This is a genomic window from Variovorax sp. 770b2 (genome assembly GCF_900115685.1).
Taxonomy (GTDB): domain Bacteria; phylum Pseudomonadota; class Gammaproteobacteria; order Burkholderiales; family Burkholderiaceae_C; genus Variovorax.
This window is the reverse complement of record NZ_FOXJ01000002.1, coordinates 54,095-109,338: the sequence shown is the minus strand read 5'-3', so window position 1 is coordinate 109,338 and position 55,244 is coordinate 54,095. Positions and strand designations below refer to the sequence as shown.

Genomic DNA, 55,244 nt, shown 5'->3' with positions numbered 1-55,244 from the left:
CACCAGCTCGCGCTGGAGTTCGGGCAGGTAGTCGGGGCGCTTCTTGCCGCTGAGGCTGGAGCGCTCGTGCGCGAGGATGATCTGCAGGCGCTCTTTTGCGACGCTTGCAGTCTTCTTCTTCTCGCCAAGCAGGAACGAGAGAAACGACATGCCTACTTGCCTCCGAAGATCCGCTTGAAGAAGCCCGGCTTCTCGGCGTCGACGAAGCGCATGGGCTTCTCCTCGCCGAGAAAGCGCGCCACCACGTCGCTGTAGGCCTGCGCCACGTCGGTGTCCTTGTCGTGGATCGCGGGCACGCCCTGGTTGGAGGCATGCAGCACGCTTTCCGACTCGGGGATCACACCGATGAGCTTGATGCGCAGGATGTCCTGGATGTCCTCCAGCGAGAGCATCTGGCCGCCCGCCACCCGGTTGGGGTTGTAGCGGGTGATCAAGAGGTGCTCCTTGATCGGCTCGCTGCCGTCCTTGGCGCGCTTGGTCTTGCTGCTGAGCATGCCCAGGATGCGGTCCGAGTCGCGCACCGAGGAGACCTCGGGGTTGGTCACCACCAGCGCCTCGTCGGCGAAGTGCATGGCCATCATGGCGCCGGTCTCGATGCCCGCGGGCGAGTCGCAGACGATGTATTCGAAGTCCATCGCGGCCAGGTCGTTCAGGATCTTCTCGACGCCCTCTTGCGTGAGCGCCTCCTTGTCGCGCGTCTGCGAGGCGGCCAGCACGAACAGGTTGTCGCACTGCTTGTCCTTGATGAGCGCCTGGCTCAGGTTGGCCTCGCCCTGGATGACGTTGATGAGGTCGTACACCACGCGGCGTTCGCAGCCCATGATGAGGTCGAGGTTGCGCAGGCCCACGTCGAAGTCGATCACGGCCGTCTTCTTGCCCGCAAGCGCGAGGCCGGATGCGAAGCTGGCGCTCGTGGTCGTCTTGCCGACGCCACCCTTGCCCGAGGTCACCACCACAATTTTGGCCATGGCCATTCCTTCTTGTTTCGATTCTGTTGTTGGTTTCAGATGCGCCGCGTTCCGTCAGGAAACACGGTCGCCGCCGGGCCGCCCCAAGGCGGACCGTGCCTCCCCCCCGGGGGGTGGCGAATTACACGCAGCGAAGCGGAGTGAAAAGCCGGGGGGCACATCAGATGGCGTCGATCACGAGTTTCTTGCCGTCCAGCCGCACCTGGGCCGACTTGCCGAGCACCGGGTCCGGCAGCGGCACTTCGTTGGTGCGATAGATGCCGGCGATGGCCACCAGTTGCGCTTCCATGCAGGTCGAGAAGATCCGCGCCTCGGTATTGCCGCGCGCGCCCGCGATCGCCTTGCCACGCAATGGCGCGTAAACGTGCACGTTGCCGTCGGCGATGACCTCGGCGCCGAAGCTCACCACGGCCGTCACCACCACGTCGCCGCCACGGGCGTAGACCTGCTGGCCCGAGCGCAGCGGCTTGTCGATCAGGAGCGTGCCGTTGGCCGGCACCGGCACTTCGCGAACGATCTGGGGGGCTTCGGCCGGCGCCTCGGCGGGCGGGGCTGGCGGCCGGGGCGCGGGGGCCGAGGGCATGGCCGCCAGCGAGAGGCCGGCGGCGCGGGCCGCGGCGTTGTGGGCGGCGTTGCCGCCACGCACCGCGATCGGCTGGGTCTGGTGGCGCGCCAGGAGGCTGCGCAGGGCCGCGAAATCGAGCTGGGCAGCGGCTTCGCCGTCCTCGTCCTGCTCGGGCAGCTGCGAGAGGTCGATCACCACCGGCTCCTGCTCGAAGAAATCGGGCGAGTCGGCCAGCTGGGCGTCGAGCGCCTCGGCCAGCACGTCCAGGTCGGACGTCTTGAGGATCACTGCAATCAGCGGCAGCGTGGCGCTCTTGAATTCGAAAACCGCCTTGGTGCGCGCGGCGGAGACATCGGCCATTGGGAAAACGTCGGTGCGAAAAGCGTTCGAGTCTAACGGGCGCGGGCTTCCGGCCGGTGACCGGGCTTGGCCCGATCCGCTCCAGACAACACTTCTTGCACGACGTTACGAGGTAAACGCCCGGGGTTGCGCGCACTTCGCGCTGCGCCGCCAACCCCTCAGTTCTTCGTCTTGCCCAGCAGTGCGTAGAGGATGATCGCGCCGAAGGTCGCGGTCCCGATGCCGCCCAGCGCGAAGTCGCCGAACTTCAGCGTGAAGTCGCCCGTGCCGATGATCAGCGTGATCGCCGCCACGATCAGGTTCTTGTTCTGCGAGAAGTCGACCTTGTTGTCGACCCAGATCTTGGCGCCCGCGATGGCGATCAGCCCGAACACCACGATGCTCACGCCGCCCATCACCGGCAGCGGAATCGCCTGGATCAGCGCGCCGAACTTGGGGCTGAAGCCCAGGATGAGCGCGATGACCGCCGCCACCACGAACACCGCCGTCGAGTAGATGCGCGTGGCCGCCATCACGCCGATGTTCTCGGCATAGGTGGTCACGCCCGTGCCGCCCGCCGCGCCGCTCACCACCGTGGCGATGCCGTCGCCGATGAAGGCGCGGCCCATGTAGGCGTCCAGGTTGCGGCCGGTCATGGCGGTCACCGCCTTCAGGTGGCCGAGGTTTTCCGCCACCAGGATGATCGCCACGGGCGCGATCAAGAGCATCGCGTTGGTGGTGAACACCGGCGTGGTGAAGGTCGGCAGGCCGAACCAGGCCGCGTTGGCGATGCCGCTCAGGTCCACCGGCTTGCCCATGCCCAGGACGTTGGTCAGCACCGCATAGACCACTGTGGCCAGGATCAGCCCGACCAGGATCAGGAGGCGCTGCAGCATGCCCCGCGCGAACACCGCCACCAGTCCGACGCACAGGAAGGTCACGGCCTGCATCCACGAATCGAAATTGCTGGCCGCCATGTTCTTGATCGGCACGGCCGCCAGGTTCAGGCCGATCACCGCCACCACCGCGCCGGTGACCACGGGCGGCATGAAGCGCTCGATCCAGCCCGTGCCGATGGCCTGCACCAGCGCCCCGATGAGGATGTAGACCACCCCGCAGGCCACGATGCCGCCCAGCGCCACCGCGATGTTGGCATTCGGCCCCTTGCCCGCATAGCCGCTGGCCGCGATCACCACGCCGATGAACGCGAAGCTCGAGCCCAGGTAGCTGGGCACCTTGCCGCCCGTGACGAAATAGAAGATCAGCGTGCCGATGCCGCTCATCAGGATCGCGATGTTGGGACTGAAGCCCATGAGGATGGGCGCCAGCACCGTGGCGCCGAACATCGCGATCACGTGCTGTATGCCCATCGCGCCGGTCTGCAGCCAGGGCAGCCGCTCGTCGGGGCCGATGACGGCACCGTTGGCCAGTGTGGACACCGGCTTTTCAGTCCAGTTGAACATTTCTTGTCTCCTCTTGTTGGTTGTGGCGGTGCGCCCCTGCGCGCTCCGGGGCGTGATTGTGGTCGATGAACCTCGTGCTGAACACACCCGCAAGACAAGGGAGCCAGAAGGGACTGGCCCGCCGCACCCGGCTCAGCGCGGCTGCAGCACCGCCATCGTGATCCGCGACACGCAGGTCAGCTCGCCCGCCTCGTTGGTCAGCTCGATCTGCCAGACCTGCGTGGTGCGCCCCCGGTGCACCGGCCGCGCGGTGCCGATGACCCAGCCGCTGGTGACCGAGCGGATGTGGTTCGCGTTGATGTCCAGGCCCACGGCGCGGTCGCCTTCGGGGGCCGAGTAGTGTGCGCCGCAGGAGCCCAGCGTCTCGGCCAGCACCACCGACACGCCGCCGTGCAGGATGCCGTAGGGCTGGCGGGTGCGCTCGTCGACCGGCACGCGGGCGCGGATGAAGTCGTCGCCCACCTCCAGGAACTCCATGCCCAGCGTGGACACGGCCGTGCCCACGTGGTTGCGGGTCAGTTCCTCGATCGAGATGTCTTTTTTCCAGATACGCATTCGGTTCTTTCGGGGACAGGGTTTCGGAAACTATAGCGACGGTGGCTGACAACCACAGTCGCCTTTGCGTGCTAAGTTGGACCGATGAAGCACCCCCTCCGACGCTGGCTCATCGGCATCGCTGCAGTCTTGCTGATCGGCATCGGCGCGCTGGTGTGGTTCGTGAGCTCGCGGTTGCCGAGCGACGAGGAGGTGGCGGCCCGTATATCCGAGGGCTTCGAAAAACGCTTCGGCGTCGGCCTCAAGATCGGCGGCGCCCATTGGGCCCTGCTGCCGACGCCGGTGCTCGTGCTCTCCGATATCGCCACCGACCAGCCGCGCCCGGTCACCCTGCGCCGCGTCACGGCGCAGCTCAAGCTCTCGGAACTGCTGCACCGCGTCATCGCCGTGGACGAGCTGGAGATCGAGAGCCTGGTGCTGCCGCGCGAGTCGGTGCGCGCCTTCCGCGGCAAGGGCCCCAAGCCCCACGAAGGCGGCAATGTCATCGCGCTGCCCGCGCCCTGGACGCTCGCGCCCATTCCGCTGGAACAGGTGCGCTGGCGCGACGTGGTCTGGATCGACCGGCGCGACATCGCGCTCGCCTACGACGGCGAGATCGCCTTCGACACCCACTGGCGCCCGCGCCAGGCCCGCGTGGAGCGCGCAGGTGCGACGCCGCTCGCGCGCCTGCGCCTGGACCGCGAAGCCGGGCAGGACCGCTGGCGCACCCGCATCGACGTGGGCGGCGGCACGTGGAACGGCGTCACGCTGTTCGAGACGCCGGCCGACGGCAAGCTGCGCCTGTCGGCCGAGCTCGATCCGCGCCAGGTCGACATCGAGGGCCTGGTGCAGGCCTTCGGGCGCCGCACCTCGGTGGCGGGCAAGGTCAACGGCCACTCCACGCTCGTGGCGGAGGCCGACGAGGCCAACGAGTTGGGCGCGCTGATGCGCAGCCTGCACACCCGCACCACCTTCTCGGTCCAGCCGGCCACGCTCACCAGGCTGGACATCGCCAAGGCCGTGAGCACCGCCGGCATCAGCCGCGGTGGCACCACGCCGCTGGACGAGCTCACCGGCACGCTGGACACCCAGGGCACCGAGGACGGCATCGTGATGCGCTACACCAACCTCAAGGCGCGCTCGGGCGTGCTCACCGCGAGCGGCAACCTGCGGCTGTTCAACCGCAAGATGGAGGGCGACATCGCGGTGGACCTGGTCGACGGCGTGGTCGGCGTGCCGCTGAAGATCGGCGGCAGCGTGAGCGATCCCGAGGTGTCGCTGACCGGCGGCGCGCTCGCGGGCGCGGCGGTCGGCAGCGCGGTGCTGCCGGGCGTGGGCACGGCCATCGGCGCGCGCGTGGGGCAGCAGGTCGAAAAGCTGTTCGGCGGCGGCGAGCCCGAGAAGAAGCCGGCGCCCAAGCCGCGCAAGCCGCCGGCATCGCAGCGTTGATCGGCCACGGTCAGGCGCAGTCAGGCGCGGTCGGCCTCGCCAGGCGGCTCGGTCGCCGCAACCGCTTGGGCTTCCTGCGTGCGCGGCACCGGCCGCTCGCCAATCTGCTGGCGCCACATCGCGTAGTACAGCCCCTTGCCTTCGAGCAGCGCCGCATGCGTGCCGCTCTCGACGATGCGGCCTTTTTCCAGCACGTGGATCGTGCCCGCATGCATGATCGTGGAGAGCCGGTGCGCGATGAGGATGGTGATCTGCGTGCTGCGCGCCGAAATCTCGCGCACCGTGGCGGTGATCTGCTCTTCGGTCAGCGAGTCGAGCGCCGAGGTGGCCTCGTCGAAGATCAGAAGGCGCGGCGCCCGCACCAGCGCCCGCGCGATCGACAGCCGCTGCTTCTCGCCGCCCGAGAGCTTCATGCCGCGCTCGCCGATGGGCGTGTCCAGGCCCTCGGGCGACTTCTCGGCCAGGTACGCGCACGAGGCCTGCCGCATGGCTTCGAGGATCTCTTCGTCAGTGGCATCGGGCTTCACCAGCTGCAGGTTCTCGCGGATCGTGCCCGCGAAGAGGTGCGTCTCCTGCGTCACGAAGCCGATCTGCCGGCGTGCCTGGTTGTAGCGCAGGTCGCGCGTGGAGATGTCGTTGTAGAACACCTCGCCGCTCGCGGGCGTGTACAGGCCCACCAGCAGTTTCACGAGTGTCGACTTGCCCGATCCCGAAGGGCCGACGAAGGCGATGGTGTCTCCGAGCCCCGCCTCGAACGACACGTCGTCCAGCGCGTTGTCCGTCGCGCCCTTGTGGCGAAAGCTCACGTCCGCAAACCGCAGGTGCGTGACCGGCCCGATGCTGATCGGCGACTCGGGCCGCCGCTCGATCGGTTTCTGCATCAGCGCCTCGAAGTTCAACAGCGACGCCTCGGCCTCGCGCCAGGCCAGGATGATGTTGCCCAACTCCTGCAGCGGCGCAAAGATCGCCACCGAGATGAACTGCATCGCGATCAGCTCGCCCGTGCTCAGCACGTCGCGAAAGATCAGCCACAAGAGCGCGAACAGCACCGCCAGCTTCAAGAGGCTCAGCGTCGTGCCCTGCAAGAACGACAAGAGCCGGATGCGCTTCACTTTCTGCATCTCCAGCGCGAAGATGCGCGTGGTCTGCGCCTGCAGCCGCCGTATCTCCGGAAAGGTCAGGCCCAGGCTCTTGATGAGTTCGATGTTGCGCAGCGACTCGGTGATGAAGCCCGAGTTGCGATTCGTCTCGCGCGTGATCGAGCGCTGCTGGCTCTTGATCTCGCGGCTCAAGAGGCCGGTGAGCCCGCCCAGCACCAGCACGCCGATCAGGAACACCGGCACCAGCAGCCAGTGCTTGGTCACCGCGTACCAGACCAGAAAGGCGATGCCCACGATGGCCGCGAACGCGGTGTTGATGAAGGCGTTGATGAAGCGCTCGCTGTCCGCGCGCACCTTCTGCAGCATCGAGAGCGTCTCGCCGCTGCGCAGGTCCTCGAACTCGGGGAACTTCAGGCGCAGCACTTGCCGCAGGCCGTCGTTGAAGATCTGCGTGCCGAACTTCTGCACCACCAGCCGCGTGATGTATTCCTGCAGCGCCTTCGCAAGCCGCGACGCGATCGCCACGCCCACCGCGAGCGCCAGCAGGCGCAGCACGCCGGAGACCAGTTCTTCTTCGGTCTTGCCATCGCGGTGAATGGCGTACCGGTCGATGATCTTGCCGAAGATGATCGGGTCGACCAGCGCCAACACCTGGCTGATGCCCGCCAGCAAGAGAGCGAGCAGTGCGAGGCGCGCGTGCGGCCTCAGGTAGGTCCAGAGGATGTGCATCGCGCCAGTATGCGACGGCAGTCTTCAGGGCGTGTGCACAGGCCACCGGGTGCTCCCCTCCGCGAATGTCCCCAGCCTTCGGCGCCTCCTTTATTTCGCTGCGGGGAGCACCCGATGCCCTGCGCACTTGGGCACGCTATTGGTGTATCGCCGATCAACGACTGCTCTGAAAACGAGCGCGCCGATGGGGTGCCTTGCGCAGCGAAATCAAGGAGGAGGGCGAAGCCCGGGGGACATTCGCGGAGCAAGGTACCCCGTCGGCGTGATCGTCGCCCTGAACACGCCAGACCAGGACTACGAAAACGCCTTGATCACCGCCGGCACCGTCAGCACCGCCGTGTAGTAGCCCATGAACTGCACGCCGGTGTTGAACCCGATGGCGCGCGACAGCAGGCCGCCCAGCAGGCCCATCGTGAGGATCACCAGCAGGCCGAGCAGCTGGCCTTCCCACACGCTGATCACCACGATCAATCCGACGAAGGTCGCGATGATCGCCTCGTGGCTCACCTTGCGCGAGACGAACAGCGCCGCGCGGCGCGCGAAGTTCATGGTGAACGGATAGGCCACCAGCGCCGCGAGCACCACGGCCAGCATGCCGTAGCCCAGGAATTCCCAGTGGTTCAAGAGGTTGTGCAGGTTGTGCGTCTGTCCGGTGGCCGAGTCGATGGTGTACACCGGCGGTGCGTTGAAGAGCGGTGCGGCAGGGCCCGCTGCCACCGGGCTCAGCGGCAGGCCGATGGCGATCAGCGGGATCAGCGCCTCGGCGATGTAGGTGGCCTCGGTCACGCCGTTGCGTGCGGCCAGCGTGGTGGTGAGGCGGTGGTACGCATGCTTGATGCGCGAGCCCACCAGCTCGCCCAGCACCACCGTCATCGCGACCGGGCTGAACACGAAGGTGGCGCTGGAGATCGTGGCGGTCGCGAGGGTCCATTTCACCTGCGTGCGGTCGAGCACCTTGAACGGATTCGGGAAGTAGCCCGTCCAGCCCTTCACGTCGGGCGCGAGCGAGAAGGTGCGGACCTTCTCGCGCTTCATGCGCGCACGCGCCGCAGGCGAGATCACCGAGAACAGGTCGGCCACCAGCGGCCCGATGGCAATGCCCAGGAAGTAGCTGATGCTGAGCTTCACGCCGTACTTGCCGGTGAGCGCCTGCAGCGCCACGATCACCATCACGAACGGCACCAGCGTGGCCACCGAGGCCCAGCGTCCGCTGGAGAAGTACGCAATGGCCACGGCCGCCACCACGAAGATCCACGGCGCCGCCTTGGTGATGGCCGCGCCGTAGGGCGCCAGCAGCACCGCGAACAGCACGGCCAGCGGCACGGCGATGAAGGCCGCGATGATCGCGCCCGACACCATCTTGCGCAGCGCGATGTGCGGAACGCCCAGGTTGCGCAGCACGTTGGCGTCCTGCAGCAGCGGCGTGGCCATGGTGTCGCCCGGAATGCCCAGGAGCGCGGTGGGCACCGCGTGCGTCATGTGCTTGGCGACGGCGGCCGCCAGGAAGAAGGTGAACACGCCTTCGGGCGGCACGCCCAGCAGCACCACGAGCAGCGTGAGCGGCGCGAGCGTGGTGGTTTCGTCAGTGCCCGAGACGAGGCCGATGGCCGCGAACACGATGGCGCCCACCAGGCCCATGCCCGTGGCCACGAGGATCTGGTTCAGGAGTGCGGCTTCGATCACGGTGCGGCTCCTTCAGCGCTGCGAGCGCGGGGCTTGTACGACGCGAACAGGTCGTAGATTTCGAGCTCCTTCATCTCGCGCACCACCGACGGCGGCAGGTCGTCCACCGAGCCCAGGTCGCCGTGCTCGCCGGCCAGCTCGGCCAGCACTTCTTCGCGCCAGCGCGGATCGGGGTCCGTGCCCTCGACCACCTCGCGCTTCGGTGCGAAGAGCTTGGCGCAGATCACGCCCGAGACGACGCAGCCACCGAGGCCCGCGAGCATCGCGTAGGCGCGCGCCAGCTCGGGCGTGCTCACGGCGCTTGCGAGCACGCGGCTTGCCACGAGATAGCCCGTGAGGCTCACGGCGACGCCGATGACGATCGACCACGCGAGGTGGCCCAGGTCGGCGGTGTCGCCCCATATCTCCACCAGCCGCCAACGGGCGGGCGTTGCACTATCTGCGTTCATTTCCTGATGTCTCCGTCTTTGGTTATGTAACGGCCGCCTGCGCGGCCGCCGCGGTTTCGGCCGCGGTCCGTCTGCGGGGCGCTCCCGCCTTGCCTGCTTACTTCTTGCGCAGCGCTTCGAGCAGCGCCACCGCGCGGTCGGTGCGCACGTCGTGCTCCGCGGCCATCTGTTTGGCGATGCTGTCGATCTCGTCGCCGGTGGCGCCCGCGACCAGCGCGATGTTGCGGGCGTGCAGCGCCATGTGGCCGCGCTGGATGCCTTCGGTGGCGAGCGCGCGCAGGGCGCCCAGGTTCTGCGCGAGGCCCACGGCCACCGCGACTTCGCCGAGCTCTTGCGCCGACTTCACATCGAGGATCTTCAAGGCGAGCCGCGCGAGCGGATGCGTCTTCGTCGCGCCGCCGACCAGGCCCACCGGCATCGGCATCTCGATGGTGCCGACCAGCGCGCCCGTCGCGTCCTTCTCCCACGTGGTGAGCGAGGTGTAGCGCCCGCTGCGGCAGGCATAGGCATGCGCGCCGGCTTCCACCGCGCGCCAGTCGTTGCCGGTCGCGACGATCACCGGATCGACGCCGTTCATGATGCCCTTGTTGTGCGTCGCCGCGCGGTAGGGGTCGATGGCCGCGAAGGTGTACGCATCGATCACGCCCTCGACCACTTCCTCGCCGCTGCGCTCGCGCGTGGCCAGCACCGCGGGCGCCAGCCGCACGCGGGCGCGCGCCAGCCGCAGGTCCGCCAGGTTCGACAGGATGCGCAGGCGCACCGTGCCGCCCGTGAGCTTTTCGACCAGCGGCGACACCGCCTCGGCCATGGTGTTGACGGTGTTCGCGCCCATGGCATCGCGCACGTCGACGATGAGGTGCATCACCACCATCGCGCCGCGCGGCGTGTCGCCGAACACATGCACCTCGATGTCGCGGCAGCCGCCGCCCAGGCCGATCAGCACCTTGTCGCGGCTGTTCGCCACGGCCAGGATTTCTTCGCGCGCACGCAGCAGCGCGAGCCGCGCACCGTAGGGGTCGGTGATGCCGATCACCTGCACCTGCGCGCGCATCAGCGGCCCGGTGCTCGAGGCCTCGAAGCCGCCGCCCTCGCGCGCCAGCTTGGCCATGAACGATGCGGCTGCGACCACCGAAGGCTCTTCCACCGCCATCGGCACGAGGTAGTCACGCCCGTTCACGGTGAAGTTGCCGGCCACGCCCAGCGGCAGCTCGAAGGTGCCGATCACGTTCTCGACCATGCCGTTGGCGCGCTCCACGCTGAGGGCCCCGGGCCGGGCGAGCAACGCCACCTCGTCGTCGGTGAGCGATGCGGCCTCGGCGATATGGGCAAAGCGCTGTGCGGGTGTCAACGCGCGGAAATTGGGAATGCGGGAGTCGGCGACCATCGTTGCGTGTCTCTTCGGAAGATGAATTCGGGAGCAGGCAATTTAGGCCGGCTGTACCGCCAGCGGAAGGCACAGTTTGGCGGGACAGTGCGGACAGTGGTGCGCCGCAGCGGTTCGCTGTGTCACAGTCTCGGCCCATGACCACGATCGCCGATTCGCTCGCCGACACCCTCGCGCGCCAGATCGCGAGCGGCGCCTACAAGGCCGGCGACAAGCTGCCGTCCCTTCGTGAACTGGCGCAGTTGCATGGCTATGCCAAGAACACCGTGGTGGCCGCGTTCGAGCTGCTGGTGTCGCGCGGCCTTGTCGAGCCGCGGCGCGGTTCGGGCTACTTCGTGCTCGCGCAGTCCAGCCCCAAGCCGCCCGAGGAAGACGCGGGGAGCCTCGGCCGCGCGATGGACATCGTGTGGCTCATGCGGGAGCAACTCAAGACGCAGCCCGATGCGGTCGCGGTGGGCGATGGCTTTCCGCCCGTCGAATGGCTCGCCGATGTGCGCCTGGACAAATACCACCCCAAGGTCGTCCGCACGGGGCTCGGCGCGCTGTTCCGCTACGGCAGCCGCTTCGGCTATGCGCCGCTGCGCGACCACCTCGTGCGCAAGCTCGCGGACTTCGGCATCGGCGCGGAGCCGCGGCAGATCGTGCTCACGCACGGCGCCAACGAGGCGATGGACATCGTCATCCGCTACTTCGTGCCGCCCGGCGGGAAGGTGCTGGTCGATGACCCGGGCTACTACCCGCTCTTTGGCAAGCTCAAGCTCGCGGGTGCGCAGATGCTGGCCGTGCCGCGCCTGGCGGACGGGCCCGACCTGGACGTGCTGGAGCAGCTGCTCATCGCCGAGCGGCCGCGCCTTTTCTTCACGCAGTCGCTCGCGCACAACCCCACGGGCTCCGACATCTCGCCGGCCAAGGCCTTTCGCGTGCTGCAGCTCGCGCAGAAATACAACCTGCTGATCGTGGAGAACGACCCGCTGGCCGACTTCAAGCCGACCGCATTGCCGCGGCTCTCGGCGCTCGACCAGCTGGAGCGCACGATCTACATCGGCAGCTTTTCGAAGTCGTTCTCCGCGGCGCTGCGCGTGGGCTTCATCGCCTGCGGTGCGGATCTCGCGAGCGACCTCGCGGACCTGAAGGCGCTGATCCACGTGAGCAGCTCGGAGTACAGCGAGCGCACGGTCGACGTGATCCTGAGCGAGGGCCACTACCAGCGGCACCTGAACCGCCTGCAGACGCGCCTGGGCGAGGCCACGCGCAAGGCGTTGCAGCTGTTCGATTCGGTCGATGCGGAGGTCTTTGCGCGCACCCCGCAGTCGCTCTACATCTGGGCGGCGCTCCCCGGCGTGGCCGACTCGCTGGCCTTTGCCAAGGAACTGCTGCCGCGCAAGATCGTGATGGCGCCGGGGCGCATCTTCAGCGTCGATTCGACGCAGGTCTCGCGCTGGTCGCGCTTCAACGTCGGCGCCATGGCCGACGCACGTTTCGCGAAGGCGCTGCGCACCGCGCTGCGGCGGCGGTCCGGTCCTTGAGTCTCTGAGTCCCTGAGTCGTTGACTCAGCCCTTGAAGGTGCCGTGCCGCCCCGAGCCGCCGGCAAAGCGCGCGGCGCCGGCTTCGCCTTCGGCAAAGACGATGGGCACGCCCTGCGCGCCTTCGCGCCGCAGGGCGTCGGCCAGCGGCAGGTCCCACTGCGCGTAGGCGGAGCGGCGGTCGGCGAGCATGCATTGCTGCGGGAACGCGGCGATCTGCAGGGCCAGCTCCCGCGCCGCGGCGAGTGCGCCGCCCGGCGGCGTGACGCGGTTGACCAGGCCCATCGCCAGTGCCTCCGTCGCGGAGACCGGACGTCCGGTGAGGATCATGTCCAGCGCGCGCCCCATGCCCACGATGCGTGGCAGCCGCACCGTGCCACCGTCGATCAGCGGCACGCCCCAGCGGCGGCAGAACACGCCGAACACCGCGTCGTCGTCGGCCACGCGCAGGTCCGCGAGCAGCGCCAGTTCGAGGCCACCGGCCACCGCATAGCCATTCACTGCCGCAATGAGTGGCTTGGACAACGCCATGCGCGTCGGCCCCATCGGCCCGCTGCCCCCGCCCTCGGGGTCGAGCTCGTTGCGCTCGTCCGGGTTGCCGACGGCCCCCAGGTCGGCACCGGCGCAGAAGTGGCCGCCCGCACCGGTGAGGATCGCCACGCGCAGCGCGTCGTCGGCTTCGAAGCGCTCGAAGGCTTGGCGCAACTCGGCCGCCACGATGCCGTTGACGGCATTGCGCTTGTCGGGGCGGTTCAGCGTGAGGGTGCAGACCGCCCGATCCGTGTCATAGGTCACGTATTCCATGGTCATGGCGCATTCCCTTGGAGGCAAAATTACTTACTCAACAGCTCTCGGTCATCGTAGGAAATATTTCTCCGATGTGCAAACGTGGAAAAAATATGCAATGTCCAGGTCGCCATTCCGAGCGCACCGGAACTGATCCTCGACCTGCTCGTCGCCCACAGCGGCATGCTGGGCGCACAGTCGCTGTGCCGCGCCGGCGCGCTGATGGGCATCGGCGAATCCACGCTGCGCGTGGCCCTCACGCGGCTTGCGAGCGACGGCAAGATCGAACGCAGCGAGCGCGGCAGCTATGCGCTCAACCGCGCGGGGCCCGCGCTGTCGCGCGCGGTCGACGGCTGGCGGCAGCGCGACGCGCAGGCTGTCGCATGGCGCAACGACTGGCTCGCCGTGCACGACGCGGGCGTGCCGCGTTCGGACAAGACGGCCTGGCGCCACCATGGCCTGGCGCTGTCGCTGCGCGGCTTCGCCCCGTTGCAGACCGGCCTGCACATCCGGCCCGACAACCTGAAGGGCGGACTGGCGACTGAACGCGAACAGCTGCAGGGCCTGGGCCTGTCCTCGAAGGCGCTGGTGTTCCGCCTTGCCGACATGGACGAAGCCACGCAGGCGGCTGCGCGCAAGCTGTGGAGCGTGCGAGCGCTGGCGGCCGGCTACCAGCGCCTGCAGACCGGCATCGAGCGCAGCGAGAAGCGGCTGGACAAGCTGCCGCTCGAAGCGGCCGTGCGCGAGTCGCTGCTGTTGGGGCGCGCCGTCATCGCGCACCTCATCCGCGATCCGCTGCTGCCGGCCGAGCTCATGTCGCCGGCGCCGCGCATCGCGCTGCAGGCCGTCACGCGCCGCTACCAGGACAAGGCGCGCAAGCTGTGGCGCGAGTGGTTCGCAGGGGCCTGACCGCCAAGACCGCGACCCGGGACTTCACGCCAGCGCGTCGAACTGGACCACGCCTTCCTTCATGACCAGCGGAATGCGCTCGCCCTGTCCCAGCAGGCATTCGACATCGCGCAGCGGATTGCCATCGACCACGAGGATGTCGGCCAGCGCACCCGGCACGAGGCGACCGAGGCGATCCGGCATGCCCAGCACCTCGGCACCGACCACGGTGGCGCTGGCAATCGCCTCGGCCGGCGACAGCACCTCGGCGCGCAGGCGGAACTCGTCACTCTGCAGGCGCTGCGACTCGCCCAGCAGGTCGGAGCCGAAGCCCATCTTCACGCCGGCCTTCCTGTAGATCTCCAGCGAGCGCAGGCCCGCTTCGCGCACGTCCGCCACCTTGGCGACGCTGTCCTTGGGCAGGCCGAAGCGCTCGCCCTCGTTGGCCAGCGCGTCGTAGGTGACCAGCGTCGGCACCGCGTAGGCGCCCAGCTCGGCCATCAGCGCGGCCGTGGGCGCGTCCACGAGGTTGCCGTGCTCGATGGTGCGCACGCCGCAGCGCACGGCGCGCGCGATGGCCGCGGCGGTGTAGGCATGCGCCATCACATAGGTGCCGCGCCCCGCGGCTTCTTCCACGATGGCGCGGATCTCGTCCTCGCTGTAGCCGAAGGCGCCCACCGGGTCGGTCGGCGAGGCCACGCCGCCGGAGGCCATGATCTTGATCTGGTCGGCGCCCATCTGCAGTTCTTCGCGCACGGCGCGGCGCACCGCGTCGACGCCGTCGACCACGCGCGCCAGCGCGCCGACCCGCACGCAGGTCGAGCAGGTCGCGGCCGGATCGAGGAAGTCGGAGCGCCCGCGCATGTCGCCATGCCCGCCCGTCTGGCTGAGCGCGCGGCCCGAGACGAAGAGGCGCGGCCCCTGCGCGAGGCCGGCGTCCACCGCCTGCTTGAACGCGAAGCCCGCGCCGCCCGCATCGCGCACCGTGGTGAAGCCGCGGCGCAGCATGCCGCGCAGCATCGGCACGCTGCGCAGCGTGATGAGCACGTTGGGCATGTGCACCTGGCGCGAGAGGTTCAGCTCCACCGCGATCACGTGCACGTGCAGGTCGATGAGGCCGGGCATCACCGTCCTGCCCTTCACGTCGATGACGCGTGCCGTCTTGCTCTGCAGCGGCTTGTCGGAGACCTCGCGGACCACGCCGCCTTCGACCAGGATGTCATGGCCTTCGAGCAGGTCTTTCCTCAGCGGATCGAGCAGGTTCGCGTTCCTGAAAAGAAAGGTGTTCGTCGTCGTCATGCCTGGGACTCCTTCGCCTGTTGCGCCATCACGGCCGGCACCGCCAGCTGCGCGAACACGCGCGCGAGCTCGACGTGGCCGTCGCCATACCAGTTCTCCTCGTGCAGCATGTTGAGCGTGCCGAGCGTCTCGCCCTGCCAGCGCAGCGGAATGTTCAGCACGCTGCGGCAGCCGAGCGACACGATGAGTTCGTGGTCGTAGAACACGTCGCGCAGGTCCTCGGCGTTGCGGCCGATGTAGGGCAGGCCGCGCTGCATCACCTGCTGCATCCACGGCGAATCGGTGATGGGCTTGCGCCCGCCCACCGGGTAGGCCTCGCGCATGTTGGTGTACACGCGCTCCGATTCGCGCGCCTCGCGGTGGTGGACCAGGATGGTGAAGAGCCGGTGGCCGATGGTCGATGCGACCGCCTTGTCGATGGCGTCGAACGTGGCGTGCGGCTGGGTGGTGTCGGCATGGGCGAGCGCCACGGCCGAAAGGGAATCTTCGAGAGAGTTGGGCTGCATGGTTGTCGAAGGATCAGGAAAGTTCGCTGGCCGCGATGTCTTCGAGCGAGCGGCCGCGCGTGGGAATGCCCATGAACGTGACGGCCGCCGCACCGAGCAGCAACACCGCCGTCGTCATGCCGAACACGCCCGCAAAGCCGGCCGTCGGGTAGATGAAGCCCACCAGGATCGGCGCCGTGATGCCGCCGATGCGCCCGATGGCCGAGGCCAGGCCCGAGCCGGTCGCCCGCACCTGCGTCGGAAACACCTCGGGCGTGTAGGCGTAGACGCCTGCGTACGTGCCGTTCATGAAGAAGGACAGCAGCACGCCCGCGACCATGATCTGCCCGTCGCTGTGCGTGAATGCGAGGCCCAGCGCGCAGAGCCCGCCCAGCAGCATGTAGCTCACGATGGTGGCCTGCCGGCCGATGCGCTCGTTGAACCAGGCGGCCGAAAAGTAGCCGGGGATCTGCGCGATGTACATCACCAGCGAATAGCCGAAGCTCTTGGTGATCGTCATGCCGTTCTGGATCAGGAGGCTCGGAATCCAGGTGAAGAACGAGTAGTAGCTGAAGGTGATCGAGAGCCACATCAGCCAGGTCATGGTGCTGATGCGGATGAGCTTGCTGGAGACGAGCGTCGCGTAGTTCTTCAAGAGGCTGCCGCGGCTCGTGCTGGGCGGCGGGGCGGCGACGTCTTCGGCGTTGAGCGCGGGCAGCGCGCGGCCGCTGCGCACGTGGTTGTCTTCCATCGCGTCCATGATGGCGAGCGCCTCGTTCTCGCGCCCCTGGCTTTCGAGCCAGCGCGGCGACTCCGGCAGCGCGCGGCGCCACCACAAGAGCAGCACCACCGGCAGCGCCGTGATGAAGATGACGATGCGCCAGCCCTGCGGATGCGCCGGCACGATGAAGTAGCCCAGGAGCGCCGCGGCGACGAAGCCGAACGAGAAGAAGCCCGCCAGCGCGCCCGTGAAGGTGCCGCGGTAGCGCCGCGCCACGAACTCCGACAGGTAGGGCGCGATGATCGCGCTCTCGGCGCCGGCGCCGAAGCCCGCCACGATGCGCAGCCCGAGGAAGACCGTCCAGTCGTTCACCATGCCGCTGAAGAGCGAGGCGACGCAGTAGATCGCCAGCGCCGACATCATCACCTTGCGTCGCCCGATCAGGTCGCCGCAGGAGCCGGCCGCCAGCGCGCCGAAGAAGAAGCCGATGAAGTTCGCGCTGGCCAGCACGCCGATCTGCACGCTGCTGAGCCCCCATTCGGTGCGCAGCACAGGCAGCACGAAGGCGATCACCGCGGCGTCCATCGCATCGAAGGTGTAGCCCAGGCCCCCCATCAACAACAGCCGGCGGTGAAAGCCGGAGAAGGGCAGGCGCTCGATGCGGGCCGACAGCATGGTCATGGGAATCCCTCAACTCCGGATGCAAGACGAAATGGCGATGACGCGCCAAATCGTAGGGTCGAGGGGATATAACGGCAAATTTATACGCGTGATTGTGTTTATAGAGGCCGTGAATGACCTACCGCACCGCTGACCTCAACCTGCTCAAGGTGTTCGAGGCCTTGATGACCGAAGGCAACGTCACCCGCGCCGCCCGCAAGCTCTCGCTGACCCAGCCCACCGTCAGCAATGCGTTGCGGCGGCTGCGCGAGACTTTCGACGATCCGCTGTTCGTGCGCAGCGGTGCGGGCGTGAACCCGACGCGGCGCGCCATCGACCTGTGGGAGCCGTTGTCGCAGTCGCTGCATGCCATTCGCGGCACGCTCGATGTCGAGAGCTTCGATGCCTTGCGCAGCACCGCGAGCCTGAGCATCGCGATGTCCGACTACGTCTCCAGCATCGTGGTGCCGCGCCTGGCCGGCAAGCTCAGCAAGGCGGCGCCCTCGATGCTGATCCACGCCATTCCCAACACGCTGGTGGACTTCGACAAGGTGCTGGCCGACAACAAGGCCGACTTCGCGATCAGCGTCTACAACGAAGAGGTGCAGCGGCCGGCCTTCCTCAAGTCGCGGGCGCTGTGGTCACCTGACTTCGTCTGCGTGATGCGCACGGGGCACCCGCTGGCGCGCACGGAAAAAATCCCGCTGAAGAAATTCCTGGCCGCGCGCCACATCGACGTGAGCCTGCTCGGCAAGACCACGCCGACCTACGACCTCTTCCTGCACAGCCGGGGGCTGCAGCGCAACCTGGTCGCGACGGTGAACCACTACGCCGCCGCCTACGAGGTGGTGCGCCGCTCCGACCTGATCGCGGTGCTGCCGTGGTCCGAGAAATTCGAGCCCGCGCGCCGGGCGGGCCTGCGCCTGATGCCCGTGCCGCTGGAGGCGCCGCCGCGCGTGATCGAGCTGTTCTGGCACCAGCGGCACGAGACTTCGGCGCTGCACCAGTGGCTCAAGAACACACTGCTGGCGCTGTTCGAGCAGCCGTCGTGATCGACTGACTAATTGCGCAGGCGCACCACCTGAGGGTCTTGGTCTGCCGCATGCAGCCGCGCCACATCGGCCGCGCGACGCGTGAGCACCGCGCGCTGGTTGATGTAGCCCTTGTCGGTGATCTCGCCCGCGTCGAGGCTGGGCGGCTCGGCCAGCACCAGCGCGCACGCCGGGCATTGCGACGAGCCCGCGCCTTCGTCGCGCAGCGAACGCAGCACGCTGGCGATGCGTTCGGCCAGCGCCTCGGGTGCGAGCGCCGCGGCCTGCGGACTGGCAAACACCAGCATGCCGATCTCGTCGCGGTCGTGGCCGGTGAGCACCACGTCCTGCACGTGCGGCGCGAGCAGCGACACCAGCTTCACGCGCAGCGTACCCACCGACACCCAGGTGCCGGTCGAGAGCTTGAAGTCCTCGGCCACGCGGCCGTTGAAGATCACGCCGTGCGCGGGCTCCGCGGCGTTCGCGAGAAAGCCGGCGTCGCCGATGCGGTAGTAGCCCTCTTCGTCGAAAGCCTCCGCCGTTTCACGTGGCGCATCGCGGTAGCCGGGGAACACCGAGACGCCCTTGACCCGCATCTCCAGCTTCTGGCCGTTGGGCACGAACTTGAGTTCGAGCCCCGGCAGCGGCGCACCGATGCAGCCGGCGCCGTCGAGTTGCCAATGCGCCGAGGTGATGGCGGGCGAGGTTTCCGTCGCACCCCATGACGTGGTGAGCCACAGCGGGCGCGAAGGACGCACGCGCTTTGCCACCGCTTCGAGCCGTTGCCATGTCGAGGGCGCGAGCGCCGCTGCCGCATAGAAGGCCAGCCGCAGCCGGGAAAACACTTCGGTGGCGAGCGCATCGTCGGCTTCGAGAAAGGGCAGCAGCATGTCGAAGCCGCGCGGCACGTTGAACAGCAGCGTGGGCTTCACCTCGCGCAGGTTGCGCACCGTCTTCTCGATCAGGCCCGGCGCGGGCCGGCCTTCGTCGATGTAGAGCGCGCCGCCGTGGCACAGCACCATGTGCAGATCGTGATTGCCCCCGAAGGTATGGCTCCAGGGCAGCCAGTCGACCAGCACCGGTTTCTCCTGCGTGAGGAAGCGCCAGGTCTGCGCCATCATCTGCTGGTTGGCGCACAGCATGCGGTGCGTGTTGATCACCACCTTGGGCTTGCCGGTGGAGCCGGAAGTCAGCAGGTATTTGGCGTGCGTGTCGGGGAGGACGGATGCGAAGGCCTCCATCACGGCCGGCGTTTCGCTGGCTGCGAGCAACTGGTCGAAGGCCATCGCCCCCGGATGCGCATCCGCATTGCGGCTGAACACCGTGACGGCCTCGACACCGCAGCCCACGAGGGCGCCGCCGTACACCCTGGCATCGGACGCGTAGATCAGCGAGGGCCCGAGCGCCTTCAGCATGCCGTGCAGCCGCGACGGGTCCTTCGCCATCCGCGAGTACGCGCTCGACAGCGAGCAGGCGGTGCGGCCGATGTGCATCGCCGCGAGCATGAGCACCGCGTGGTCGATCGCGTTGTCCGAGAGGATCACGAGGGGCCTGTCCACCGGCAGCTTCAGGTCGAGCAGGCCTTGCGCGACCGCACCGACGGCATGGCGCAGCGCGCGGTAGTCGAGCTTGCGCCAGCCTTCGCCGCTCTCGTCGCGTTCCGCGAATGCCAGCGCATCGGGTGTCTCGCGCGCCCAGCGTTCGATCCATTCGCCGAGGCAGCGCGCATAAGGCTTCAGCGCCTGCGGCGAGCGCAGCGCGAAGGAGCCATCGTCGAAGTCGATGCGCACCGTGCGGGGTGGGGCGATCAGGCTTTCATCGAGGAGGAAGTCGGTCATGTCAGTCGAGTTTGCCGGTGTCGGCCTTGGCACGAATCAGGTCCAACAGCAGGGTGTCGCGTGCGGCTTCGAGGTCGGCGGTGCGGCGCGCACCCAGTTCCTCCGCGACGCCTTCGGTCACCTTCTGCTTGAGCGCGGCCGTCATCGACGGCGCGCCCAGGTCCTTCCACCAATCCTCGATCGGCCCGCCCAGGTGCGCGAGCACATGTTCGATGCCACCCGCGCCGCCCGAGAGATGCAGGTTCATGAACGGCCCCATCACCGCCCAGCGCAGGCCGGGGCCGTGCGCAATCGCCGTATCGATGTCCGCCACGCTCGCCACGCCTTCGTCGACAAGGTGGAAGGCCTCGCGCCACAGCGCAGCCTGCAGCCGGTTCGCGATGTGGCCCTTGACCTCGCGCTTCACGTGGATCGGCCGCTTGCCGATGGCCGCGTAGAACGCCATCGTGCGGTCGATCGCTTCGGCCGAAGTCTTCTCGCCGCCAATAACTTCCACCAGGGGAATCAGGTGCGGCGGATTGAACGGATGCCCGAGCACCACGCGTTGCGGGTGCGCGCAGCCCGCCTGCACGCCACTGATCGCGAGCCCCGACGAACTCGACGCGAGGATGGTTTCCGGCGGCGCGGCCGCGTCCATGCGGCGGAACAGCTCGATCTTGAAGTCCATGCGCTCGGGGCCGTTGTCCTGCACGAAGTCGGCCACGGACACCGCGTCTTCCAGGCTGTCGTGAAAGCGCAGCCGATCCACCGAGGCGCCTTCCGCGAGGCCGAAGCGCACCAGCGTCGGCCAGTGCTGCGCGACCGCATCGCGCAGCCGGTCTTCGGCGCCGGGCGACGGATCGGTCGCGTTCACGTCGAGCCCGTGCGCGAGGAAGTACGCGGCCCAGCTCGCACCGATCACGCCGGTGCCGACGACCGCGACGCGCTTCACATCCAGTGATCCATTGCTCATGATTTCCACCGCGCGCAGCGGCTCTCTGCCTTCGTCGTCCATGCGGCCTCGCCGCGGATCGGCTCGACCACCTTGTAGTAGTCCCACGGCTCTTTCGATTCGTCGGGCGTCTTCACCTGCATCAGCTGCATGTCGTGCACCATGAGGCCGTCGTCGCGCAACCAGCCGCCCTTGACGAACATGTCGTTGAACTTCGTTTTGCGCAGTTGCGCCATCACCTTGTCGGCATCGTCGCTGCCCGCCGCCTTCACCGCCTGCAGGTACTGCAGTGCGGCCGAGTAGTCGCCGGCATGGAAGGAGGAGGGCATGCGCTTGTGCTTGTCGAAGAAGCGCCGCGCCCAGGTGCGCGACTCGGGGCTCTGGTTCCAGTACCAGCTGTCGGTGAGGTACATGCCCTGGGAGGTCTTCAAGCCCAGCGCATGCACGTCGTTGATGGTGATGATCATGCCGGCCAGTTTCATGTTCTTGCTGATGTCGAACTCGGCCGCCGACTTGATGGCGTTGACCGTATCGCCGCCCGCATTGGCGAGCGCGAGCACCTGCGCCTTGGAGCCCTGCGCCTGCAGCATGAACGACGAGAAATCGCTCGCGCCCAGCGGATGCTTCACCGAGCCCGCCACGGTGCCGCCGCTGGCGTTGATGATCTTGGCCGCATCGGTCTGCAGCGCGGCGCCGAAGGCGTAGTCGGCGGTCACGAAATACCAGCTCTTTCCGCCCGCCTTGACCACCGCGCTCGCGGTGCCGCGCGCCATGGCCACCGTGTCGTAGGCGTAGTGCACCGTGTAGGGCGAGCAGTATTCGTTGGTGAGGCTGGAGGCGCCCGAGCCCACCACGAAGTACGGCTTCTTCTTGTCTGCGGCCACACCCGCCATGGCGATCGCGGCGCCCGAATTGACGCCCGCGATCAGCATGTCGACCTTCTGCACGTCGAACCATTCGCGCGCCTTCGCGGCTGCGATGTCGGGCTTGTTCTGGTGGTCGGCGGTGACCAGCTCGATCTTCTTGCCGTCGATGGCGCCGCCCATGTCGGCAATCGCCATGCGGATGGCTTCCGCGCCGGCCGGGCCGTCGTAGTCGCGGTAGATGCCCGACATGTCGCTGATGAAGCCGATGCGGATCGTGTCGTCGGACACCTGCGCCGAGGCGCCGGTTGCAAAGGCGGTGCCGACTGCGATGGCGAGCGCGGTGCGCGAGAGGCGTGTGTTCATGGTCTTGTCTCCGGTCTTCCGTTGTATTTGTTCGATCAGCCGAGCGCGAACTCGGGCCGCGGCGTGCCGGTGCGGGGCAGTCCCATCATCTGCCGCGCCTCGGCCGGCGTGGCCACTTCCATGTCCAGCTCGCGGATCACCCGCACGATGCGCTCGGTGAGCTGCACGTTGGTGGCCAGTTCGCCCTGGCGGAAGTAGAGGTTGTCTTCGAGCCCGACGCGCGCATGGCCGCCCAGCAGCAGCGCCGCCACGTTGGCCTCCAGCTGCGAGGGGCCGATGCCGCTCACGCAGAAGATGCTGCCCTTGGGCAGCGTGTCGACCATCATCTGCAAAAAGCGCGGCGAGTACGGCATCGCGTTCTGGAAGTTGCGGTGCACGTTCATCACGAGATTGACGAAGTAGGGCTCCTCGTCGTGGTCCTCGCCGATCAGCGTGGTCACGTCCTGCAGGATGTGCGTGGGGCTGAACACCTCCCACTCGGGCTTGATGCCGCGCGCCTTCATGCCGGCTGCCAGTTCGCGGCCCTTGGTGATGGGCGTGTCCATCAGGATCTGCTTGCCCTCGAAGCTCAGGTTGAGCGTGGTCGCGTCCAGCGTGCACATCTCGGCACCGGCGTCCATGCCCTTGATGCGCTCTTCCCACGCGATCTCCCAGCGGTCGCCCGCGAGCGGCTTGACCATGTCGCCGTGCACGCCGCCGCCGGTGGAGTTGTTGATGACGATGTCGCTGCCGCCCGCGCGGATGCGGCTGTTGATGTCGCGGTACACGTTGGCATCGCAGGTGGCGCCGTCGTCGGGCCGGCGTGCGTGGATGGCCACCACGCTCGCGCCGGCATTCCAGCAGCGCAGCACGTCGGCGGCGATTTCGGCGGGTTGGGTGGGGGGGTGGGGGTTCTGCGATTTGTGCGCCATGCCACCCGTGGGTGCAATGGTCACAATCACCTTGCGCTTCGACATGAGGTTTCTCCTGTGGGAAGCGCGCTATTATTTTTGGCTGCCGCCGCCCGGGCAGTCATTGCGATGACATTTGAGGTCAGGGTTTACGAGGCGCGGCCCGTCTGCGCAGGAGCTTTCATTTCATGCCCACCCCGAAGCCGGCCATCAAGGCGGCATCGCTGACGATCCCGCAGTTGCTGCTCGGCTCGGCCTGGTTTCCGCTGCTCGACGAACCGGCGCGCGAGCGTGTGCTGGACGAGATGCGCGAAGTGGACATCGCGGCCGGCACCGCCTTGTGCCGGCGCGGCGATACGCCGGTGCACTGGTACGGCACCCTCGAAGGCCTGCTCAAGTGGTCGATCACCTCGAGCGACGGGCACTCCGTGACCCTGGGCGGGCTCTCGGTGGGCAGCTGGTTCGGCGAAGGCACGCTGCTTCGCGCGATGCCGCGATCGGCCGACATCATCGCGCTGCGCCCGAGCCGCGTGGCACTGCTGCCCCTGGAGACCTTCGAGTGGCTGCACCGCACGCAGCGCGGCTTCGATCATTTCCTGCTGCAGCAGATCAACGAGCGCCTGCACTGGTTCATGGGCTGCTACGCGGCGCACCGGCTGCTCGATGCGGACAGCCAGGTGGCACGCGCGCTGGCGGGGCTGTTCCACCCGTGGTTGCATCCGGGAAGCGAGCCCTATCTGCAGACTTCGCAGGAGGAGATCGCGAACCTGTCGGGCGTTTCGCGGCAGCGGTGCAATGCGGCTCTGAATCGGTTGAAGGAAGCGGGGTTCCTGCGGATCGAGTACGGGGGGATCACCGTGATCGATCTGGAAGGGCTGCGGCGGTTCATCGAATAGGCCGGCCGCGCCCGTCCGTCTTCATTCATTGCGCTTTCTTCGCGTCCTTCGCGAGGCGCTTCCTGTACTCGGTGGTCGTCACGCCCCCGAACCCCCAGTCATCGGTATCGATCTCCTCGATCACGATGTGCGTCCACTCCGGCGGCTTCTTCAGCACGCGCTCGAGGACTTCCGTGAACTCCGCGATGACCTGGGTTTTCTGCTCGCGCGTGACGCCGTCGCGGGTGATCTTCAGGTTGACGAAAGGCATGGTGTGCTCCTTGGCTGTGTGAACGGGCCGGTTACCAGGTGCCGGCGCTCGCGCCGCCGTCCACCGCCAGCACCACGCCCGACGTGAACCCGGCGCTGGTGAGGTAGAGCACCGCATCGGCAATCTCGCGCACGGTCGCGATGCGGCCGGCGGGCGCCAGGCCGCCCAGAAAGCCATGGTTCTCGGACGGGTGCATCGGCGTATCGACGATGCCGGGCGCCACCGCATTCACCTGGATGTTGTGCGGCGAGAGCTCCAGCGCCAGCGCGCGCGTCGCGGCGTTGATGCCGCCCTTGACCAGCACCGGCACCAAGGCCGGCACCTTCAGGTTCGGCTGCAGCGCAATGCCCGCGGTGATGTTCACGATGTGGCCCTTGCGGCGCGGGATCATGTGCTTCGCGGCGGCCTGCGAGGCGTAGACGAAACCCTTGAGGTTCGTGACGACCAGCTGGTCCAGCTCTTCCTCGGTGTAGTCGACAAAAGGCTTGGCGTTGAAGATGCCCGCGTTGTTGATGAGCACGTCGACCTGGCCGAAGCGCTGCACGGCGCGGGCGATGAGTTGCGCTGCGGTGTCGCGCTTGCCGATGTCGCCCGCGACGCCGAGAAAGCGCGCGGGGTTGCCCAGTTGCTTTGCCGCGGCGGCGAGTCGTTCGTCGGTGCGCGCATTGGCGACCACGTTGAAGCCGCGTTCGAGGTACGCCTCTGCAAGGCCCAGCCCGATGCCGCTCGAGGCGCCGGTGATGACGACGGTGGGGGAAGAAGTGCTGTCTTGCATGTCGGGTTCTCCAGAAGTTGATGACGTGAGGAGAACTGTATTGATGACGCAGCCATAGATAAATCACTAGACTCGCACTTCACTTGATACGCGAGGTAATCAATCCATGCAGCGGCAGTTCGGCGACATCCTCCTGGGCAGCATCGAACTCTTCTGCCTTGCGGCGGAGACGGGCGGCTTCACCTCGGCAGCGCTCGCTGCGGGGGTGACGCCGGCGGCCGTGAGCCGTTCGATCTCGCGGCTGGAAAAACGCCTGGGGCTTCGCCTGTTCGTGCGCACCACGCGCAGCGTGCGGCTCACCGATGCCGGCCGCGCCTACTTCGCGCAATGCCGCCAGGCGCTCGCGCAACTCGCAGAGGCCGAGCGCGAGGTGATGGGCCAGCAGGCGCAGCCCTCGGGCACGCTGCGCATCAGCGTGCCGACCACCTACGGCCACCACCGCATCCTGCCGATGCTGCCCGCGTTTCGCGAACGCTTTCCCGACATCCGGCTGCATGTGCACCTGAGCAACCGCAACATCGATTTCGTGGAAGAGGGCTACGACATGGCCGTGCGCGTGCGCGCCCAGCCCGACTCCACGCTGATCGCGCGGCACCTGGAGGATGCGGCGCTGGTGGTGGTCGCAACGCGCAGGTACCTCAGGAAGGCCGGCACGCCCCGCACGCTGGACGACCTGGCCGCGCACGAGTGCATCCAGTTCGAACTGCCCAGCAGCGGGCGCCGCATCTCGTGGCTCTTCAAGGAAAACGGCAAGGACCGCGAGCTCTTCGCGGACAGCGCCTACAGCTGCTCGGACGACGTGCTGGGCGGCGTCACGCTCGCCAAGAGCGACGCCGGGCTGTTCCAGACCTACCGCTTCGTGGTGGAGAAAGAACTTGCCGACGGCTCGCTCGTCGAAGTGCTCAAGCCGTTCGCGGGCCGCTCGCGGCCGTACACGCTGCTGTATCCGGACGGGCGGCATGTGCCGCTGCGCATGCGGGTGTTCATCGACTTCCTGATGGCGCAGCGGATCGGCTGAAGCTCAGCGGCAGGCGAAGCTGGCCGCTGCCTTCGCATCACCGCCGACATACGCAATCTTCTTCGGGTAGGTGCACAGCGGTCGCGCCAGCGACTTGTCCGCGTTCTGCAGCACGAGGTTGTCGGGCGCCACGCCTTTCTCGACCCAGTCGGTCAGTGCCGCGAACAACTGGTTCTGCGCCGGCAGCGGCGGGTTGGCCGCAGGACTCACGCCCGCAAGGCCGTTCACGGAGCCCACGCCCGCGCAATGCCCCATGGCCGGGATCTCGACATAGCGGTAGAACTTCTGCATTGCGTCGATGCCGCCCATCGCCTTGGCCGCGCGCTCGTAGTAGTTCGCCGTGCCCGAGTTCGCGATCAACTGGTCGGCCAGACCGTGATAGGCCAGCAGCTTGGCGCCACGGTCGCGGAATTTGCCCAGCTCGGGGTTGTCGGCGTTGATGTTCGCGAAGGCGGCTTGCAGCGCCTTGCCGCGATCGCTGGCGTTGGCCAACTGTGCGTACGACAGCCCCTTCCAGTTGTTCGCGCCGTTGCCTGTCGCATTGACGAAATCGGGCGTCGCGATCGTCGGGTCCTGCAGGTTTAGCGCGACTTGGTGCGCCGCGATCGGAAACGGATTGGGCACGCTGCCCGTGGAGTCCGCCAGCGAGAGCCCTGGTGCGCCCGGGCTGTTGAGCGAGGTGCCGCGCGTGAGGCCATACCAGAGCTGGCCCGAGGCCAGCGTGGCGCCGTAGCCAATGTCGCTTGCGGGTGCGGGCGCGCTGCCGTCTCGCGTCTGGCCGTACCAGATCTTGTTGACCGCCTGTGCCTGCACCGTGCTCAGGCAGGCCGCGGTGGCATTGGTGCCGCCGCTGCCCGTGCACAGCACGGCCTTGTCCTGTGCCGGGTCGTATTTGCAGGCGGCCGGGTCGCTGATGAAGCCATCGTGCTGGCCGGTCAGCGTGCTGTCGCAGGCGCTCACCGCGGCGGACGACACCAGTGTCATCTGGTCGGGCGTGAGCGGCGTGCCGCCGAGATCGCGCTGCATCACGACCTGCGGATACAGCTCGGAGGTGATGAAGGTGGTCCAGTTGATCGCGCTGTTGCCGGCCAGGATGCCGTCGAAATCGTCGGGACTCACCTGCGCCTGCATGTGGCCCTGGCGGCCGCCGGTGGAACAGCCGTCCCAGTACGCGTACTTCGCGTCGCGCTGATAGAAGCCGGCCGCGAGCGCCTTGGCCTTGACGGCCATCTCGTGGATGCCGCGGCTCGCGAAGTCGGTCCACAGCGTGGTGTTGATGGTGCCGTCGGGGTTCATCGCGAACGAGCCGTCCACCGAGGCAGCAGGCAGCTTCGAGGCATGGCCCGCATCGGTCACAGCGCTCACCGAGCCTTCGCTCGCGGCAATGGCGGCCGCGCCGGCGCCGCCGATCTGCGTCTTGGCGCCAATGCCCGCATCGCCCACGAAGCCGCCGCCGCCAAGCACGCGCACGCGGTTGTTCCACTTGGCCATCGTCGGCAGCCAGACCTCGATGCCGATTCCCGGCGAGGTCGATGGCGCGTCGGCGGGTCCCGCATGGCCCGGTCCGACGCTGAGCTTGACCATGCACACGTCGCTGGCCGCCACGGTGCCCGAGGCCTTGCCGTCGAGGTTCAGGTCATCGCCTTGCTTGAACTGCTTCACTACGGTGACAGTGGTGTTCGCATCGGGCTTGAACGCGGTCTTCAGGCTTTCGTCGCAGGCCAGTGCCGCGGGAGCAGCCGGACCGGCGGGCGGTGGCGATGTGGGGATGAAGGGCAGCACGGTCCCCGGGGAATCGCTGCCGCCGCACGCCGTGAGCGCTGCGGCGGCGGACAGGCTCATGCACAGGGCCGCCAGCGTCTTGGATCTGCTGCGCGATGGTTGGGGGCGATGGGGCGCGAGTGGCATCTTCTTGTCTCCTGTTGTGTGGACATCGAATTTGCCTTCGCCCTGTCGGATGGTCTATCGACAAGCGATCACCGCTTGCAGGATCCCTTCACCCTGCACAGGGACTTACCCGAGTCGTGCGCGCGCGGGCGTGGTGCCCACCAGTTGCTTGAACACCTGCGTGAAGTGCGCCTGGCTCGAAAATCCGACATCGTGTGCGATCTCGGCAAGCGACAGTCGCCCCTCCAGCAGCGACAGTGCGTGCCGCACTCGCTGCTCCATCACGTAACGGTACGGCGTCGAGCCCGTGCTGGCCCTGAAGAGGCGCGTGAAGTGCACGGCACTCATGTGCAGCTCGGCCGCGAGTTCGTCGATGCCGAAGTCTTCGCCCAGGTGCTGCATCACCCAGTCGTACACCTTGCGCAGATCTGCCTGCGAGAGGCGCCCCGGCGGCCGCTTCGCGTTGCCCGCGCTGCCATAGCGGCTCTGCAGATAGCTCACCAGCGCCATCGACAGACCTTGCGCGTGCACGCGGCCCGAGGTGCAGCCACGCTCCACCTCGTCGCGCATCGCGATGGCGAGCGATGACAGGGTGGCGTCGGTGGTCGAGAGATGCGTCTGCAGATGCAGTTCGCCGTTGCCCTCGGGCATCAGGCTGCGCAGGGTCTCGGGGCGGATTTCCAGCGCGATCATTTCCTCGACCTGGCCGGACCACGTCACGCGGTCGACTTCGTAGCCTTGCTCGAAGATGCACAGGCCACCGGGCCGGATCTCGACGTGGCTGGTGCGACGCCCCGTGGTCATGGCCGACTTCACGTGCCCGCGCATGCAGAAGGCGAGCAGCGGGTGGGGGTTGTAGCAGGCCGGGTTCTCGCCGTCGCCATGCATGGCGCGTACCTCCAGCGCAAAGCCCTGCCACGGCGTGGCGGCCGCGTTCATCAGCATCTTGGCGTCGATGCGCACGGGCTTGCCCGAGGGATCGAGGAGGCTGATTTCGCGTGTCACCGCCATGCCTTCCCGCAGGTCTACACGCCCAGCAGCTCCTCGAGCGCCTGCGGCTCCGCCAGCAGATCCGCCGATGCCCCATGCCGCACGATCTGCCCCTTCTCCATCACCACCGCAAGGTCGGTGTGCGCGAGCACCTTGCGGTAGTCGCGGTCCACGATCAGCGTGGCGATGCCGGTGCTGCGGATCTCGCCGATCACGCGCCAGATCTCGGCCACGATCAGTGGCGCGAGGCCTTCGGTGGCTTCGTCCAGGATGAGCAGGCGCGGGTTGGTCATCAGCGCGCGGCCAATGGAGAGCATCTGCTGCTCGCCGCCCGAGAGCTGCTGCCCGCCGTGCGAGAGCCGCTCGGACAGCCGCGGAAAGGTGGCCATCACGCGCTCGAAGGTCCAGGCGCGGCGGCCGTCGATGCCCGCGCGCTCGCTCATCACCAGGTTCTCGCGCACCGAGAGGTTCGGGAAGATGCCGCGGCCCTCGGGCACGTAGCCGATGCCAAGGCGCGCCATTTTTTCCGGCGGCCAACCGGTGACGGTGCGGCCGTCGACCTGCACTTCGCCGGAGGCCGGACGCACGTAGCCCATCATGCTGCGGATCAGCGTGGTCTTGCCCATGCCGTTGCGCCCGAGCAGGCCGACCGAGGTGGCCGTCGGAATGCCGGCATGCACGCCGCGCAGGATGTGGCTGTTGCCGTAGTAGGTGTTGAGGTCGCGGACGATGAGCATGTCAGTGGTCCTCTCCGAGATACGCGGTGCGCACTTCGGGGTTCTCGCGGATCGAGGTGGGGTCGCCGGTGGCGATGACCGTGCCGTTCACCATCACCGTGATGCGGTCGGCGATGCGGAAGACCGCGTCCATGTCGTGCTCCACCAGCAGGATCGCGTGCGTGGCCTTCAGCCGCGCGAGCAGCGTGAGCATGCGGTCGGTTTCCTCGGCGCCCATGCCGGCGAGCGGCTCGTCGAGCAGCAATACGCGCGGCTGCGTGGCCAGGCACATCGCCACTTCGAGCTGGCGCTGCGCGCCGTGGCTCATGGTGCCGGCGATGCGCAAGGCTTCGTTCGACAAGCCCGCGGCTTGGAGTGCCGCATCGGCCGCCGCGTTGCTGGCCGCGCAGCGCTGCGACGCCTGCCAGATCGCCCACGGGCGCGCGGTGGCGGCCTGCGCCGCGAGCCGGCAGTTCTCGTGCACGCTGAACTCCGGAAAGATCGTCGTGCGCTGGTAGCTGCGGCCCACGCCGTCGCGCGCGCGCCTGGATTGCGCACGCCGCGTGATGTCGATGCCGTCGAGTGCGATGCGGCCTTCGGAGGCCTCGATCTCGCCCGAGAGCATGTTGATGAGCGTGGACTTGCCCGCGCCGTTGGTGCCGATCACCGCGTGCACTTCGCCGACGTGCAGGTCGAGCGTGACGGCGTTCACGGCAGTGAGGCCGCCGAAGCGGCGCGTGAGGCCTTCGACCGAAAGAAGGGCGGTGGTGTTGCTCACGACGCGGCTCCTTCACCCTTGGGGGAGATGCGCTTCACCAGCCCGATCAGCCCCTTGGGCAGCCACGCCACGAACACGATGATCGCGATGCCCAGCGTGAGTTGCCAATGGTCCGCGAGCGGCCCCATCACGGCATGCGTCGAGAAGATCTCCTTGAGCAGCGTGAATGCAATGGCACCGATCACCGCGCCGCGCAGGTGGCCGAGGCCGCCCAGGATCACCATCAGCAGCACCTCGCCCGAGTTGTGCCAGGCCATCAGCTCGGGGTTGACCACGCCGTCGCGCGAGGCCAGCAGGAAACCTGCAAGGCCCGCGAGCGCCCCCGCCAGCACGAAGGCCGCGAGCTTGTAGCCGTACACCGGGAACCCCGCCGCGCGCATGCGCTGCTCGTTCACGCGGATGCCCGCGAGCGCGGCGCCGAAGCGCGAGCGGCGGATCAGCGCAAGGAGGCCGTAGGTGAACGCGAGCGACGCGAGCACCACGTAGAAAAGCACCGTGCGGTTTTCCATATCGAGCGCGCCGATGGCCGGCCGCACGTACATGTAGATGCCGTCGCTGCCGCCGCCGATCTTGGTGTCGTGGAACACGAAGAAGGCCATCTGCGCGAAGGCCAGCGTCACCATGATGAAGTACACGCCGCGCGTGCGCAGGCTCAAAGCGCCGACGAAGAGCGCATAGAGCGCCGCTGCACCCATCGCCGCAGGCAGCAGCAGCGCGAAGTTGCCGCCTTCGCTGCCCGACGCGAGCACCGTCACGTAGGCGCCGATGCCATAGAACGCCGCGTGGCCCAGGCTCACGAGGCCGGTCATGCCGACGAGCAGTTCCAGGCTCAACGCGAAGATCGACAGGATCATGATCTTCACGACGAAGTCCGAGGCGTAGTTGCCCATCAGCGGGCCGGCGATGCCGATGAGCACCGCGCAGGCCACGGGCAGGAGGAATGCGCTCGGCTTCATGACCGCTTCCCCATCAGCCCTTCAGGCTTCCAGATCAGCACGATGGCCATCAGGAGATAGATGCCGATGCCGCTCAGGTCCGCGAAGAACACCTTGCCGAAGGTGTCGACGAAGCCCACCAGCAGCGAGGCCAAGAGCGCGCCGGTGATCGAGCCGATGCCGCCGATCACCACCAGCACGAAGCAGATGATGAGCACGCTCGCACCCATGTTCGGATACACCGAGGACATCGGCGCCGCGATCATTCCGGCCAGCGCCGCGAGCGCCACGCCGGCCGCGAAGACGATGCGATAGAGCCGCTTCACGTCTATCCCCAAGCCCCGCACCATGTCGCGGTTGCTCGCGCCGGCGCGGATCATCATGCCCAGGCGCGTGCGGTTCACCACCCAGTACAACCCCACCGCGAGCACGATGCACGCGGCCGAGGCGAAGAGCCGGTACCACGGGTAGCTCATGACGTTGCCCAGCGCGAAGCTGCCGTCCAGCCACGCAGGCACCTTCACGCCGTGCACGTCGTTGCCCACGAGGATGGAGCGCAGCTCCTCGAACACCAGGATGAGCCCATAGGTCATCAGCACCTGCTGCAGGTGGTCGCGCTGGTAGAGGTAGCTGAAGAAGGCCCATTCGAGCAGGTAGCCGAAGATGGCTGCCAGCACCACGCCGGCCACCAGCATCAGCAGGAACTGGTCGCCGAACAGCGGCGCGAGCGCGAACGCCATGTACGCGCCGATCATGTAGAAGCTGCCGTGGGCGAGGTTGATCACGCCCATGATCCCGAAGATCAGCGTGAGGCCCGAGGCCACCAGGAAGAGCAGCAGTCCGTACTGAACGGAGTTCAGGCACTGGACGAGGAAGGTTCCGAAATCCACGTTGGAGGTTCTCTCTGGGCGGGATCGTTGAGGAAGAGACGCACTGCGGGAGACACCGCGGAACCGGCTTTGCCGGGCCGCAGGTGTCGCCCCCGGTGAGGGGGTTGGCGAAGCGACACGAAGTGCGCGAAGCCTGGGGGAGAGCCCAGTTACATCCGGCAGCCGCGTGCCGGATCTGCGAGACCCTTGATCGCGGTGCTGACCAGCTTGTTCTCTTTGCCATCCACCTTGCGCAGATAGATGTCCTGCACCGGGTTGTGCGACTTGCTCATCGTGAAGGTGCCGCGCGGGCTGTCGATCTTCGCCTTCTCGATGGCGGCCGTGAACTCGGCCTTCTTGCCGATGTCGCCCTTGGCGGCGGCAAGGCCCACGCCCAGCATCTGCGCCGCGTCGTAGCCCTGCACCGCATACACGTCGGGCTGCAGCTTGAACGACTTGGCATAGGCCACGCGGAACGCGTTGTCGCGCGCTGTGTTCAGGCCGTCCGCGTAGTGCAGCGTGGTCAGCATGCCTTGTGCCGATTCGCCCTGCGCGTCGAGCGTGCCGTCGGTCAAGAAGCCGGGGCCGTAGAGCGGAATGGTCTTGTTCAGGCCCGCCGCCTGGTAGTCCTTGACGAACTTCACAGCGCCGCCGCCCGCGAAGAAGGCGTACACCGCATCGGGCTTGGCCGCCGCGATCTCGGTCAGGAGCGCCTGGAATTCCACGTTCGGGAAGGCCAGCGTGAGCTGCTTGTCGACCTTGCCGCCGTTCTTCTCGAAGCCTTCCTTGAAGCCGTTGACCGACTCGTCACCGGCCGCGTACTTCCAGGTGATGGTCATCGCCTTCTTCTTGCCCTGCTGCTTGGCTGCGACCTCGCCCATGGCGTAGGCCGGCTGCCAGTTGCTGAACGAGCTGCGGAAGATGTTGGGCGCGCACATCGGGCCGGTCACCGCGTCGGCGCCGGCGTTCGGCACGATCAGCACGGTGCCGCTTTCCTTGGCGGCCTTGGCCATGGCCATCGCGACGCCCGAGTGCACGGTGCCCACGATCACGTCGACGTTGTCGCGCTTGATGAGCTTGTTGACGTTGTCGGTCGCCTTGGCGGGGTCGGACTCGTCGTCGACCTTGAAGTATTCGATCTCGCGGCCCGAGAGCTTGCCGCCTTGCTCGTCTACGTAGAGCTTGAAGCCGTTCTCGATGGCGACGCCCAGCGCGGTGTAGGTGCCGCTGTAGGGCAGCATCAGGCCGACCTTGAGTTTGCCGGTGCCCTGGGCGCCGGCAGCGGTCGCCAGGGCGGCGAAGGCGATCGCGGTGAGCGCAAGGCGCGCGGTGCGGGTGGTCGTCATGGTGTCTGTCTCCTGTTTTTGGTAATGAAAGAAGCGGTCGCGACGATGACACGATCCGGCTGATCGCGATGCGGGGAATGCCCGCATTCAGGGATTTCCAGCAGTTCGCATTCCCCGACGCGCGCCGCGATGCCGCGGATCTGCGCGAGCGTGCCGTACGCGTCGTCGATGCCCTGGATGGCGAGCACGGGGCAGCGGATCGTGTCGAGCTCGGCCTCGATGTTCCAGTCACGAAAGGGCGGGTGCAGCCAGATGCGGTTCCAGCCCCAGAAGGCGGAGTCGGCACTGTCGTGGTAGCGGCCGAGCTTCTTCGGCAGGTCGGTCGAGAGGTAGGCGGTGCGGGCCAGCTCGATGTTCGCGACGGTCACGTCTTCCACGAAGATGTGCGGGGCCAGCACCACGAGGCCGGCCACGCGGTCGGGGAAGCACGAGGCATAGAGCAGGGAGATCGAACCGCCGTCGCTGTGGCCGAAGAGCCAGGGCTTTTCGTTGTCGAGCTTCAGGGCGGTGAAGAGGGCGGGGAGCACTTCGTGCGCCTGGCGGTGCATGAAGTCGACGTCCCAGATCTCGTCGTCGCCGCGCGGGGTGGAGCGGCCGTAGGCGGGGCGCGAGAACACAAGGCCGCGTGCGCCGGCCGCTTCGCAGACTTGCGCGGGGAAATCCTTCCACATCGCGACGGAGCCGAGGCCTTCGTGGAGGAAGACGATGAGCGGAGCATCGGTGCGCTCGGGCGCGATCCATTCGCACTCGATCTGCACGGTGCGGCCGCGCCAGTCGATGGTGGCGAAGGCGGGCGTGTGCATCGCTGTGGTCACGCCTGCTTCTCGCGCTCGCGGAGGCGAAAGCGCTGGATCTTGCCGGTCGCGGTCTTCGGCAGTTCGCTCACGAATTCGAGGAAGCGCGGGTATTTGTAGGGCGCGAGGCGCTCCTTCACGAACGCCTTCAACTCTTCCTCGGTCGCCGTGCTGCCGTCCTTCAGAACGACGAAGGCCTTGGTCTTCGTGAGCCCTTCGGCGTCTTCCTTGCCGATCACCGCGGCTTCGAGCACCGCAGGGTGCTGCATCAGCGTGGCCTCGACCTCGAACGGCGAGACGTAGATGCCGCTCACCTTCAGCATGTCGTCGCTGCGGCCCGCGTAGGTGAAGTAGCCGTCGGTATCGCGCGTGTACTTGTCGCCGCTCTTGGTCCAGCCGCCCTGGAAGGTGTCGCGTGACTTCTCGCGGTTGGTCCAGTACATCAGTGCCGAGCTGGGCCCGCGGATGTAGAGATCGCCCACTTCACCATCGGGCACGGGCCGGCCGTCTTCACCGCGCAGCTCGACCTCGTAGCCTTCCACCGGCTTGCCCGTGGTGCCGTAGCGCACGTCGCCGGGGCGGTTGGAGATGAAGATGTGCAGCATCTCGGTGGAGCCGATGCCGTCGATGATCTCGCAGCCGTAGTGCGCCTTGAAGCGCTGTGCGATCTCCCCGGGCAATGCCTCGCCGGCGGACGAGCACATGCGCAGGGAAACCGTATCGCGCGCCGGCAGCTTCGGCGACGCGAGCATGCCCGCGAAGCCCGTGGGCGCACCGAAGAAGACCGTGGGCTTGTGCTCGGTCCAGCGGCGGAAGGTGGCGTCGGGCGTGGGGCGCTCGGCCATCAGCACGACCGTGGCGCCGACCGTCAGCGGGAATGTCAGCGCATTGCCCAGGCCGTACGCGAAGTACATCTTGGCGGCCGAGAAGCACACGTCGTCTTCGGTCAGCGCGAGCACCGGCTTGCCGTAGAGCTCGGCCGTCCACCAGAGGTTGGCGTGCGTGTGCACCGTGCCCTTGGGCTTGCCGGTGGAGCCGGAGGAATAGAGCCAGAAGCCGGGGTCGTCGGAGGCGGTGTTTACCGGCGCGGCCAGCGGCTCGACGCGGGCGAGCGCGGCATCGAACGTTTGCGCGTTGTCCGGCAGTGCATCGGTCGGCTGCGAGACGATCAACGTCTGCAGCTCGTGCGCGCCGCGCGCCATCGCATCCTGCAGCGTGGGCAGCAGCGCGCCCGACACCAGCGCGGCCTGCGCGCGGCTGTGGTCGAGCATGTAGGCGTAGTCCTCGGGCGTGAGCAGCGTGTTGACGGCGACGGGAACGATGCCGGCATAGAGGCAACCCAGAAAGCTCACGGGCCAGTCGCTGTTGTCGAGCATCAGCAGCAGCACGCGCTCTTCGCGCCGCACGCCGGCGGCTTTCAGCGCGGCGGCCAGGCGGCGTGCGCGGTCTTCGAGCTGGCCGTAGCTCAGCGTGCCGCGGTCGTCGATGTAGGCGATGCGCTCGGCGCGGCCGCGGTTGAGGGCGAACAGGTGTTCGGCGAAATTGAATCGTGCGGGCAGGCTCATCGTGTTGTCTCCTTGGGGCCTTCTTCTAAAGGCCGAGGGCGGCGAGCACACCGGGGCTCGCCTGCACCGCGCTCTTGCGGTGATAGAAATCGAGCGCGCGCAAGCCGCCCAACTCGGCGCCGCCTCCCGCGCGGCCGGGGCCGCCGTGCATCGACATCGGCATGACGTTGCCGTGGCCGGTGTGGGCTTGCGCGACCTCGCGCGTGATCACGTGGACGCGGCCGTGGCTCGGTGCGACGGCGAGCGCTGCCTGTGCGAGCGCCGCATCGTCGCTGCCATAAAGAGAGGTCACGAGCGAGCCTTGCCCGCGGTGTGCCAACGCAAGGCCATGGGCGAGATCGCGATACGGCAGCAGCGTGGCGACCGGGCCGAACACTTCCACGTCATGCACAAGCTGCGCCGCATCGGCGTCGCGCGCGCCCAGCAGCACCGGGCCGATGCAGGCGGCCACGGCCGGGTCGGCGTCGATCAGCGGCTTGTTGTGGCTGTCGTGCAGCACGGTGGTCTGCGCCGCGAGCGCGTCGAGCCCTTCGCGCACTGCGTTCAGTTGCGCGCGGCTCACCAGCGAGCCCATGCGCACGCTCTCGTTGCGCGGGTTGCCGACGGTGATGCCCGCGAGCTTTGCGCCGATGGCTTCGGCCGCGGCGTCGTACACCTCGGCCGGCACGAGGATGCGGCGGATGGCGGTGCATTTCTGGCCCGACTTGACCGTCATCTCGCGCACCACTTCGCGCACGAGCAGGTTGAACGCTTCGCTGCCGGGCGCGGCACCGGGCAGGAGCAGGGCGCTGTTGAGGCTGTCGGCCTCGATGTTCACGCGCACCGAGCGCTCGGCCACGGCGGGGTGCGAGCGGATCACCGCCGCCGTCTCCGCCGAACCGGTGAACGAGACCACGTCGAAGGGCTGCAGCGCATCCATCAGCCCGGCCGAACTGCCGCAGACGACCGAGAGCGCGCCGGCGGGCAGCACGCCCGCATCGACCACGTCCTTCACCATGCGCTGCGTGAGCCATGCGGTGGCCGTCGCGGGCTTCACGATCACGGGCACGCCCGAGAGCAGCGCGGGCGCGGCCTTTTCCCACAGGCCCCATGACGGGAAGTTGAAGGCGTTGATGAACAGCGCCACGCCGTGCGTCGGCACCTGCAGGTGCTGCGACTGGAACACCGGCTCCTTGGCGAGCTTGACCGCATCGCCGTCGCGCAGCGCGCGCACGTCGCCGAGCGCATCGCCCCACCTGGCGTACTGGCCGAGCGTGAAGATCGCGCCGTCGATGTCGACCGCCGAGTCGTTCTTCACCGTGCCGGAGTTCGCGGTGGCGATCTCGTAATACGCGTCGCGGTTCGCCTGCAGCACCTTGACGATCGCGGCGAGCAACCCGGCGCGCTGGCGGTAGGTGAGGGCGCGCAGCGCGTTGCCGCCCTGTTCGCGCGCAAAGGCAAAAGCAGCAGGCAGGTCGAGGCCGGTGGCATCGACGCGCGCGAGCTCGGTGCCCAGCACCGGATCGAAAAGGGGCGTGCCAGCGCCCGATCCGCTTTGCCAGCGGCCGGCGACATGGTTGGCGAGGAGTTCGGTCATGGGGTGAACTTGATCTGCCCTTCGGGCAGGAGATAGAGAACGAGCGCGCGGCCTTGCGCGACGGTCGGGCGGTGTGCGGTGCCGGGCCCGTAGACGCACCAGCCCGCGGGCCGTCCGTCGAAAGTGGCGCCGGCGCTGTCGTCGAGCGGCATGATCAGATCGATCTCGCCATTGGGATGGGTGTGGTGGGGGCCGGCGATGTCCTGCATGTCGACCACATCGACCGAGAAGCGGTGCAGCGCGTCTTCGGCCTTGAACACGCGGCCGTACCTGATGCCACCGCCTTCGCGATCGCAGAGCCATCCTTCGGCGACACCACCGATGCAGGCCTGGCGCAGCTGCTCGAAGCTCGCGCTGCCCGCGCCGTGGGTGGCGTTGAGCCACTGGTCGAGCTGGGCGTCGAGCGGCCGGCCTGCGATCTCGGCGGTCAGGCCGGCGATCAACTGGTGAAATGCTTCTTTGCCGGGGGCGGGGTCGCTGCTGTCGGACATCGTGGGGCCTCGAACTTTGGAACTACCTTGCAGGAATACCGTGTGTGCAGTATCTTGCTTGTGGCCGAACAATAAGCATCGAGACAATGAGTGTCAAGCAATATAGTGCATGTATGGTGTTTACCCTGAGCGCGCACAATCCCGGCCAAGAACGAGGAATGGCATGAACGAGCATGTAGACGCGGTGCTGGCCACCGCGCCAGAAAGCGGCAACCACGCCGCACCGGCCGGGGAGGCCAAGAATCCGCTGCTGGCCGCACTGGGCGATCGCGTGCGCAACCTGCGCGCGCAGCGCGGCCTCACGCGCAAGGCGGTGGCCATTTCGGCCGATGTGTCGGAGCGGCACCTGGCCAACCTGGAATACGGCATCGGCAATGCATCAATCCTGGTGCTGCAGCAGGTGGCCGGCGCGCTGCATTGCTCGCTGGCCGAGCTGGTCGGCGACGTGACCACCAGCTCGCCCGAGTGGCTGCTGATCCGCGAACTGCTCGAAAACCGCAGCGAAACCGACCTGCGCCGCGTGCGCGTGGCGCTCGGCGAACTGCTGGGCACGGCCTCGGTCGATCCGGCGCGGCACCGCCGCATCGCCCTCGTGGGACTGCGCGGCGCGGGCAAGTCGACGCTGGGCCAGATGCTGGCCGACGACCTCGACCTGCCCTTCGTGGAGTTGAGCCGCGAGATCGAAAAACTGGCCGGCTGCAGCGTGCGCGAGATCCACGATCTCTACGGCACCAGCGCCTACCGCCGCTACGAGCGCCGCGCGCTCGAAGAAGCGGTGCAGATCTACAGCGAAGTGGTGATCGCCACGCCGGGCGGCATCGTCTCCGACCCCGCCACCTTCAACGAACTGCTCGCGCACTGCACCACCGTGTGGCTGCAGGCCGCGCCCGAGGAGCACATGGGCCGCGTGGCCGCGCAGGGCGACACCCGCCCGATGGCGGCCAGCAAGGAAGCCATGGAAGACCTGCGCCGCATCCTGAACGGCCGCGCCGCCTTCTATTCGAAGGCCGATCTCTCGGTGGACACCAGCGGCAAGACCCTTGCGCAGAGCTTCCAGGCGCTGCGCGCGGTGGCTCGCCAGTCCATCGGCCTGGGCGCCTGACCTGAAGTTTGAAAAAAAGCGATTCAGGCATTGACTTGCCTATGCGCATGCAGCATGATGCATGTCATCGGAACCAGAAGATGCATTATTCTTCCGGTTTGCATCTGCCCCACAGGAGACTTCCGTATGACCGACACCACGACCCCGCTTCAGGCGCCCCCGCGCGTCGACTACCGCACCGAACCCGGCCAGTACCGCCACTGGTCGCTGAGCTTCGACGGCGCCATTGCGCGCCTCGTGCTCGACATCGCGGAAGACGGCGGCATCCGCCCCGGCTACAAGTTGAAGCTCAACAGCTACGACCTGGGCGTGGACATCGAACTGAACGACGCCCTGAACCGCGTGCGCTTCGAGCACCCCGAAGTGCGCAGCGTGATCGTCACCAGCGGCAAGGACCGCATCTTCTGTTCGGGCGCCAACATCTTCATGCTGGGCGTCTCGGGCCACGCCTGGAAGGTCAACTTCTGCAAGTTCACCAACGAAACGCGCAATGGCATCGAAGACACGTCCAAGCATTCGGGCCTGAAGTTCCTCGCGGCCGTGAACGGCGCCTGCGCCGGCGGCGGCTACGAGCTGGCGCTGGCATGCGACGAGATCCTGCTGGTGGACGACCGCTCTTCGGCCGTCTCGCTGCCCGAAGTGCCGCTGCTCGGCGTGCTGCCCGGCACCGGCGGCCTCACCCGCGTGACCGACAAGCGCCACGTGCGCCATGACCTCGCCGACATCTTCTGCACCAGCGTCGAAGGCGTGCGCGGCCAGCGCGCGGTCGAGTGGCGACTGGTCGATGCCGTGGCCAAGCCCGCGCAATTTGCCGCCGCCGTTCAGGACCGCGCTTCGCAACTCGCCGCGGGCAGCGACCGCCCCGCCGATGGCAAGGGCGTGGCGCTCACGCGCCTGGAACGCACCGACAGCGCCGACGGCATCAGCTACCCGCACGTCGACATCCAGATCGAGCGCAGCAAGCGCACCGCGACGATCACCGTGAAGGCGCCCACCGGCGCACAGCCGGCCGACATCGCCGCAATCGAAGCCGCGGGCGCCGCCTGGTGGCCGCTCGCGATGTGCCGTCAACTGGACGATGCGATCCTCAACCTGCGCACCAACGAGCTCGACGTGGGCACCTGGCTGCTGAAGACCGAAGGCGATGCCGCCGCCGTGCTCGCATCGGATGCCGTGATGTTCGCCAACAAGGACCACTGGCTGGTGCGCGAAACCATCGGCGCGCTGCGCCGCACGCTGGCGCGCCTGGATGTGTCGTCGCGCAGCCTGTTCGCGCTGGTCGAGGCGGGTTCGTGCTTCGCCGGCACGCTGGCCGAGCTGGCCTTTGCGGCCGACCGCACCTACATGCTCGCGCTGCCCGACGATGCCGAGCGCGCACCGAAGCTCACGCTCGACGAATTCAACTTCGGCTTCTTCCCGATGGTGAACGACCAGAGCCGCCTGCAACGCCGCTTCTATGAAGAAGCCGCGCCGCTCGAAGCCGCACGCGCCGCAGCCGGCAAGCCGCTGGACGCCGACGAGGCCCTGAAGCTCGGCCTGGTCACCGCGGCTCCCGACGACATCGACTGGGACGACGAGATCCGCATCGCCATCGAAGAACGCGCCGCCATGTCGCCCGACGCGCTCACCGGCCTGGAAGCCAACCTGCGCTTCGCGAGCAAGGAGAACATGGCCACCCGCATCTTCGGCCGGCTCACCGCCTGGCAGAACTGGATCTTCAACCGCCCCAACGCTGTCGGCGAAAAGGGCGCGCTGAAGGTCTACGGCACCGGCGAGAAGGCCGGCTTCGACATGAATCGCGTCTGATACCGCAGCCCGCACAACCCAAGGAACAACGATGAGCACGATCAACTACAGCGAGAAGATCCCCAACAACGTCAACCTCGGCGAAGACCGCACGCTGCAGCGCGCGCTCGAAGGCTGGCAGCCCAACTTCATCAACTGGTGGGACGACGTGGGCCCCGAAGGCTCGACCAACCACGACGTGTACCTGCGCACCGCAGTGAGCGTCGATCCGCAAGGCTGGGCGCAGTTCGGCCACGTGAAGATGCGCGACTACCGCTGGGGCATCTTCCTGAACCCGGGCGACGCCAACCGCGAGATCCATTTCGGCGACCACAAGGGCGAGAAGGCCTGGCAGGACGTGCCCGGCGAACACCGCGCCAACCTGCGCCGCATCATCGTGACGCAGGGCGACACCGAGCCCGCATCGGTCGAGCAGCAGCGCCACCTGGGCCTCACGGCGCCCTCGATGTACGACCTGCGCAACCTGTTCCAGATCAACGTGGAAGAAGGCCGCCACCTGTGGGCCATGGTCTACCTGCTGCAAAAGCACTTCGGCCGCGACGGCCGCGAAGAAGCCGATGCGCTGCTGCAGCGCACCTCGGGGGACGAGAACAATCCGCGCATCCTGGGCGCCTTCAACGAACGCACGCCCGACTGGCTCGCGTTCTTCATGTTCACCTACTTCACCGACCGCGACGGCAAGTTCCAGCTCTCGGCGCTGGCCGAAAGCGCGTTCGATCCGCTGGCACGGACCACCAAGTTCATGCTGACGGAAGAAGCGCACCACATGTTCGTGGGCGAGAGCGGCGTCTCGCGCGTCATCGCGCGCACCGCGCAGGTGATGAACGAGTTGAAGACCGACGACGTGCAGAAGATCCGCGCCGCGGGCTGCATCGACCTGGGCACCATCCAGCGCTACCTGAACTTCCACTACAGCGTGACCATCGACCTGTTCGGCGCCGACCAGTCGAGCAACGCGGCCATCTTCTACAGCTCGGGCCTGAAGGGCCGCTACGAAGAAGGCAAGCGCACGGACGACCATGTGCTCAAGGGCCAGACCTACAAGGTGCTCGAAGTGAAGGACGGCCAGCTCGTGGAGAAGGACGTGCCGATGCTCAACGCGCTCAACGAAGTGCTGCGCGACGACTTCATCAAGGACTCGGTGGCCGGTGTGGGCCGCTGGAACAAGGTGCTCGAGAAGGCTGGCATCCCGACCCGCCTCGTGGTGCCGCACAAGGCCTTCAACCGCCAGATCGGCGCGCTCGCCGGCATCAAGATGTCGCCCGAAGGCCGCGTGGTGAACGAGATCGAATGGGCTGCCAAGAAGGACGAATGGCTGCCCAGTTCCGAAGACTTCGCTTTCGTGGCATCGTTGATGGGCCGCGTGGTGGAGCCGGGCAAGTTTGCCGGCTGGATCTCGCCGCCGGTGATGGGCATCAACCGCCAGCCGGTGGATTTCGAATACGTGCGTTTCGGCTGAAAAATTAGGTACACCCCCAGGCTGCGCGCACTTCGTGTCGCTTCGCCAACCCCCTTGCAGGGGGCAGCACCTGCGGCCCGGCAAAGCCGGTTCCGCGGTGCTTCGCGAAAGGGCCCGGGGCGAAAAAGGAGAACACGATGGATATGGCTGCTGAAGCCGGGGTCATCAAGCAGCACCTGATCGACCCCGAGATCTGCATCCGCTGCAACACCTGCGAGGCCACCTGCCCCGTCAACGCGATCACGCACGACGACAACAACTACGTCGTGCGTGCCGACATCTGCAATGGCTGCATGGCCTGCATCTCGCCGTGCCCGACGGGCTCCATCGACAACTGGCGCACGATGCCTCTGGTGCGTGCGTACACGATCGAAGAACAGCTCACGTGGGAAGAACTGCCCGCGGAACTGACGCCCGAAGAACTCGAGGCCGCGGGCGTTTCCGCCGATGCGGGCGACGACGCGGGAGTGGCCGCCGCGACGGCCCCAACGCAGGTCGCCGCTGTCGAGTCGGTCGAAGCCGTCTTCAATTCCGCGCAGTACGGCGCCGCCGTGCCGCCCTGGTCGGCCGCGCACGCGTACACCAATCTCTTCCCACCGAAAACGCCGACGACCGCCACCGTGGTCGGTAACTTCAACTGCACCGAAGCGGGCTTCGACAGCGAGACGCACCACATCGTGCTGGACTTCGGCGTGGTGCCGTTCCCCGTGCTCGAAGGCCAGTCGATCGGCATCGTGCCGCCGGGCGTCGATGCCATCGGCAAGCGCCACCATGCGCGCCAGTATTCCGTGGCCAGCCCGCGCAACGGAGAGCGGCCGGGCTACAACAACGTCTCGCTCACGGTGAAGCGCGTGACCGAAGACCACCAGGGCGATCCGGTGCGCGGCGTGTGCTCCAACTACGTGTGCGACCTGAAGGTCGGCGACACGGTGCAGGTGGTGGGGCCCTTCGGCGCCTCGTTCCTGATGCCCAACCACCCCAGGTCGCACATCGTGATGATCTGCACCGGCACCGGCAGCGCACCCATGCGCGCGATGACCGAGTGGCGCCGTCGCCTGCGCAAGAGCGGCAAGTTCGAAGGCGGCAAGCTCATGCTGTTCTTCGGCGCGCGCACGCAGCAGGAGCTGCCGTACTTCGGCCCGCTGCAGTCGCTGCCCAAGGACTTCATCGACATCAATTTCGCGTTCTCGCGCACGCCAAGCCAACCCAAGCGCTACGTGCAGGACCTGATGCGCGAGCGCGCCGCCGACCTGGCCGCGCTGCTCAAGGACGGCAGCAGTCACTTCTACGTGTGTGGCTTGAAGAGCATGGAAGAGGGCGTGGTGCTCGCATTGCGCGACGTGGCAACGGAAGCCGGACTCGACTGGGACACGGTCGGCGCGTCGCTCAAACGCGAAGGCCGCCTGCACCTGGAAACCTACTAAGCTGCGGCGGATGAAGTTCGCCGACTTCCATGCAGGCCAGGTCATCGAGGCCGGCCCCTACGTGCTCACCGAAGCCGAACTGGTGCAGTTCGCCAGAGCGTACGACCCGCAGTGGTTCCACACCGACGCCGAGGCTGCGGCGGACAGCGCCTTCGGCGGGCTGATCGCGAGCGGCTGGCACACCTGCGCGATCGCGATGCGCCTCGTGGTCGAAGCGGCGCTCGAAGGCTCTGAATCGTTCGCTTCGCCGGGACTCGAACACGTGCGCTGGCCCAACCCCGTGCGGCCCGGCGATGCCTTGCGGCTCGTGGCCGATGTGATCGAGGTGCGGCGCTCCGAGAAGCGGCCCACGCTGGGCATCCTGCGCTGGCGCTGGCGGCTCTTCAACCAGCGGGAGTCGATGGTGCTCGACGTGGAAGTCACCAGTCTTTTCAGGCTCGACGCGCCCGGCTGACACGCGAAAGAAAAGCCCGCGGCGCGCGAGCGCCACGGGCCTGGCGGGAGCGAGCGGCGCGTTTACTTGTTCAGATCGACCGCGCCCGAGCCCTTGGCCTTGCCGCTGGCCTTCGCGCCCACGCCGGCACCCGACGGCTTCACCGCGCCGCCCGCCGAGCCCACGGCACCGGTCGCGCCGTTCAACGTGCCGCCCACGGTGTTCGTGAGGCCGCCTGCCGCCCCGGTCGCGCCGCCGACGGCGCCCGTGGCACCGCCGACCGTGCTGGTCGCGTTGCCCACGGCACCTGTCGTGCCGCCGACCACGCCACCGACCGTGTTGCCCAGTCCACCTGCTGCGTTGCCGGCACCGCCATTGGCGGACTTGGCGGACGCGCCTGCACCCGCTGCGGCGCCTGTGCTTGCGCCTGCGCTGCCTTGCGCCGGTGCGGCCTTGACCGTGCCCGATGTATTGACATCGGCATTCACGCCCACGCCGACCCCCACGCCTTGTGCCTGGGCGAAGCCGCTCACGGCAAGAAGGCCTGCGAGCAAGGCGCCGACGAAGATGGAGTTGTTTTGTTGTTGCTTCATGGGTGACTGTTCCTTTCGTTTGAATGGTCACTGACTGACGAGAACCGGCTTGAGGCCAGTTCGGTCGCTACCGTGACCACCTCGCACCCTGTCGCCGTGTGCGGGGCGTTCGCTCTCGCTTGTGGGACGTGTCCGTCGTCGGAAATGAGAGGTCGTGCGTTGCGGCGCGCCTTTGGTTCGAGAGGCGTTGCATGGCACAACCCTTTCAGCTGGCAGGGTCAAAGAGACCTTCTGCCGGCATCGATGATTTCATGCAACTAATAATGTTGCATGAAACGAGACAGCAAGCTTTCCGGCGTTCTCCACGTGCTGCTGCACATGGCCGAGATGGAGGGGCCCATCACCTCCGAGTCGCTCGCGGCCGCGATGCACACCAACCCGGTCGTGGTGCGCCGGCTCATGGCGGGCCTCAGGCAGGCCGGCTTCGTGAGTTCGGCCAAGGGGCATGGCGGCGGCTGGGTGCTGTCGTGCTCGCTGTCGCGCGTGACGCTGGGCGACATCCACAACGCCGTCGGCGCGCCCGCGCTGCTGGCCATGGGCAACCGCACCGAGAGTCCCGGCTGCATCGTCGAGCAGGCCGTGAATGCGGCGCTCGACGACGCCTTCGATGCAGCCGAGGCGCTGCTGCTCAAGCGTTTCAACAGCATCACGCTGGCCGATCTGTCGAATGATTTTCATCGCCGCATGACAGGCGGCGGCTTCACCAGGAAGGACATTGAACATGCGCTATGACGCTCTTGTCGTGGGCGGCAGCTTTGCCGGCCTCTCCGCTGCCATGCAGCTCGCGCGCGCTCGCAAGAACGTGTGCGTGGTCGATGCGGGCGCACCGCGCAACCGCTTCGCCGCCGCGGCGCACGGTTTCTTCGGCCAGGACGGCGTGCCGCCGCTGAAGATGATCGCCGACGCGCGCGCCAAGCTCCTGGCCTATCCGAACGTCACCTTCATCGAAGGCCGCGTCGCGAGCGCGCAGGCCGATGGTGCGAACGGGTTCGTCGCATCGCTCGATGGCGACCGGCAACTCTCGGCCGGCAAGCTCCTGCTGGCGTTCGGCGTGCAGGACGGTTTTCCGGACGGCATCGCCGGCGTGCGCGAGCGCTGGGGCACGAGCGTGCTGCACTGTCCCTATTGCCACGGCTATGAATTCAGCGGCCGCAGGCTCGGCGTCCTGGTCGAAGCTCCGCACCCGCCGGAGCATGCGATGCTGATCGCCGAATGGGGCCCGACCACGCTCTTCCTGAACGGGAACAACACGGTGGACGACGAGGTGCGGGGCAAGCTGAAGGCGCGCGGCGTGACGATCGAGCCGGGCCGCATCGCGGCGCTGGAGGGGCCGGCGAAGGACCTGTCCGGCGTTCGCCTCGAGGACGGCCGCATCGTGCCGCTGGAGGCGCTGTTCATGGTCCCGCGCACGCGTCCCGGCAGCCCCCTCGCGGAGCAACTGGGGTGCGCGTTCGATGAGGGCCACGCCGGCCCGGTGATCCGCATCGATGCGATGAAGATGACCACCGTGCCCGGCGTCTTCGCCGCAGGCGATGCGGCCATGCAGATGCACAACGCCACGCTGGCCTCTGCCGAGGGTGTGATGGCCGGCGTATCGCTGCACCGCGCCATGCTGTTGGACGCTTGACCCCACTTTTTTCTCGGGCTCGGGAAAATCGGGCTCCGAGCCCTCTATAATTCGACCCTCGAAATGCGGGAATAGCTCAGTTGGTAGAGCGCAACCTTGCCAAGGTTGAGGTCGAGAGTTCGAGACTCTTTTCCCGCTCCACATTTCATGCAAAAGGCCACCTCACCGGTGGCCTTTTCTTTTTTGGAATGCGCCGGACGCGTATTCAGCCCTTCGCCGGCAGCACCGTTCCGCGGCTCTCGCCGAACCCGATGCGCGCATGCCCCGGCTTCTCGCACCAGCCGCGCAGCAGCACGGCGTCGCCGTCTTCCAGGAATCCGCGCTGCTCGCCATTGGCCAGCGCCACGGGGCTCTGCCCCGCACGCGTCAACTCGATGATCGCGCCGGCCTCGCCCGGCCCGGGGCCCGAGATCGTGCCGCTGCCGAACAGGTCGCCCGCATTCAGCTGGCAGCCGCCCATGGTGTGGTGCGCCACCATCTGCGCCACGCTCCAGTACTGGTGCCTGAAGCTGGTGCGCGACAGGCGCGAGGGGCCGCTCTTGTCATCGCGCGCCTTCTCGCTTTCGAGCCACACCTCCAGACTGATGTCGATCGCGCCACTGTCGCGGTTCGCCTTGCTCTCCAGGTAGTCGAGCGGTTGCGGCTCGCCGGCCGCCCGTGTCCAGGCTTGGCGGTAGGGCGCGAGCGCCTCCATCGTCACGATCCACGGCGAGATGGTGGTCGCGAAGTTCTTCGCGAGGAACGGCCCGAGCGGCGCCATCTCCCAGAACTGGATGTCGCGCGCCGACCAGTCGTTGAGCAGGCAGATGCCGAAGATGTGTTCCTCGGCGCGCTCCAGCGGAATCGGCTCGCCGGCCGCGTTGCCTTCGCCGATCCACACGCCCAGTTCGAGTTCGTAGTCCAGCCGCGCGCACGCGTGGTACGTGGGCGTCTTCGCACCAGGCGCCAGCGTCTGCCCCATCGGCCGGTGAAAGCGCTGCCCGCTCACGCCGATGGTCGAGACGCGCCCGTGGTAGGCCGTCGGGATCCAGCGGAAGTTCGGCGTCACGTCGCCTTCGGGGTTGAACAGGCGTGTGATGTTCAGCGCATGGTCGATCGATGTGTAGAAGTCGGTGTAGTCGCCGATGCGCGCAGGCACGGTGTATTCGACCTCGGACTGCGGCACGAGGCACTTGCGCACGTCGTCCACGGTCGGGGCCGGCGCGTCGCTTCGCAGCAGCGAGAAGAGCAGATGGCGCAGCGCCCGCCAGGCGGTGGGACCCATCGCGAAGAAATCATTCAACGCGGGCAGTGCCGCCACCCGCGCCGCATCGAGCGCGAGCCCGTCGGCATGCTGGCCGGCAGCCAGCGCCGCGAGGTCGAGCACCTGGTCGCCGATGGCGATGCCACCGCGAAACGGCTCGGGACTTCCGATGCGGCGGAACTCCGCATACGGCAGGTTCTGTATCGGAAAGTCGGTGCCCGCGGCGTTCGCGCTTTCGACCCAGCTGCGGGCGTCGACGTCGTGCGTGTGGTTGAGTTCGATCATGGCGGTGGCCTTCCTTCGTTCAGACCGACGCCATCAGCGCGTCGTCGAAGATCGCCACCGCACGCGTCCAGCCCGCCGAGGCGCCCCGGATCTTGTGCGGGAAGCAGCTGATGAAAAAGCCCGTCGGCGGCAGCACCTCCAGGTTGTGCAGCTTCTCGATGTGGCAGTAGCCGATGTCGCGGCCGGCCTTGTGACCTTCCCAGATCAGCGAGGCGTCCTGCGTCTGGCCGTATTTCTTCGCGGTGTGCACGAAGGGCGCGTCCCAGCTCCAGGCGTCGGTGCCCGTGAGGCGCACGCCGCGCTCCAGCAGGTACATCGTGGCTTCGTAGCCCATGCCCGCGCCGGCCGAGACGTAGTCGTTGTTGCCGTAGCGCGAACCGGCGCGCGTGTTGACCACCACGATCTCCAGCGGGCTCAGCGTGTGGCCGATGCGCTTCAGCTCGGCCGCGACGTCGGCGGCCGTGACCACGTAGCCGTCGGCGAAGTGGCGAAAGTCCAGCTTCACGCCCGGCTGGAAGCACCACTCGAGCGGCACGTCGTGGATCGCGATGGCGGGCTTCTTCTCGCCGAGCGCCTTGTCCATGGTCGAGTGGAAGTGATAGGGCGCATCCAGGTGCGTGCCGTTGTGCGTGGACAGCTGCACCAGCTCCACGGCCCAGCCCTCGCCGTCGGGGAGGTCCTCCTTCTTCAGGCCGGGAAAGAAGGGCTCGATCTGCTCGTAGGTCTGCTCGTGCGTGAAGTACTGGATCTTCGGCGCGAAGGCGGGCGGATCGGAGAGCACATCGTTCTCCAGGAAGATCGAGAGGTCGACGAATTTGCGTGGCATGGCGGGGCTCCTTGCGGGGTGTTGGTGTTGGCTTGAAGGAATCGATCGGTCAGGGTTGCTGCCAGCGCAGCAGGCGCTTCTCGGCAAAGGCCAGCAGCGCATTGCTCGCGAAACCGATGAGCCCGAGCAGCACGATGCCGGCGAAGAGATCGCTGGCGCGAAAGGCGCGCGCGGCCAGAAGAATGGCCTGGCCCAGGCCGCTCTGCGAGGCGATCATTTCGCCCACCACCGCGACGATGAGCGCAATGGTCAGCGCCAGGCGCATGCCGGCCAGGATGTCGGGCATGGCGTTGGGCAGCCCCATCTTCCAGATGTACGCCGCGCGCGACATCTGCAGGCAGCGCGCCACTTCCGCCAGGCGCGGCTCCACGGCCGCGAAGCCGTGCACCGTGGCCAGCAGCACCGGCCACATCGCGCCGAAGGCGACCACGAAGAGCACCATGCCGGGGTTCAGCCCGAAGATCGAAATGGCGAGCGGCAGCAATGCCGATGCGGGCAGCGGGCGGATGAATTCGAGCGTGGGTTGAATCCACGCGCGCACCGCGGGCGACACCCCGATGGCCGCGCCCAGCACCACGCCGAACAGCGACGCCAGCAGCCAGCCTTCGACCATGCGGCCGATCGTGGCCCGCGTGAAGGCGAGCAACTCGCCATGGCCTGAATCGCCGGAGAGATTGAGCCCTTCCAGCAGGCTCGCGAAGGTGGCCTGCGGCGTCGGCAGGAACACGCGGCTCACCCAACCCGCGTTGCTCGCGACCCACCAGAGCGCGACGAGCGCGCACAGCACGGCGAACGAGCCGAGCCAGTTCAGGCCCGAGGGCGCACGGTCGTTGCCGGTCATGGCGCGACCCCCATGTGCCGCGCGACCGCGCGCTGCAGCAGCACCATGCCCGCATTGACCGCGAAGCCCACCACGCCGATCCAGGCCAGCCACGCGAGCATCAGCGCAGGGTCCAGGCTCTGCTGCGCGATCATCATCGCGTAGCCCATGCCATTGGGGTTGGCGGCGATCTCCACCGTCACGGCCACCACCAGTGCCACCGCCACGCCCAGCCGCAGCGCGACGAACAGGCGCGGCACGATCGCCGGCAGCACGATCTTGAACGCGCGCTCGCGCGCCGAGAGGCCGAGCACGCGGCTCACTTCGAGCAGGCGCGGCTCGATCTGCTGCACCGCCGATTGCACCAGCACCAGCAAAGGCCAGAAGGTGGCGAAGGCAACGATGGCCAGTTCCATGCGCACGCCGAAGCCGAAGGCCAGCATCGCGAGCGGAATCAGCGCGACCGAGGGCACGGGCCGCAGCATCTCGATGGAGACCGAGCCCAGTTGCGCCGCGCGGCGCGAAAGACCGAGGACCAGGCCCAGCGCGATGCCCAGCACCGCCCCGATCAGCAAGCCGAGCGCCGCGGTGCCGAGCGTGAACCCGGTGGCCTGCCAGAGCGAGCCGTCGAGCGCCGCGCCGACGAAGGCCTTGGCGGCCGCGCTCGGCGGTGCGAGCCCATCGCTGCCCAACGCCGCCGCGCGGCGCGCGTACCACTCGAAGGCGCCGACGAGCACCGCGGGAAACACCCACGGCCGCAGCCAGCGAAAGAGGCGGCGTTCAGTCATGGCCCTGCTCGATGAAAGCGAACAGCTCACGCCGCAACTGCAGGTATTCCGGATGCTCCTTGGTCGTGAGCTGGTCGCGCGGGCGCGGGATCTTCACGTCGATCATCCGCGCGAGGCTCGGCCGGCCGGGGCCGGGATTGGCCTGCAGCGCGATCACGCGGTCGCCGAGGTAGATGGCTTCTTCGAGGTCGTGCGTGACGAACAGCACCGTGAGCCCGTCGTCGCGCACCAGCCGCGCGAGCTCGTCCTGCAGGCCCTGGCGCGTGAGCGCATCGAGCGCGCCGAAGGGCTCGTCCATCATCATCAGCTCGGGCTTTTGCGCGAGGCAACGCGCGATCTGCGCGCGCTGCTGCATGCCGCCCGAAAGCTGCACCGGGAATTTCTGCGCATGCTTGGCGAGGCCGACCTTGCCAAGCACATCGGCAATGCGCGGCGCGCGCTCGGCCGAAGGCACGCCAGCCGCTTCGAGCGCGAGGCTCACGTTGCCTTCCACCGTGCGCCACGGCAGCAGCGCGCGGCCGTAGTCCTGGAACACGAAAGCCACCTCGCGCGAGGGCTCGGCCATCTTCACGCCGTTGCGGCGAACCTCGCCTGCGCTCGCGGTGACGAGGCCGCTGGCCGCGCGCAGCAGCGTGGTCTTGCCGCAGCCGCTCGGGCCGACGATGCAGACGAACTCGCCGCGCGCCACATCGAACGAAGTGGGCGAAAGAATCTCGCGGCCACCCAGGCGAATGGTGACGCCGTCGAAGCGCAGGAAGGGCGTGGCATGCATCGCGGGACTCGTCGGCGAACGCGCGGCGCTCACTGAGAGCGCCGCGCGCGCGGTGACGGGGGCGGGCGAGGAAATCATCTGGCGATCAGCTTCGCAACGTCGATGTTCGTCTTGAGCATGTCCTGCTCCTTCATGAGCCGGGTCCAGTAGCCCAGCTGCGTGTCCGTGACGACCGGGCCGGGCGGCGAGACCTGCACCTTGGCCAGCACCTCGGGCGGCAGCTTGATGAACTTGCCGATGGCCGCGCGCACCTTCTCGTCGTTCTTCGCCTGCTGCATGAAGCCGCCCGATTCGACCAGCGCCTCGCGGAAGGCGCGCGCCGTCGCGGGGTTCTTCGCCACCCATTCGCGCTTGGCCGCGTGCACGATCGTCTGGTTGTTCTCGGGCAGGAAGGTCGAGTAGTACGACGCCACGTAGCCCGCGCCGCTCTCGGTGATGCGGCTCATGAACGGATCGGCCGACACCACCGCATCCACCGAGCCGCCGCGCAGCAGGTCGGCGTGCTGGGGGAACGAGGCCTCGACGAAGTTGACCTTGCGCCAGTCCACGCCGGTGTCTTTCAGCCATGCACGGAAGGTCACGTGCAGGAACGCACCGAGCCCCGGCACGCCGATCTTCTTGCCCACGCAGTCCTGCGCGCTCTTGATGCCCGAGCCCGCGCGCGCCACCAGGCCGAAGCCGGTGATCGTCTTGGAGGTGAGCCCGCCGCCGGCCACCAGCACCAGGTCGAGCCCGCCGTCCACCGCCTGCAGGAAGACAGAGGGCGTGGGCCCGCCGATCTGCAGCGAATCGGACTGCAGCGCCGCCGGGATCGTGGAGTTGAGCGGAATGAACTTGAGCTCCACGTCCAGCCCGCGTTTCTTGAAGTAGCCCTCTTCGGCCGCCACGAAGACGGAGGCGAAGTCGGTCACGGCCGTGTAGCCGAACACGATCTTCGGATGGGACTGCTGCGCGCGCGAAGGCAGCGCGGCCGCAGCCGATGCGGCCGCGAGCGCCGACAGCAGGGTGCGTCGTTTCATCATGTCTTGTGTCTCCGGGTGGGGGTTTTCTGTGTGCGCGGGATCTTGGGCCTGGGCAGCGCGGCGCGCAGGCCGCCGACGATGAAGCTCACGAGCACGGGCGCCACCGCAGGGTCGGCGCGCTTGTTCTCGCCGTGCGAGAGCCGTTCGATGCGGCTGTCGTTCAGGTGGTGCAGCAGCGCGCCGAGCGCGAACTGGTAGCCCCATGCGACCTGGCCGCGCGTGGCGTGCGGCAGCGCGACGTGCAGCGCGTCGATGTACGCGGCGGCCAGCGGGTCGAAGTAGCCGCGCAGCACGCGGTCGGCTTCCTCGGTCGCGTGGTAGAGCTCGCGCGCCACCAGCAGCGCGTAGTACTCGCCCTCGGCGCTCGCGCGAAGGGCGAGCACGGGCGCGGTGAAGGCTTCGATGATGCGCGGCAGCGTGTGCGCGTCGTCGGGGTCGTTGTCCACCTCCGCGAGAAGCGTGAGCCGCTCCTCGATGGTGTGGCTCCAGTGCTCGAAGATGGCATGGAAGAGTTCGTGCTTCGGCCCGAAGTAGTAGCCCACCAGCGCGAGCGGCACGCCGGCTTCCTCGGCGATCTGCCGGATGGTCACCGCGTGGTAGCCGTGCTGCGCGAACAGCTTCTCGGCGGCCAGCAGGATGGCCTGGCGGCGGTCGGGGCGGCCGGCTTCGGCGGTGATGGCCGCGGCCCGGGGAGGGCTGCGCCGGGCGGTCGGGGTGCGGGTGCTCATGGGGGCGTATTGAACGCCTGTACAAAAATGTTGAACACACGTACAAACCCTGAGGTCAACCCCGATTGAGCACGCCCGTTCGCAGCGCTACGCTCGGGCCATGCCTGTTCCCAACGTTCCCAACATCCCCCAGATTCGTCTTTACCAGAACTGGCTGCGCGAGCAGCGCGGCCTCTCGTTCGACACCTACGACGCGCTGTGGCGCTGGTCGGTCACCGACCTGGATGCCTTCTGGCAGAGCATCTGGGACTACGCGGACCTGCAGTCGCCCACGCCGCACACCGCGGTGCTCGCCCAGGCGCGCATGCCCGGCGCGCGCTGGTTCCCCGGCGCACAGGTCAACTACGCGCGCGAGGTGCTGCGTCATGCCGATGCGGCCCATGCGGCCGGCATGCCCGCCATCGTGAGCGACAACGAACTGGGCGAAGTGCGCGAGCTGTCGTGGCCCGAGATGCGCCGCCAGGTCGCCGCGGTCGCGCTCACGCTCAAGTCGCTCGGCGTGCAACGCGGCGACCGCGTCGCGGCCTGCATGCCCAACGTGCCCGAGACCATGGTCGCGTTTCTCGCGTGCGCCAGCATCGGCGCGATCTGGAGCGTGTGTGCGCCCGACATGGGCACCGCTGCAGTGGCCGACCGTTTCCGCCAGATCGAACCGAAGGTGCTGATCGCCGTCGACGGCGTGCACTACGGCGGCAAGCCGCTCGACCGCAGCGCCGTGCTGCAGGAACTGCGCGGCCAGTTGCCGAGCGTGAAGAAGCTGCTGCTCGTGAAGACGCCCTTTGCCCGAAGCCCCGTCGCGCACGACGTCGACTGGGCCGAAGCCACCGCGCGCAACGACGCCGAGGTCGCCGCTTTCGAACCCGAGTGGCTGCCCTTCGACCATCCGATCTGGATCGTCTATTCGAGTGGCACCACGGGCTTGCCCAAGCCCATCGTGCATGGGCAGGGCGGCATCCTCTTGACCATGCACGCCTGCGGCCTGCACAACGACGTGGGCGCGAGCTACGGCGCCAACAATTTCGGCGAGCGCTACCACTGGTACAGCTCCACCGGCTGGGTGATGTGGAACTCGCAGCTCTCGGGTATGGCCTTCGGCGCGACCATCTGCATCTACGACGGCAACCCGGCGGGCAGCAAGGAAAAGCCCGACTGGGGCGTGCTGTGGCGCTTCGTCGCGCGGCACAAGGTCACCTTCTTCGGCGCGGGCGCGGCCTACTTCACCAACTGCATGAAGGCCGGCGTCGTCGCCAAGGAATGCGGCGATCTCTCGCGTGTGCGCGCGCTCGGCAGCACCGGCTCTCCGCTGCCCGACGAGGTGCAGCGCTGGGGCTCACAGCAGATCCTCGATGCGGGCTCCAGGGATGTCTGGTGGTGCAACATCTCCGGCGGCACCGATTTTTGCGGCGCCTTCGTCGGCGGCAACCGCGAACTGCCCGAGGTGCCGGGCCAGATGCAGTGCCGCGAGCTCGGCCATGCGGTCGAGGCGTGGAACGAGCAGGGCCAGCCGGTCATCGGCGAAGTCGGCGAACTGGTCTGCACGAAAGCCATTCCGTCGATGCCGCTCTACTTCTGGGGCGACGAGGGCAACGCGCGCTACGTGTCGAGCTACTTCGACACGTACCCCGGTGTGTGGCGCCACGGCGACTGGATAAAAATCGGCGAGGACGGCGGCTGCATCATCTACGGCCGCAGCGACGCCACCATCAACCGCCAGGGTTTGCGCATGGGCACGAGCGAGATCTACAGCGCGGTCGAAGGGCTGCCCGAGGTGCTCGATTCGATGGTGGTCGATCTCGAGTACCTGGGCCGCGACAGCTACATGCCGCTCTTCGTGGTGCTGCGCCCGGGCGTGGCGCTGGACGAGGCGATGCGCGCCCGCCTCAACAACGCGATCAAGACGTCGCTGTCGCCGCGCTTCGTGCCCAACGACATCTTCCAGGTGGCCGAGATCCCGCGCACGCTCTCGGGCAAGAAGCAGGAGCTGCCGATCAAGAAGCTGCTGCTGGGCCAGCCGATCGAGAAAGTGGTGAATCGCGAGGCGATGGCAAACCCCGCAAGCCTGGATTGGTATGTGGCTTTTGCCGCGCAGCGTGCCTCCGCATAATGGCCCGATGAAAAGACGTACCAGCCTCCTGATGCTTTCCGCCGCGGCCGGCGCTTCTGTGCTGAGCGCCTGCGCCTCTTCCACACCGGCATCGAAACCCAGCGCATCGCTGCGCGTGAGCGGCACGGTCGCCTACCGCGAACGCATCGCGCTCGACCCCGCGGCCGAGGTCGTGGTGCAGCTGCTCGATGTGTCGCGCATGGACGCGCCTTCGGTCACGCTTGCCGAGCAGCGCATCAAGGCCAACGGCAGGCAACCGCCCTTCGCCTACGAGTTGCAGGTCGATGCCGCGCGCATCGATCCGCGCATGCGCTACGCGGTGTCGGCGCGCATCGTGCGCGGCGAGCAGCTGCTGTTCATCAACGACACGCAGTACCCGGT

The 55,244-nt window shown here is 67.7% G+C and carries 53 protein-coding genes and 1 tRNA gene (2 of these 54 running past the window's edge); 16 read left to right on the top strand and 38 right to left on the bottom strand.

Annotation, left to right across the window (positions count from 1 at the left end; translation table 11 throughout):
• The 5 genes from minE to BM133_RS16085 form a co-directional block, all read right to left on the bottom strand.
• Nucleotides 1–150: the 5' portion of a cell division topological specificity factor MinE gene (gene minE / locus BM133_RS16105; RefSeq protein WP_013538543.1), read on the bottom strand. It extends 123 nt beyond the left edge of the window; 150 of the gene's 273 nt are visible here — the first part of the coding sequence; its start codon is at nt 148–150; its stop codon lies beyond the left edge, outside the window.
• Between the two features lie 2 nt (nt 151–152).
• Complete coding sequence (minD, locus tag BM133_RS16100) at nt 153–968, bottom strand: septum site-determining protein MinD (RefSeq protein ID WP_093437035.1); 816 nt, start codon at nt 966–968, stop codon at nt 153–155.
• 160 nt (nt 969–1,128) lie between these two features.
• Nucleotides 1,129–1,893: a septum site-determining protein MinC gene (minC, locus tag BM133_RS16095; protein ID WP_093435553.1), complete on the bottom strand. Its 765-nt coding sequence runs from the start codon at nt 1,891–1,893 to the stop codon at nt 1,129–1,131.
• 158 nt (nt 1,894–2,051) lie between these two features.
• Nucleotides 2,052–3,335 (bottom strand): solute carrier family 23 protein, encoded by a 1,284-nt coding sequence (locus tag BM133_RS16090; protein WP_093435550.1) that lies wholly within the window; start codon nt 3,333–3,335, stop codon nt 2,052–2,054.
• A gap of 132 nt (nt 3,336–3,467) precedes the next feature.
• Entirely contained in the window at nt 3,468–3,890 is a 423-nt protein-coding gene (locus BM133_RS16085; protein WP_093435548.1) for a hotdog fold thioesterase, read from the bottom strand.
• A gap of 84 nt (nt 3,891–3,974) precedes the next feature.
• On the opposite strand from BM133_RS16085, the gene BM133_RS16080 reads away from it, so the two are divergent.
• Nucleotides 3,975–5,318 (top strand): AsmA family protein, encoded by a 1,344-nt coding sequence (locus BM133_RS16080; protein WP_093435546.1) that lies wholly within the window; start codon nt 3,975–3,977, stop codon nt 5,316–5,318.
• A gap of 20 nt (nt 5,319–5,338) precedes the next feature.
• On the opposite strand, the gene BM133_RS16075 is transcribed toward BM133_RS16080, so the two are convergent.
• The 4 genes from BM133_RS16075 to BM133_RS16060 all read right to left on the bottom strand — a co-directional run bounded on the left by BM133_RS16075 (nt 5,339) and on the right by BM133_RS16060 (nt 10,663).
• Nucleotides 5,339–7,147, bottom strand: coding sequence for an ABC transporter ATP-binding protein (locus BM133_RS16075; RefSeq protein ID WP_093435544.1), 1,809 nt, complete (start codon nt 7,145–7,147; stop codon nt 5,339–5,341).
• A 294-nt stretch (nt 7,148–7,441) separates the two neighbouring features.
• The gene (locus tag BM133_RS16070; RefSeq protein ID WP_371286343.1) at nt 7,442–8,827 is read right to left on the bottom strand and encodes a tripartite tricarboxylate transporter permease; all 1,386 of its coding nucleotides are present in this window, start codon (nt 8,825–8,827) and stop codon (nt 7,442–7,444) included.
• The gene (locus tag BM133_RS16065) at nt 8,827–9,279 is read right to left on the bottom strand and encodes a hypothetical protein (RefSeq protein ID WP_093435542.1); all 453 of its coding nucleotides are present in this window, start codon (nt 9,277–9,279) and stop codon (nt 8,827–8,829) included. Before BM133_RS16065 ends, BM133_RS16070 begins: the two co-directional genes overlap by 1 nt.
• Nucleotides 9,280–9,376: 97 nt before the next feature.
• Nucleotides 9,377–10,663, bottom strand: a complete 1,287-nt coding sequence (locus BM133_RS16060) for a hydroxymethylglutaryl-CoA reductase, degradative (protein ID WP_093435539.1) — start codon at nt 10,661–10,663, stop codon at nt 9,377–9,379.
• Nucleotides 10,664–10,800: 137 nt separating this feature from the next.
• Here BM133_RS16060 and BM133_RS16055 point away from each other — a divergent pair, with 137 nt between their 5' ends.
• Nucleotides 10,801–12,189, top strand: coding sequence for an aminotransferase-like domain-containing protein (locus BM133_RS16055; protein ID WP_093435537.1), 1,389 nt, complete (start codon nt 10,801–10,803; stop codon nt 12,187–12,189).
• 25 nt (nt 12,190–12,214) lie between these two features.
• Here BM133_RS16055 and BM133_RS16050 read toward each other — a convergent pair whose 3' ends face one another.
• On the bottom strand, nt 12,215–12,991 hold the full coding sequence (locus BM133_RS16050) for a crotonase/enoyl-CoA hydratase family protein (protein ID WP_093437030.1): 777 nt from the start codon (nt 12,989–12,991) through the stop codon (nt 12,215–12,217).
• An 84-nt stretch (nt 12,992–13,075) separates the two neighbouring features.
• On the opposite strand from BM133_RS16050, the gene BM133_RS16045 reads away from it, so the two are divergent.
• A complete protein-coding gene (locus BM133_RS16045; RefSeq protein ID WP_093435534.1) occupies nt 13,076–13,882 on the top strand; it encodes a PaaX family transcriptional regulator in 807 nt (268 codons plus the stop codon).
• 24 nt (nt 13,883–13,906) lie between these two features.
• On the opposite strand, the gene BM133_RS16040 is transcribed toward BM133_RS16045, so the two are convergent.
• From BM133_RS16040 to BM133_RS16030, 3 genes are read right to left on the bottom strand one after another with little or no spacing between them, the layout of a single operon-like run.
• Nucleotides 13,907–15,160: a metal-dependent hydrolase family protein gene (locus tag BM133_RS16040; RefSeq protein ID WP_093435532.1), complete on the bottom strand. Its 1,254-nt coding sequence runs from the start codon at nt 15,158–15,160 to the stop codon at nt 13,907–13,909.
• Nucleotides 15,157–15,666: a GAF domain-containing protein gene (locus tag BM133_RS16035; RefSeq protein ID WP_093435529.1), complete on the bottom strand. Its 510-nt coding sequence runs from the start codon at nt 15,664–15,666 to the stop codon at nt 15,157–15,159. The genes BM133_RS16040 and BM133_RS16035 overlap by 4 nt, the downstream gene beginning before the upstream one ends.
• A gap of 13 nt (nt 15,667–15,679) precedes the next feature.
• Nucleotides 15,680–17,047 (bottom strand): MFS transporter, encoded by a 1,368-nt coding sequence (locus tag BM133_RS16030; RefSeq protein ID WP_093435526.1) that lies wholly within the window; start codon nt 17,045–17,047, stop codon nt 15,680–15,682.
• Nucleotides 17,048–17,160: 113 nt separating this feature from the next.
• Between BM133_RS16030 and BM133_RS16025 the strand changes: the two genes are divergently transcribed.
• Nucleotides 17,161–18,078 carry a LysR family transcriptional regulator gene (locus BM133_RS16025; protein ID WP_093435524.1) on the top strand — a complete coding sequence of 306 codons (918 nt, stop codon included), beginning with the start codon at nt 17,161–17,163 and terminating at the stop codon, nt 18,076–18,078.
• 8 nt (nt 18,079–18,086) lie between these two features.
• Here the strand turns inward: BM133_RS16025 and BM133_RS16020 are convergent, their stop codons facing one another.
• The 4 genes from BM133_RS16020 to BM133_RS16005 are packed head-to-tail and all read right to left on the bottom strand — an operon-like array spanning nt 18,087 to nt 23,011.
• The gene (locus BM133_RS16020) at nt 18,087–19,895 is read right to left on the bottom strand and encodes a feruloyl-CoA synthase (RefSeq protein WP_093435521.1); all 1,809 of its coding nucleotides are present in this window, start codon (nt 19,893–19,895) and stop codon (nt 18,087–18,089) included.
• A gap of 1 nt (nt 19,896) precedes the next feature.
• Nucleotides 19,897–20,847, bottom strand: coding sequence for a 3-hydroxyacyl-CoA dehydrogenase NAD-binding domain-containing protein (locus tag BM133_RS16015; protein WP_177224849.1), 951 nt, complete (start codon nt 20,845–20,847; stop codon nt 19,897–19,899).
• Nucleotides 20,844–22,055 carry an ABC transporter substrate-binding protein gene (locus BM133_RS16010; protein WP_093435516.1) on the bottom strand — a complete coding sequence of 404 codons (1,212 nt, stop codon included), beginning with the start codon at nt 22,053–22,055 and terminating at the stop codon, nt 20,844–20,846. The genes BM133_RS16015 and BM133_RS16010 overlap by 4 nt, the downstream gene beginning before the upstream one ends.
• A 35-nt stretch (nt 22,056–22,090) precedes the next feature.
• On the bottom strand, nt 22,091–23,011 hold the full coding sequence (locus BM133_RS16005; protein WP_093435513.1) for a beta-keto acid cleavage family enzyme: 921 nt from the start codon (nt 23,009–23,011) through the stop codon (nt 22,091–22,093).
• Nucleotides 23,012–23,133: 122 nt separating this feature from the next.
• Here BM133_RS16005 and BM133_RS16000 point away from each other — a divergent pair, with 122 nt between their 5' ends.
• The gene (locus BM133_RS16000) at nt 23,134–23,841 is read left to right on the top strand and encodes a Crp/Fnr family transcriptional regulator (RefSeq protein ID WP_093435511.1); all 708 of its coding nucleotides are present in this window, start codon (nt 23,134–23,136) and stop codon (nt 23,839–23,841) included.
• Between the two features lie 25 nt (nt 23,842–23,866).
• On the opposite strand, the gene BM133_RS15995 is transcribed toward BM133_RS16000, so the two are convergent.
• Both BM133_RS15995 and BM133_RS15990 read right to left on the bottom strand, forming a co-directional pair.
• Nucleotides 23,867–24,091 (bottom strand): tautomerase family protein, encoded by a 225-nt coding sequence (locus BM133_RS15995; protein ID WP_093435509.1) that lies wholly within the window; start codon nt 24,089–24,091, stop codon nt 23,867–23,869.
• 31 nt (nt 24,092–24,122) lie between these two features.
• Nucleotides 24,123–24,866 carry an SDR family NAD(P)-dependent oxidoreductase gene (locus BM133_RS15990; RefSeq protein WP_093435506.1) on the bottom strand — a complete coding sequence of 248 codons (744 nt, stop codon included), beginning with the start codon at nt 24,864–24,866 and terminating at the stop codon, nt 24,123–24,125.
• 106 nt (nt 24,867–24,972) lie between these two features.
• On the opposite strand from BM133_RS15990, the gene BM133_RS15985 reads away from it, so the two are divergent.
• A complete protein-coding gene (locus BM133_RS15985) occupies nt 24,973–25,884 on the top strand; it encodes a LysR family transcriptional regulator (protein ID WP_093435503.1) in 912 nt (303 codons plus the stop codon).
• Between the two features lie 3 nt (nt 25,885–25,887).
• On the opposite strand, the gene BM133_RS15980 is transcribed toward BM133_RS15985, so the two are convergent.
• The 11 genes from BM133_RS15980 to BM133_RS15925 all read right to left on the bottom strand — a co-directional run bounded on the left by BM133_RS15980 (nt 25,888) and on the right by BM133_RS15925 (nt 37,831).
• Complete coding sequence (locus BM133_RS15980) at nt 25,888–27,792, bottom strand: tannase/feruloyl esterase family alpha/beta hydrolase (protein ID WP_256219228.1); 1,905 nt, start codon at nt 27,790–27,792, stop codon at nt 25,888–25,890.
• A gap of 105 nt (nt 27,793–27,897) precedes the next feature.
• Nucleotides 27,898–28,776, bottom strand: coding sequence for a helix-turn-helix domain-containing protein (locus BM133_RS15975; protein ID WP_177224848.1), 879 nt, complete (start codon nt 28,774–28,776; stop codon nt 27,898–27,900).
• Nucleotides 28,777–28,796: 20 nt separating this feature from the next.
• Nucleotides 28,797–29,498, bottom strand: a complete 702-nt coding sequence (locus BM133_RS15970; protein WP_093435495.1) for an ABC transporter ATP-binding protein — start codon at nt 29,496–29,498, stop codon at nt 28,797–28,799.
• A 1-nt stretch (nt 29,499) separates the two neighbouring features.
• Nucleotides 29,500–30,255, bottom strand: coding sequence for an ABC transporter ATP-binding protein (locus BM133_RS15965; RefSeq protein WP_093435494.1), 756 nt, complete (start codon nt 30,253–30,255; stop codon nt 29,500–29,502).
• Nucleotides 30,252–31,211, bottom strand: a complete 960-nt coding sequence (locus BM133_RS15960) for a branched-chain amino acid ABC transporter permease (RefSeq protein ID WP_093435491.1) — start codon at nt 31,209–31,211, stop codon at nt 30,252–30,254. Before BM133_RS15960 ends, BM133_RS15965 begins: the two co-directional genes overlap by 4 nt.
• A complete protein-coding gene (locus BM133_RS15955) occupies nt 31,208–32,080 on the bottom strand; it encodes a branched-chain amino acid ABC transporter permease (protein WP_093435489.1) in 873 nt (290 codons plus the stop codon). Before BM133_RS15955 ends, BM133_RS15960 begins: the two co-directional genes overlap by 4 nt.
• Nucleotides 32,081–32,229: 149 nt before the next feature.
• Nucleotides 32,230–33,405, bottom strand: coding sequence for an ABC transporter substrate-binding protein (locus BM133_RS15945; protein ID WP_093435487.1), 1,176 nt, complete (start codon nt 33,403–33,405; stop codon nt 32,230–32,232).
• A complete protein-coding gene (locus BM133_RS15940) occupies nt 33,402–34,208 on the bottom strand; it encodes an alpha/beta fold hydrolase (protein ID WP_093437028.1) in 807 nt (268 codons plus the stop codon). Before BM133_RS15940 ends, BM133_RS15945 begins: the two co-directional genes overlap by 4 nt.
• Nucleotides 34,209–34,216: 8 nt before the next feature.
• The gene (locus BM133_RS15935) at nt 34,217–35,764 is read right to left on the bottom strand and encodes a benzoate-CoA ligase family protein (protein ID WP_093435486.1); all 1,548 of its coding nucleotides are present in this window, start codon (nt 35,762–35,764) and stop codon (nt 34,217–34,219) included.
• A gap of 25 nt (nt 35,765–35,789) precedes the next feature.
• Nucleotides 35,790–37,340 carry a 3,4-dehydroadipyl-CoA semialdehyde dehydrogenase gene (locus tag BM133_RS15930; protein WP_093435484.1) on the bottom strand — a complete coding sequence of 517 codons (1,551 nt, stop codon included), beginning with the start codon at nt 37,338–37,340 and terminating at the stop codon, nt 35,790–35,792.
• Complete coding sequence (locus BM133_RS15925) at nt 37,337–37,831, bottom strand: 4-hydroxylaminobenzoate lyase (RefSeq protein WP_093435482.1); 495 nt, start codon at nt 37,829–37,831, stop codon at nt 37,337–37,339. The genes BM133_RS15930 and BM133_RS15925 overlap by 4 nt, the downstream gene beginning before the upstream one ends.
• Nucleotides 37,832–37,994: 163 nt before the next feature.
• On the opposite strand from BM133_RS15925, the gene BM133_RS15920 reads away from it, so the two are divergent.
• The 5 genes from BM133_RS15920 to BM133_RS15900 all read left to right on the top strand — a co-directional run bounded on the left by BM133_RS15920 (nt 37,995) and on the right by BM133_RS15900 (nt 44,076).
• On the top strand, nt 37,995–38,933 hold the full coding sequence (locus BM133_RS15920; RefSeq protein ID WP_093435480.1) for a helix-turn-helix transcriptional regulator: 939 nt from the start codon (nt 37,995–37,997) through the stop codon (nt 38,931–38,933).
• A 126-nt stretch (nt 38,934–39,059) separates the two neighbouring features.
• Complete coding sequence (gene boxC, locus BM133_RS15915; RefSeq protein WP_093435479.1) at nt 39,060–40,739, top strand: 2,3-epoxybenzoyl-CoA dihydrolase; 1,680 nt, start codon at nt 39,060–39,062, stop codon at nt 40,737–40,739.
• 31 nt (nt 40,740–40,770) lie between these two features.
• Nucleotides 40,771–42,198: a benzoyl-CoA 2,3-epoxidase subunit BoxB gene (gene boxB, locus BM133_RS15910; protein ID WP_093435477.1), complete on the top strand. Its 1,428-nt coding sequence runs from the start codon at nt 40,771–40,773 to the stop codon at nt 42,196–42,198.
• 137 nt (nt 42,199–42,335) lie between these two features.
• Nucleotides 42,336–43,622: a benzoyl-CoA 2,3-epoxidase subunit BoxA gene (boxA, locus tag BM133_RS15905; protein ID WP_093435476.1), complete on the top strand. Its 1,287-nt coding sequence runs from the start codon at nt 42,336–42,338 to the stop codon at nt 43,620–43,622.
• Between the two features lie 10 nt (nt 43,623–43,632).
• On the top strand, nt 43,633–44,076 hold the full coding sequence (locus BM133_RS15900) for a MaoC family dehydratase (protein WP_093435474.1): 444 nt from the start codon (nt 43,633–43,635) through the stop codon (nt 44,074–44,076).
• 62 nt (nt 44,077–44,138) lie between these two features.
• Here BM133_RS15900 and BM133_RS15895 read toward each other — a convergent pair whose 3' ends face one another.
• Nucleotides 44,139–44,648, bottom strand: coding sequence for an adhesin (locus tag BM133_RS15895; RefSeq protein WP_093435473.1), 510 nt, complete (start codon nt 44,646–44,648; stop codon nt 44,139–44,141).
• 270 nt (nt 44,649–44,918) lie between these two features.
• Here BM133_RS15895 and BM133_RS15890 point away from each other — a divergent pair, with 270 nt between their 5' ends.
• The 3 genes from BM133_RS15890 (at nt 44,919) to BM133_RS15880 (ending at nt 46,416) form a co-directional block, all read left to right on the top strand.
• Nucleotides 44,919–45,380 (top strand): Rrf2 family transcriptional regulator, encoded by a 462-nt coding sequence (locus BM133_RS15890; RefSeq protein WP_093435471.1) that lies wholly within the window; start codon nt 44,919–44,921, stop codon nt 45,378–45,380.
• Nucleotides 45,370–46,275, top strand: coding sequence for an NAD(P)/FAD-dependent oxidoreductase (locus tag BM133_RS15885; protein WP_093435470.1), 906 nt, complete (start codon nt 45,370–45,372; stop codon nt 46,273–46,275). Before BM133_RS15890 ends, BM133_RS15885 begins: the two co-directional genes overlap by 11 nt.
• A 65-nt stretch (nt 46,276–46,340) precedes the next feature.
• Nucleotides 46,341–46,416 (top strand) — tRNA-Gly (locus tag BM133_RS15880).
• A 64-nt stretch (nt 46,417–46,480) separates the two neighbouring features.
• Here the strand turns inward: BM133_RS15880 and fahA are convergent.
• From fahA to BM133_RS15845, 7 genes are read right to left on the bottom strand one after another with little or no spacing between them, the layout of a single operon-like run.
• Entirely contained in the window at nt 46,481–47,803 is a 1,323-nt protein-coding gene (gene fahA, locus BM133_RS15875) for a fumarylacetoacetase (protein ID WP_093435468.1), read from the bottom strand.
• 19 nt (nt 47,804–47,822) lie between these two features.
• Nucleotides 47,823–48,629, bottom strand: coding sequence for a cyclase family protein (locus tag BM133_RS15870; RefSeq protein WP_093435467.1), 807 nt, complete (start codon nt 48,627–48,629; stop codon nt 47,823–47,825).
• Between the two features lie 49 nt (nt 48,630–48,678).
• Complete coding sequence (locus BM133_RS15865) at nt 48,679–49,470, bottom strand: ABC transporter permease (RefSeq protein WP_093435465.1); 792 nt, start codon at nt 49,468–49,470, stop codon at nt 48,679–48,681.
• A complete protein-coding gene (locus tag BM133_RS15860; RefSeq protein WP_093435464.1) occupies nt 49,467–50,237 on the bottom strand; it encodes an ABC transporter permease in 771 nt (256 codons plus the stop codon). The genes BM133_RS15865 and BM133_RS15860 overlap by 4 nt, the downstream gene beginning before the upstream one ends.
• Nucleotides 50,230–51,087 (bottom strand): ABC transporter ATP-binding protein, encoded by an 858-nt coding sequence (locus BM133_RS15855; protein ID WP_093435462.1) that lies wholly within the window; start codon nt 51,085–51,087, stop codon nt 50,230–50,232. The genes BM133_RS15860 and BM133_RS15855 overlap by 8 nt, the downstream gene beginning before the upstream one ends.
• Nucleotides 51,084–52,031 carry an ABC transporter substrate-binding protein gene (locus BM133_RS15850; RefSeq protein ID WP_093435461.1) on the bottom strand — a complete coding sequence of 316 codons (948 nt, stop codon included), beginning with the start codon at nt 52,029–52,031 and terminating at the stop codon, nt 51,084–51,086. Before BM133_RS15850 ends, BM133_RS15855 begins: the two co-directional genes overlap by 4 nt.
• The gene (locus tag BM133_RS15845; protein WP_093435459.1) at nt 52,028–52,759 is read right to left on the bottom strand and encodes a TetR/AcrR family transcriptional regulator; all 732 of its coding nucleotides are present in this window, start codon (nt 52,757–52,759) and stop codon (nt 52,028–52,030) included. The genes BM133_RS15850 and BM133_RS15845 overlap by 4 nt, the downstream gene beginning before the upstream one ends.
• A 100-nt stretch (nt 52,760–52,859) precedes the next feature.
• On the opposite strand from BM133_RS15845, the gene BM133_RS15840 reads away from it, so the two are divergent.
• Nucleotides 52,860–54,863 carry an acetoacetate--CoA ligase gene (locus BM133_RS15840; RefSeq protein WP_093435458.1) on the top strand — a complete coding sequence of 668 codons (2,004 nt, stop codon included), beginning with the start codon at nt 52,860–52,862 and terminating at the stop codon, nt 54,861–54,863.
• Between the two features lie 7 nt (nt 54,864–54,870).
• Nucleotides 54,871–55,244: the 5' portion of a YbaY family lipoprotein gene (locus BM133_RS15835; RefSeq protein ID WP_256219227.1), read on the top strand. It continues 76 nt past the right edge of the window; the window shows 374 of its 450 coding nt (coding positions 1–374); its start codon is at nt 54,871–54,873; its stop codon lies off the right edge, out of view.

What these genes read in the sequence shown, in the direction of transcription:
- BM133_RS16075 (WP_093435544.1), bottom strand. Translation starts at nt 7,147, where the DNA reads ATGCACATCCTCTGGACCTACCTGAGGCCGCACGCGCGCCTCGCACTG.
- BM133_RS15940 (WP_093437028.1), bottom strand. Translation starts at nt 34,208, where the DNA reads ATGCACACGCCCGCCTTCGCCACCATCGACTGGCGCGGCCGCACCGTG.
- BM133_RS15870 (WP_093435467.1), bottom strand. Translation starts at nt 48,629, where the DNA reads ATGCCACGCAAATTCGTCGACCTCTCGATCTTCCTGGAGAACGATGTG.
- BM133_RS15945 (WP_093435487.1), bottom strand. Translation starts at nt 33,405, where the DNA reads ATGACGACCACCCGCACCGCGCGCCTTGCGCTCACCGCGATCGCCTTC.
- BM133_RS15895 (WP_093435473.1), bottom strand. Translation starts at nt 44,648, where the DNA reads ATGAAGCAACAACAAAACAACTCCATCTTCGTCGGCGCCTTGCTCGCA.
- BM133_RS15930 (WP_093435484.1), bottom strand. Translation starts at nt 37,340, where the DNA reads ATGACCGAACTCCTCGCCAACCATGTCGCCGGCCGCTGGCAAAGCGGA.
- BM133_RS15920 (WP_093435480.1), top strand. Translation starts at nt 37,995, where the DNA reads ATGAACGAGCATGTAGACGCGGTGCTGGCCACCGCGCCAGAAAGCGGC.
- BM133_RS15935 (WP_093435486.1), bottom strand. Translation starts at nt 35,764, where the DNA reads ATGAGCCTGCCCGCACGATTCAATTTCGCCGAACACCTGTTCGCCCTC.
- BM133_RS16090 (WP_093435550.1), bottom strand. Translation starts at nt 3,335, where the DNA reads ATGTTCAACTGGACTGAAAAGCCGGTGTCCACACTGGCCAACGGTGCC.
- BM133_RS16060 (WP_093435539.1), bottom strand. Translation starts at nt 10,663, where the DNA reads ATGGTCGCCGACTCCCGCATTCCCAATTTCCGCGCGTTGACACCCGCA.
- boxC (WP_093435479.1), top strand. Translation starts at nt 39,060, where the DNA reads ATGACCGACACCACGACCCCGCTTCAGGCGCCCCCGCGCGTCGACTAC.
- BM133_RS16035 (WP_093435529.1), bottom strand. Translation starts at nt 15,666, where the DNA reads ATGCAGCCCAACTCTCTCGAAGATTCCCTTTCGGCCGTGGCGCTCGCC.
- BM133_RS16010 (WP_093435516.1), bottom strand. Translation starts at nt 22,055, where the DNA reads ATGAACACACGCCTCTCGCGCACCGCGCTCGCCATCGCAGTCGGCACC.
- BM133_RS15925 (WP_093435482.1), bottom strand. Translation starts at nt 37,831, where the DNA reads ATGTCCGACAGCAGCGACCCCGCCCCCGGCAAAGAAGCATTTCACCAG.
- BM133_RS16065 (WP_093435542.1), bottom strand. Translation starts at nt 9,279, where the DNA reads ATGAACGCAGATAGTGCAACGCCCGCCCGTTGGCGGCTGGTGGAGATA.
- BM133_RS16040 (WP_093435532.1), bottom strand. Translation starts at nt 15,160, where the DNA reads ATGACGACGACGAACACCTTTCTTTTCAGGAACGCGAACCTGCTCGAT.
- boxA (WP_093435476.1), top strand. Translation starts at nt 42,336, where the DNA reads ATGGATATGGCTGCTGAAGCCGGGGTCATCAAGCAGCACCTGATCGAC.
- BM133_RS15840 (WP_093435458.1), top strand. Translation starts at nt 52,860, where the DNA reads ATGCCTGTTCCCAACGTTCCCAACATCCCCCAGATTCGTCTTTACCAG.
- BM133_RS15860 (WP_093435464.1), bottom strand. Translation starts at nt 50,237, where the DNA reads ATGACTGAACGCCGCCTCTTTCGCTGGCTGCGGCCGTGGGTGTTTCCC.
- minC (WP_093435553.1), bottom strand. Translation starts at nt 1,893, where the DNA reads ATGGCCGATGTCTCCGCCGCGCGCACCAAGGCGGTTTTCGAATTCAAG.
- BM133_RS15985 (WP_093435503.1), top strand. Translation starts at nt 24,973, where the DNA reads ATGCAGCGGCAGTTCGGCGACATCCTCCTGGGCAGCATCGAACTCTTC.
- BM133_RS16015 (WP_177224849.1), bottom strand. Translation starts at nt 20,847, where the DNA reads ATGAGCAATGGATCACTGGATGTGAAGCGCGTCGCGGTCGTCGGCACC.
- BM133_RS15990 (WP_093435506.1), bottom strand. Translation starts at nt 24,866, where the DNA reads ATGCAAGACAGCACTTCTTCCCCCACCGTCGTCATCACCGGCGCCTCG.
- BM133_RS15960 (WP_093435491.1), bottom strand. Translation starts at nt 31,211, where the DNA reads ATGAAGCCGAGCGCATTCCTCCTGCCCGTGGCCTGCGCGGTGCTCATC.
- BM133_RS15890 (WP_093435471.1), top strand. Translation starts at nt 44,919, where the DNA reads ATGAAACGAGACAGCAAGCTTTCCGGCGTTCTCCACGTGCTGCTGCAC.
- fahA (WP_093435468.1), bottom strand. Translation starts at nt 47,803, where the DNA reads ATGATCGAACTCAACCACACGCACGACGTCGACGCCCGCAGCTGGGTC.
- BM133_RS16005 (WP_093435513.1), bottom strand. Translation starts at nt 23,011, where the DNA reads ATGTCGAAGCGCAAGGTGATTGTGACCATTGCACCCACGGGTGGCATG.
- BM133_RS16085 (WP_093435548.1), bottom strand. Translation starts at nt 3,890, where the DNA reads ATGCGTATCTGGAAAAAAGACATCTCGATCGAGGAACTGACCCGCAAC.
- BM133_RS15900 (WP_093435474.1), top strand. Translation starts at nt 43,633, where the DNA reads ATGAAGTTCGCCGACTTCCATGCAGGCCAGGTCATCGAGGCCGGCCCC.
- BM133_RS15980 (WP_256219228.1), bottom strand. Translation starts at nt 27,792, where the DNA reads ATGCCACTCGCGCCCCATCGCCCCCAACCATCGCGCAGCAGATCCAAG.
- BM133_RS16000 (WP_093435511.1), top strand. Translation starts at nt 23,134, where the DNA reads ATGCCCACCCCGAAGCCGGCCATCAAGGCGGCATCGCTGACGATCCCG.
- BM133_RS15865 (WP_093435465.1), bottom strand. Translation starts at nt 49,470, where the DNA reads ATGACCGGCAACGACCGTGCGCCCTCGGGCCTGAACTGGCTCGGCTCG.
- BM133_RS16055 (WP_093435537.1), top strand. Translation starts at nt 10,801, where the DNA reads ATGACCACGATCGCCGATTCGCTCGCCGACACCCTCGCGCGCCAGATC.
- BM133_RS16025 (WP_093435524.1), top strand. Translation starts at nt 17,161, where the DNA reads ATGACCTACCGCACCGCTGACCTCAACCTGCTCAAGGTGTTCGAGGCC.
- BM133_RS16080 (WP_093435546.1), top strand. Translation starts at nt 3,975, where the DNA reads ATGAAGCACCCCCTCCGACGCTGGCTCATCGGCATCGCTGCAGTCTTG.
- BM133_RS15845 (WP_093435459.1), bottom strand. Translation starts at nt 52,759, where the DNA reads ATGAGCACCCGCACCCCGACCGCCCGGCGCAGCCCTCCCCGGGCCGCG.
- BM133_RS16030 (WP_093435526.1), bottom strand. Translation starts at nt 17,047, where the DNA reads ATGACCATGCTGTCGGCCCGCATCGAGCGCCTGCCCTTCTCCGGCTTT.
- boxB (WP_093435477.1), top strand. Translation starts at nt 40,771, where the DNA reads ATGAGCACGATCAACTACAGCGAGAAGATCCCCAACAACGTCAACCTC.
- BM133_RS15995 (WP_093435509.1), bottom strand. Translation starts at nt 24,091, where the DNA reads ATGCCTTTCGTCAACCTGAAGATCACCCGCGACGGCGTCACGCGCGAG.
- BM133_RS15855 (WP_093435462.1), bottom strand. Translation starts at nt 51,087, where the DNA reads ATGATTTCCTCGCCCGCCCCCGTCACCGCGCGCGCGGCGCTCTCAGTG.
- BM133_RS15850 (WP_093435461.1), bottom strand. Translation starts at nt 52,031, where the DNA reads ATGATGAAACGACGCACCCTGCTGTCGGCGCTCGCGGCCGCATCGGCT.
- BM133_RS16020 (WP_093435521.1), bottom strand. Translation starts at nt 19,895, where the DNA reads ATGACCGACTTCCTCCTCGATGAAAGCCTGATCGCCCCACCCCGCACG.
- BM133_RS15970 (WP_093435495.1), bottom strand. Translation starts at nt 29,498, where the DNA reads ATGCTCATCGTCCGCGACCTCAACACCTACTACGGCAACAGCCACATC.
- BM133_RS16050 (WP_093437030.1), bottom strand. Translation starts at nt 12,991, where the DNA reads ATGGAATACGTGACCTATGACACGGATCGGGCGGTCTGCACCCTCACG.
- BM133_RS15885 (WP_093435470.1), top strand. Translation starts at nt 45,370, where the DNA reads ATGCGCTATGACGCTCTTGTCGTGGGCGGCAGCTTTGCCGGCCTCTCC.
- minD (WP_093437035.1), bottom strand. Translation starts at nt 968, where the DNA reads ATGGCCAAAATTGTGGTGGTGACCTCGGGCAAGGGTGGCGTCGGCAAG.